This is a genomic window from Segatella hominis (assembly GCF_004535825.1).
Classification (GTDB): domain Bacteria; phylum Bacteroidota; class Bacteroidia; order Bacteroidales; family Bacteroidaceae; genus Prevotella; species Prevotella hominis.
Genome location: NZ_SGVY01000013.1, coordinates 1 through 57,671 on the forward strand (window position 1 = coordinate 1; position 57,671 = coordinate 57,671).

Consider the following 57,671-nt stretch of genomic DNA (forward strand, 5'->3'; position numbering starts at 1 on the left):
CGCTTTATGGGGTAAGGGGATTTTGTGTCTGCGACATTTCTGTTGTGCAAGAAATATGTACAATAAAATGAATTTTGTCGCTTTGCAAGCAAAATCCCACTAAACCCTATAGGTTGCGGATTTGAGGGTATTATCGCATCAAGGGGAGTTTTCGCAACCTAACAGGCTGCGTGAGGTGTCGTATCATGCTCAATGTCGGCTTCATGCCCCCAAGGCAAAGGAGTATTGGAACCAAATGGTAGAACTCGGCAAGATTGACGTGGTCAAGAAATGCGATGAGGAGTCTCGTGCCAAAGCTGAGAGATTGGTGAATGTGAAAACCGTCAAGCACACAGACGCGCGTGACGTTGGAGTAAAGTGGATTTGCCTGCAAGCAAAGTGCTTCTTACGACGCATCTTGTTGGTTGCTGGGTCTAACGCATAAAAGCCGACATACCAATCCTTGCCTTTATGCAATGTGGGGTAGGTGTAGCCTACGAGGTTAGAAACTTTACCAGTCTGGAATTTTGGAAATATTTTTTTGACATCATTTTATATCACTTAAATTGTGAGTTAGTGATGTTGGTTCAACGTCTCGATTCTTTTCGTCTTAAAAATGATTTAAACGATCTATCGGGCAATAATGAAAAAAGCCTTCTGAAATTTCTTTCAGAAGGCTTTGCGGAGAGAGAGGGATTCGAACCCCCGGTACCTCTCGGTACGACGGTTTTCAAGACCGTTGTAATCGACCACTCTACCATCTCTCCAAATTCAGTCTGGATGACTATAGCTTGGTTTTCTTAAGCGGTTGCAAAGGTACTACTATTTTCTGGTTCCACCAAATTTTTTGAGAACTTTTTTTTCAAAAATCTCAAAAAAAGTGCAGATTTCTTGATTTTACCCTGTTTTTCTCCTGCTTTTTAGAGAAAAAGGCAAAAAAAAGGGCTACCGCTGTAGCCCCAACCTTGATAACCTTAAATCTAATACTATGAAAAACACATCGCAAAGATACTGAATTTTCCGTTATTTCATGTACGAAAAATGGAAAATCTTATCTTTTGCGCTGATTTTTACCTTTTTTAATCAATATAACCTCTTTCTTTGAACTCTTCATATAGAGGTTCAGCCAAAATCTTGGCATCAGGATGAGGTGCTCCTGTTGTGCCTAACGCACGAAGGTCGAAGAAATGCTTCCAGTCGCTTACGAATGCGGTGTGCACCAGTTCTGTATTTGTATCCAATGGAAGAATGACGCGTGCTTCCTGTGGCTTGCATCCCATAGCAATCAATTTCATGTAGGCAAATTCTGCTGCTTGATTGGCAAAAAGCCAGGCATCTATTGGAGTCCAGTCATTGGTCTCTTCATTTGCTACGTCTTCACAGAGTTCTACGAATTTCTCATCGTTGGTTTCTAAATCGCCCTTTACCCAAGTTGGAAGGTTGATACTGATTTCGCTACCAAACTTATTCTTCGTATAATTGCAGTAGCGTGTACTCTGTTCTGCCATGGAGTTGGCGCGATGACGATTGTATTCACGGGTAATGGCAATCTGGGTTGTAAAGTGTACGGTGATGCGGAGTTCATGCTTGCCCTTTTCGAAATCTGCACGATACTTCAGATCTTCCAGTGTTTTGTTTTCTGCCATCACACGAAGATTGGTTGTGATGTAATCCTTGCCGTCTATTGTATTCACATGAGAGAACTTGTTGCTTGCATAGAGTGGGAGTTCCCCGTGGTTGCAGGTCAAATATACGGTGCCGTGTTCCAGCATGGCATAATGTTCATGCTCTATCATGCGGCCAACGAATGGCTTGGCTGAGTCTTCTGTTGTGTTGTTTTCACTCTTGTAGCATACTCTACCTGCTCGCTCTATCTGCTGATAGATACCAAGCTCTCCTGGATTTTGCATCCAAATCTCATATTGAGGTTTCTGTATCTTCATTGTTTTCTGTTTTTATTTCTGCTGCAAAGGTACATTATTTTGGGGTAATTACAAAATTATTCCCTTATATTTTGCCATTAACTGTTTTTTCTTTCTTTACTTTTGCTTTTCTTGCAAAAAAGGTAGTATCTTTGCAATCACGTATGGCCTCCTTTCTGCCCTATATATATAATAAGGTGTAATCTGGTTATTGATAGGGGAATGGAAGTGGAAATGGGGGCTCGTTGATTTAATGAATTAGATATCATCATGGAAATAAAACCAATTGCACATTTTCGTTCGCCCTTTTCCAGTAAGTTCGGTATTCCCAAACAGGCTGGTCTGGTAGAAGAACTGGAGGGTCAGATTGTTTTTGACCCCGAATTCCGTAATCCCGATGCACTCCGTGGGATAGAGGGGTTTGACTATCTTTGGTTGATTTGGGAATTTTCTGCCAATAAACATAAAGCAAATAGTCCCGTTGTAAGACCCCCTGTACTGGGTGGAAATGAGAAGGTTGGAGTGTTTGCTACCCGGAGTCCTTTCAGACCCAACCATATCGGCTTGTCTTCTGTGCGTATAGACCGGATAGAATGGGAGACAAATCGGGGACCGGTGATTCATGTGAAAGGGGCTGACCTGATGGACGGAACACCGATATATGATATCAAACCCTACGTAGTCTATGCTGACTGTCATCCTGATGCCCGCAGCGGTTTTGTGGATGAAAGAAAATGGGATAGACTCGAGGTGCTGGTCAGCGATGAGGTGAAGGACAAACTGAACAAGCAGGGATTGACAGATGCCAAGATTTCTGTTTTAAAAGAAGTGTTGGCGCAAGATCCTCGTCCGCATTATCAAAAAAATCCTGACAAGGTTTATGGAATGCCCTACGAGGGTTTGGATATTCACTTCCGGGTTTCCCATCAAACCTTAGAGGTACTTTGAAAATTCCCTGGGCAGGGAAAAATTCTTCCTTGCCCACGCAAAAAATAATCCCTCGGCGGAACATAAAAAACTCTCCTGAGTCAGCACTACTGACATCAGGAGAGTTTTTGGTTTTATCTTATGATATAATTTTAACTGTTTGTCTGGCAGATCAGACTAACTGCAGATATCTGTCTTTTCTTTTTTCTATTTTGCAAAAGTAGAGAAGTTCACATTCTCCAAAGTAATCTTGCAAGCTGCATCTATATCCTTTGCATTCTTGTTGTAGAAGATGTTGCAGTCCTTGATGGTGATATCGTGTATCATACCTTCTGCGCCATGAGCCACGATTCCATTCTTGCAGCCACGTACATAGACATTACTGATATGAATATCCTGAAAATCTGGCAAGAATTCCTGTTTTACAGGGGCAGCCTGCTGCTTGGCACCTACGTGGTTGTCAAAATAGGTAGTCTCGAAGGTGATGGCATCACCTGTAATATCGGTCATGTAGATATGATCGATATAAATATTCTCGCTCTTACCGCCTCTTTTCACAGCACTCTTGAATCGCAAACCGGCATCTGTGCCCTGGAAAGTATTGTTTCTTACAACAATGTTTTTCATACCGCCAGAGAATTCGCTACCGATTACAAAACCGCCATGAGCATGGTATACGGTGTTGTCCTGGATGTTGATATTCTCGCATGGACCCGCTTTCACGCCAGCCGCACCAGCTCCGCCCTTCATGCAGATACCGTCATCGCCAGCATCAACTACGTTGTTGACAATCAGTACGTCTTTACAACTTGAAATATCGATGGCATCTCCGTTCTGTGCATTCCAAGGACATTTTACGGTAATTCCGTCAATGACCACATTCTTGCAGCGGGTAGGGATGAGGTGGAAACGTGGTGAGTTCAGAAGTGTAACACCTTGAACGAGCACATTCTCGCAGTCGGTGAAACGGATCAAGTGGTTGCGCACCTTCTCCTGTGCATCGATATTATCTACTACATTCGGAGTCTGCTTCAGGTTGAGTGGGAACCAGATGTCACCCTTCTTGTTGAGTGTACCGCCCATTTCCTGGAATCTTTTCCATTCCACGTCACTTACCTTGCTTCTCTTGACCGGTCTCCACCATTCGCCATTTCCGTCGATGGTTCCTTCACCAGTAATGGCAATGTTCTTGCGCTTGCTGGCAGTAATGGCTGTTGAGGCTCTCTCTTCTTTCTTACCTGTTGCCTCGTCAGTTTTGATGAGGTCGTTCTTGTCTTCAGAGAAAACAATAATGGCATTCTTCTCGAGATGCAGATCGATATTGTCTTTCAGAGAAATCAATCCGGTGAGGTAAACACCTGCAGGAACATTCAGATGACCTCCGCCCATCTTGTTTAGTTTACTGATGGCTTTGGTGAAAGCCTGGGTATTCATTGTCAGTGCGTCTCCTTTACCACCGCATTCCAGGATGCTGACCTGATTATCCGGGATAGTAGGAAGGGTAGGTTGTGACATTTGAACAGGCAAGTTGGTGTAATACTTGCTGTAATCAGTGGCAAACGTATTCGCTATCGCGAACAGTGCCATTAAAGAAATAAGAATTTTCTTCATAAGTCTTTAAGTTTGCTTTTTGTTTTAAATTATAATAGTTTATGATTGCAATTGTTTGTAACAGTTTCGTAACAACTGTTTCCTTGGGGTATAAATACCGAAAAAGGCGGCTCCAACCGAAGTCGGAAACCGCCCTAATGAAAGGAGGAGTGGTACCACCAGGAATCGAACCGGGGACACAAGGATTTTCAGTCCTTTGCTCTACCAACTGAGCTATGGCACCATTTTCTTTTGCGGTTGCAAAGGTACAATAAGTTTTTGAATTGAGCAAGAGAAATTCTGATAATTTCTCTTGCTTAATGTTTATTAACTAAAATCACCTTTCTGTAGTCCTCTGAAATTGTATCAAAAGGCTCTTCCTTGTTGATTTTAGTCTTTGAGAGGGTTCCAACCCTGTGCTTTCAGTTCAAATTCTTGTCCGTCGCGGGTAATCAGGAATTTTCCGAGATTCTCCTGCGTGATGTAGCCTATCTGCTTTACACCTTCCATTTCCTCGATTTTTGCATGGTCGCCTATTGGTACGGTAAAGAGAAGTTCGTAATCCTCGCCACCATTCATGGCACAGGTCGTGAGGTTCATATTGAATTCCTCTGCCATTACTGCCGTCTGATAGTCTATTGGAATATTCTTCTCATATACACGACATCCGCAGTGACTCTGTTCGCAGATGTGCATCAGTTCGCTACTGAGTCCGTCACTAATATCCATCATGGCTGTTGGACGAATACCTGCTTCACGCAATTTGGCTATGATGTCGCCGCGTGCTTCTGGCTGCAATTGGCGTTGCAGTAGGTATTCCTTTCCTGCAAAGTCTGGTTGGAAGTTGCGCATGTTGGCCAATTCCTCATTGAGTGCGGATACTTTCGCCGTATCACCATCACGCTTGGCTTCAGCTATTTTCTTGCGGATATCTTCCACCTGTCCATAGTAAACGGCTTTCTCACGCTCCAGAAGTTGCAGACCCATATAGGCACCACCGAGGTCACCCGTTACGCAGATGAGGTCAGTCTCCTTCGCTCCACTTCTATATACGATATCTTCCTTGTTTGCCTCACCGATACAGGTGATGCTGATGGCAAGTCCTGTATAGGAAGATGTGGTGTCACCACCTACGATATCAACACCCCATTTGTCGCAAGCCATACGGAGTCCTTTGTAAAACTCATCAATGTCTTCTACCTTGAAACGCTTACTCAGTGCCAAACTTACAACCATTTGTCTTGGAGTTCCGTTCATGGCAAAGATATCGCTGATGTTCACCATTGCACTTTTATATCCAAGGTGCTGTAAGTCTATGTACGTCAAGTCGAAATGCACACCTTCCATGAGCATATCGGTGGTTACCAATACCTCTTTGTCTGGATAGTGCATCACGGCACAATCATCACCTACACCATAAACGGTAGAGGCATTCTTGTTTTCGTGTCCTTTGGTGAGATGGTCGATAAGACCAAACTCACCCAATTTTGCTATGTCCAATTTCTGAAAATGTTAAGTGTTAAAAAAACAAGTGAAGGGCCCCTTCACTTTCCCTCTAATTATTTCTTGTTCTTTAAGATCTGCGGATCATCTCACGCATAATCTCTGTCATCTTAGGTTGAGCATTGTTGGCTGCAATCTGCACTTCCTCATGACTTACCTGTACAGGAACGTCAAATCCACCCAAGTCGGTAATGATGCTGATGCCGAAAACCTTGATGCCGCAGTGTCGGGCTACAATGACCTCAGGCACGGTACTCATGCCTACTGCATCGCCTCCTAAGATGCGGTACATGCGGTATTCTGCTGGAGTTTCGAAGGTTGGCCCCTGTACTCCTACATATACACCATGTTTCACCTCAATGCCTACTTCTTTAGCGATTCCGTCGGCAAGGTCGCGCAATCCCTTGTCATAAGCTTCATGCATGTCAGGGAAGCGAGGCCCGGTAGGGAAATTCTTACCCTGCAATGGATGCTCTGGGAAAAAATTGATGTGGTCATCAATAATCATCAGGTCGCCTACGTGGAACTCTGGATTCATACCGCCTGAAGCATTGCTGACGAAGAGGGTCTCGATGCCCAGTTCATACATGACGCGCTCAGGGAATGTCACCTCTTTCATGCTGTAACCCTCATAGAAGTGGAAACGGCCTTCCATAGCCATGATGTCTTTGCCGCCCAATTTTCCGAAGATGAGCTTTCCTGCATGTCCTTCTACGGTTGATACTGGGAAATTTGGAATTTCACTATATGGGAATGAATAACTGTCAGTTATTTCTGAAGCTAATTGTCCGAGACCTGTTCCCAGAATGATAGCTGTCTTTGGACTTGTTGTCATCCTTTCTCTTAGCCAGGATGCTGTTTCTTGAATTCTTTCGTACATAGCTTATTATTTTTTCGTTAAAATTATCTTGTTGGTCAAGCATGAAGCTTACCTTGATAGGCAGTTCGTACATGTTTGACTTTACTTTTTCGTATAGTCCCTCCGTTTCTCTCAGTCTTACTGCATCTTTTTCTGTAGTGATGATGATGCGTGGCTCTGGCATGGATTCGAAGGCGTCGTTGATGCGGTCGATATCCTTGCCTTTAAAACTGTGATGGTCGCCGAATGATAAGTTGGTGATATCCTTTGTCATTGGCTTCAGGTCATGCTCCATCTGCTTGGGTGAAGCGATTCCTGTGAGTAGCAAGACATGATAATCCTGTAGCTTGTCGAGCTCTATCTGCTTTTCCTCGAATACTCCCTTCGGTGTGTCGTAGTCGATGCTGGTGAAGTAGAGTTTCTGGAAAGGATAGAGGTCCATGGCTTTGGTCAGCACACGGAATTCCATCGGCTTCAGGTCTTTTGGACACTTGGTGATGATGACGATGTCTGCTCTGTTCTTACCGCTCAATGGTTCACGCAATCTACCTGCCGGCAACATCTTGTCGTAGATGATCAGACGGTGATAATCTACCAGGAGGATGTTGATGCCTGGTTTTACATACCGATGCTGGAAAGCATCGTCAAGCAGGACAACATCTACGTCCTTGGTTGCCTCATCATTCTGTAAGTTCTCGATACCTCTTGCCCGTTTTGCATCTACAGCCACATAGATATCAGAGAATTTCTGGTGCATCTGGAAAGGTTCATCACCTATTTCCGGCATGGTAGTACTTTCCTCGGCAAGTACATAACCATGACTTTTTCTCTTATAGCCACGTGATAGCACGGCAATCTTTGCTTTGTCGTGCAACAGGCGTATCAAGTATTCCACATGGGGTGTCTTTCCGGAACCGCCCACTGTGATGTTGCCCACTGAGATAATGGGTATGGAGAATGACTTGCTCTTCTTGAGACCCATATCGAAGAGCCAGTTGCGAAATCTCACTATGCTGCCATAAATCCAACTGAATGGTAGCAGCCAATCGTTGATCTTGATAAGGTCGCCTTCTGTTCTCATTGTTTCTTATACCTTATTATATTATATATATAAATCCCTTTAGTTGATATTCAGGAAGAATGGTAGAGCTGCTTGCACTGGTTCTTTTTCCTTCATATTACGTATCATTACAAATGGCTGGTAGAGGTTGCCGAGCGTCAGTTTCAACTGCTCGTCCAGATAGTTGCCACTATTGTCTGATACCTGAGAAAGGAGTTGCTCCATCCAGTCTGCCTGCATAGGGTATTCTGTCGTCTGATAATCTGAAATCTTTGCCAACTGTGCCGCTTTGACAATGGCATCGTTCAGACTTCCGAATCCGTCAATCAGTTTGATCTTCTTGGCATCCGTTCCGAGCCAGACTCTTCCCTGAGCGATTTTTTCAACTTCCTCCACGTTCATCTTTCTTCCGTCAGCCACACGCTTGCGGAATAGGGCATAACCACGGTTGACATAAGCCTGTAGATGGGTGATTTCCTCCTGACTCCATGGGCGGGCTGTTCCGGCACCCATATAGGCGCTGTTCTTGTTGGTTTTTACTTCATCATACTTGAATCCTAATTTCTTGGTCAGCAAGTCGCTGAAGTCTGGTAATGCTCCGAAGATACCGATACTGCCTGTCAGGGTAGTAGGCTGGGCCATTACATATCGTGCTCCCATACTCATGTAGTAAGCTCCAGAAGCAGCCATGCCTCCCATGGAAACAACTACAGGCTTCTTCTTGTTCAACTCGCTTACTGCATGCCAGATTTGTTCTGAGGCATAAGCGTCACCGCCACCGGAATTGATGCGGAGAACCACGGCTTTTACATTCTTGTCTTCTGCCAGTTCTTCCAGATCTCTGACGACATCAGAACTGACTATCTGCTGCTCGTCTCCATAAATACTTGGAGTAGCCATTCTCACGATGCTACCCTGACAGTAATAGACAGCGATTTCGTCGCCCATCATATTGTTGTCATTGATAGCAGCGTTGACATCTTTCATGGAAACCTGAGCTATCTTCTGGTCTGCTTTCAAACCGAGTTGTTTCTTTACGATATTCCTGATCTCATCATAATAGCAGAAACCATCTACGAATTTACGTGATTTCAGGAGTTTGCTGTCGTCGAACACCATGAGCCCGTCTGCATAGTGATTGAGCGAATCCTTGCTGATTTTTCTACTGTTGGAAACATCCGTCAGCATCTGTTGCCAGAGTCCGTTGATATAGCGTGAAACCTGCTCACGGTTGGCATCACTCATCTTATCCTCGGTGTAGGTTTCCGTAAAACTTTTATATTTACCCACTTTTACCACCGTGAAATGGACGCCAAACTTGGCAGCCACATCCTTGATATATTGTGGTTGAGATGAGATTCCGTGCCAATCTATATTACCTTCTGGGTTTACATAAACCTGGTTGGCAATGGAGGCTAAATAGTAGCTGCCTTGCGAGAAGGCATCGCCGTAAGCAATAATCCATTTGCCGCTTTTCTTGAAATCTGCGAGTGCATTGCGTATTTCCTGGATTGTGGCATAGTCAGCCTGTAAGGCACCAGCTTCCAGATAGATACCTTTTATCTTTTCTTCTGTCTTGGCTTTCTTGATGGCAGAAAGTATTTCGTTCATGCCGAGCGTGTTGAACTGGTTGCCGGTAATCTGCCCCAACCAATTATCTTCTGCTCTGTCGATGATTTCTCCTTGTAGCGTGAGCACCATGACCGATTTGTCTTTGATGGTAGGAGTGCTACTGCTGGAAGCAACCATGCCGATGAGACTGATGAAGCCGAAAATGCCGAAGATGAGGCAAAAGGCAAAAAGACCAACAATGGTGGCTGCTGCATACTTGAAAAATTGTTTCATATCACGTCTTTGTTACGTTAAAGTTCAGAATTTTCTGCAAATTTAGTAAAAAAGAAACAAACAACAAAGTTATTTGTACGAAAATAACCAAAAAATAATGAAAATAAAGCGTTGTGTTAGCCGAAAATTACGTAACTTTGCATACAAAAGATGAAATGTAAACCTAATCAATGATAAAGCAATGAAAAAGTTATTTGCGTTTTGTGCTATGATGCTGGCGGTCATCAATCTGTCAGCTCAGTCAACAGCCCGTAAATTTGTACTGAAAAACAGTGCAGATGGTAAAAGTGAACTCACCTGTTATCTTCCTCAGAATCCTACAGGTCGGGCAGTCGTAGATTGTCCTGGTGGGGGTTATTCTCACTTGGCAATGGATCATGAGGGTCATCAGTGGGCTGAGTTCTTCAATAAGCAGGGTATTGCCTTTTTTGTATTAAAATATCGCATGCCTAATGGAGATAGGAATATTCCTTTAGGGGATGCTTATCAAGCTATCCGTACGGTAAGAGATAGTGCATCTATATGGCATATAAATCCTCAGGATGTAGGTATCATGGGATTCTCTGCTGGTGGTCATCTTGCTTCTTCTGTCAGTACGCATGCAGAATATGCTGCTCGTCCTGATTTTTCTATACTTTTCTATCCGGTTATCTCGATGGATGAGCGCATTACTCATAAAGGCTCCTGCGTCAATTTCCTGGGTGATGAGCGCAAGTCTAATCCTAAGTTGATAGAAGAATGGTCTAATGACAAGGCTGTTCGTGGTCATCTGACGCCTCGTGCGATTCTTCTGATGTCGAATGACGACAATGTGGTTCCTCCTGTTACCAATGGCGTGGCTTATTATACCCGTATGCACCAGGCTGGAAACGATTGTGAACTGCATGTCTATCCAACTGGCGGTCATGGTTGGGGATTCCGCAGCAATTTCAAGCATCACGACCAGATGCTTGCAGATCTGACGGCGTGGCTGCAGAGCTTTAAGGCTCCTAAAGAAAATGCTGTCCGTGTGGCATGTATCGGCAATTCGATTACGGATGGATTTGGCATTATGAATGCGGAGGATAAAGGTTATCCAGCTCAGTTGCAGAAGAAGTTGGGAGCAGATTATGAGGTAAAAAACTTTGGTGTGTCTGCCCGTACGATGATGAACAAGGGTGATATTCCATACATGAAGGAGTTAGCTTGGAAGGATGCGCAGGCTTTCTTGCCTAATATCGTAGTGATCAAGTTGGGCACCAATGACTCCAAGACTCATAATTGGGCGCATGGAGCAGAGGAATATAGTCAGAGTATGCAAGCGATGATAGACACTTTGAAGGCATTGCCAAGTCGTCCAGAGATTTATCTTTGTTCTCCAATTCCTGCTTTCAAGGGCAGTTGGACCATCAATGATAGTGTAATCGTGAATGGTGAAATTCCTGTGTTGCAGAAGTTGGCAAAGAAGAATAAGTGTCATTATCTCGACCTCCATTTCCAATTTACATTCAGCAATATGATGTTGGGTGATGGTATTCATCCGAATGCCAAGGGTGCTGAGAAGTTGGCTGGTATCGTATATGAGGCTTTGACAAGTTCTGAGAAGGGAACCAAAGCGAAAGAGTCTCATGCAAAAGCAAAGAAATCCAAAAAGGTTTCTAAGAAGAGATCATAACCCTTTTCTCTTAAAATAAAATACATAGTCCCACAGACTTCACCAATTTACACAGATTTATTTTTTGACTTCAAAAAGATCTGTGTAAATTGGTGAAATCTGTGGGATTTTTCAGTGTGTATAGGATTTGATTGATACCACATCCTTTCTTTTTTAGTGATATTTGGTAATAAAATACTTTTTGTGGCAATATTTTCCCTGATTCTCCGTTTATTAAATATTATTTAATAGATTCTCTGATATTTAATGGATAGATTCTCTGTTATTTATGATAATTCCCTGTTTTGGGGGAATTGTTCCGAGATGTATTGAATGATAGCAAAAATAAAGTAGCGTAAAATAAAAAAGCATAAAGATGATAGAATATATCAAGGGAGAACTGACAGACTTGACTCCTACCATGGCTGTTCTGGAAACTGCTGGGGTAGGATATGGACTTAACATATCACTGAATACTTATACGGCTATTCAGGGAAAAGCAACGGTGAAACTCTATGTACATGAAGTACTGGTGGCAGGCGGAAGAGATGATTCCTATACTCTTTTCGGCTTTGCCAGCAAACAGGAAAGGGAACTTTATCGCCTGCTCATCACTGTGTCTGGAGTGGGTGCTAATACCGCGAGGATGATTCTTTCCTCCTTGTCTCCTTCTGAACTCTGCAATGTGATTTCCTCTGGAGATGAGAAAATACTGAAAAGCGTGAAAGGCATCGGACTGAAAACGGCACAACGTATCATTATTGACCTCAGGGACAAAATTGTGTCTTTGGGTATTGCCAATGAATTACCTGCCAATGGAGGTAATGTGGATATGGTCAACAATGATGTGAAGGATGAGGCAGTGAGTGCGCTTACCATGCTTGGATTCTCTCCAGCTCCTTCCGCTAAGGTGGTCATAGAAATCCTGAAAGCGAAACCTGATCTCAAGGTGGAGGAAGTAATCAAGTTGGCCTTGAAGCAGATTAAATAATTTTCACGACAGTTTTTTGATGTTTAGAATAAAAAATATAAAATACGCATATTTGTTGATGGCATTGCTCTTGACTTCAGTCATTGGCAATGCCATCGGCTTGCCGTACCTTCAAGATGACAGAACTCGCAACAGAAACCAGCAGTCTGACATCTCGCGGCAAAAAAAACAGGGCTCTCAGAAACGACAAAATACACAAAATTCAAGGAATGGAGCTGCTGCAAAGAACGGGACTGCTGCGAAGAATAGAATCACAGCACAGCCAATTCTTTCTGATGAGGATTCTATTCCTGATAGTCTGCTGCACCCCCGTTGGCCTGTGCAGCGCACCCAACCGATTACCCTCAGCGACCTTTACCAAAGTCCGCTCGACCTGCAGCGCCCTGACAACATGAAGTATCAGGTGGAGTATAATGATACGCTCGACCGATATGTGATTGGTAATCGGCTCGGGAATACTTGGATTACTGCGCCTATCATGCTTACACCGAAGGAGTATCTCGTCTGGAGCGAGATGCAGGAACGTAATGCCTATTACCGTAAGCAGAATGATGAAATCTTCAAGGCTAAGGGTAAGGAGAAATTCGACTTTACGGATATGCACTTTGATTTAGGACCGGCTGAGAAGATTTTCGGTCCGGGTGGTATTCGTGTGAAAACGCAGGGTACGGCCGAATTGAAGTTTGGTGTGAAGAAAAAAAATGTGGATAATCCTTCGCTTCCTATCCGAAACCGCAAGACGACGATGATGGATTTCGATGAGAAAATCAATCTCAATGTTAATGGTCGTGTCGGTGATAAGGTCAATATGAACTTGAACTACAACACGGATGCTACTTTCGATTATGATGCTCAGAATATGAAGCTCAAGTACGATGGCAAGGAAGATGAAATCATCAAACTCGTAGAGGCGGGTAATGTGTCTTTTCCTTCCAACTCGTCACTCATTCGTGGAGCCAGCAGTCTTTTCGGCTTCCGCACCGATTTGCAGTTTGGTAAACTCAAGTTGCAAACCGTCATTTCCCAGAAGAAGTCTTCCTCCAAAAGCGTTTCCTCTAAGGGTGGCGTCCAGCTTACGCCTTTTGAAAAGAACGTGACCGACTATGAGGAGAACAAGCACTTCTTCCTTTCACAATACTTCCGCAACCATTATGATGGATGGATGCAGAAATTGCCTAACCTTACTACCGGTATTACCATCAACCGCGTGGAGGTTTGGGTTACCAATAAGACGGGTTCGTCTGAGAATACGAGAAACATCGTGGCGCTTACCGACTTGGGTGAAAACGAGAAGGTAAGCAATCCGATGTGGGCTGTGGGAGGAACCGTGGTCCCAGCCAACAAGGCGAATACGGAGTATGATGCAATGGTCAACCAGTATAGTGCTGCCCGTGATGCGAATCAGACTTCTTCTACGCTGGAAGGTGCTGGACTTGTCGGTGGTAATGATTTTGAAAAGTTGGAGAATGCGCGTCTTCTGAATTCATCGGAATATACGGTGAATACAGCGATGGGTTATATTTCCTTGCGAAACCAGTTGCAGACCGACCAGGTTCTGGCAGTGGCATACGAATATACGTATGGTGGTGTCACTTATCAGGTGGGTGAGTTTGCCAGCGACGTTACTGACACCAAGCAGGGTCTCTTCGTGAAATCTCTCAAGAATACCAGCAACAATCCGCAGCAGGGCAACTGGAAACTGATGATGAAAAACGTCTATAACTTAGCTTCCCAGATAGAGAAGGAAAAGTTCAGACTCGACGTGAAATTCCAGAGCGATACGACGGGTGTTTATATCACCTATATCCCTGAAAAGCAAGTGAAGCAGACACCACTCATCAAGGTATTGGGAGCCGATCGTCTTGACAATAATAACAATGCTCATAGCAATGGTTACTACGACTACGTAGAGGGTTATACGGTTTCCAACGGAAGCGTCTTCATTCCTAAAGTAGAACCTTTCGGTAGTTATATGTACGAATATCTGAAGAGTAAGGGCGTGGCTGCTGAACAGGCGGAGAAATATGCCTTTACGGCTCTTTATGACAGTACGAAGACGGTAGCCAAACAGATAGCCGAGAAGAACAAGTACCTGCTGGTGGGTCAGTTCAAGGGTTCTTCTTCCAATGTCATTTCCCTCGGAGCATACAATGTTCCGCAGGGTTCGGTGATGGTGACTGCCGGTGGTGTTACGCTCACCGAAGGTTCTGACTATTCTGTAGATTACAATGCCGGTGAAGTGACGATTCTCAATCAGAGCATCATCGATGCAGGAACACCCGTCAATGTTTCGCTTGAAAGCAATACCGACTATGGTATGATGCGCAAGACGATGTTTGGACTCAACTGGGAATACGACTTCTCGAAGAATTTCCAACTGAGCGGTACGTTCCAGCATTTGAGTGAACAACCGCTCCTCACCAAGGTGGCTATGGGAGAGGAACCGGTGAAGAATACCCTCTGGGGTATCAACATCAACTGGAAGAAGGAAAGTCAGTGGCTGACGAATGTGCTCGACAAGATTCCGTTCCTGCATCTTACTCAACCATCGCAGATTTCCTTTACTGGAGAGTTTGCCCAACTGATTGCCGGACAGGCGAGCGGAACACAGGACAATGCTTCTTATCTGGATGATTTCGAGTCCACCAAGAGCAGTATTGATGTGATGACTCCTACCTCATGGTTCCTCTCCAGCGTTCCTTCCATGTTCCCTGAAAATAAGGACAAAACGGGATTGACGAGTGGATTCAACAGAAGCCAGATGGCATGGTACACAATCGACCCACTTTTCAACAGAAAGGGTAGTACGCTGACTCCGGGACATATCAAGAGCGACCTCAACCAGTTGAGCAATCACTATGTGAGAGCCATCTACATGAGAGAGTTGTTCCCACTTCGTCAACAACAGACCTATAGTACGGAGACGAGTACAGTGAATGCGATGAACATTGCCTTCTATCCGAATGAGCGCGGTCCGTACAACTTCAATGTGGCTGATCTCCAGGCGGACGGAACCCTTGCCAATCCTCAGAAGCACTGGGGTGGTATGATGCGCAAGTTGGATACGAATGACTTCGAGCAGGCGAATGTGGAATATATCGAATTCTGGATGCTGGACCCATTCATCTATAGCAATCAGCAGCCTGATGCCCGTCTCTATGGCGGTGATTTCTATATCAACTTAGGAGAAATCAGTGAGGATATTCTCCGTGATGGAAAGAAATTCTATGAGAGTGGAATGCCTGTGGATGGCAGCAACAGTTTTACCTACTCTCAGTGGGGTAAGATCCCTACGCAGAGTACGGTTACTTATGCCTTTGCCACAACCAGTGGAAGCCGTGCCTTGCAGGATGTGGGTTTCAACGGACTTACTGATGCGGAGGAACAGGAATTCTATCGCAGCGCCTACCTCGACCAGATACAGGGCAAGGTCAATCAGGCGGTTTTCGACAGTATCTTTGCTGACCCAGCCCGTGATGATTATCACTATTACCGTGGTTCTGACTGGGATCAGATGCAGGCGCCTATCTTGTACCGCTATAAATTCATCAACAATCCGCAGGGCAACTCTCCGGATAGCGATAGCCGTACCGAGAGCTATGATACTTCCTATAAATCTACACCGGATGTGGAAGATATCAACCAGGACTACACCCTCAATGAATATGAGAAGTATTTCCAGTATCATGTCAGCATCCGTCCGGAAGACCTTGTGGTGGGTAAGAACTATATCGTTGATAAACGGGAATATACACCAAGTTTACCTAATGGAACGAAGAATGAGACGGTCACCTGGTACCAGTTCCGTATCCCGGTAGATCAGTATGAATCGAGGGTGGGCAATATCAATGACTTCTCCAGCATCCGCTTTATGCGTATGTTCCTTACCAATTTTGAGAAACCTATCGTGATGCGTTTCGGAACTCTGGATCTGGTACGTGGCACCTGGCGTACTTACGACCAGCCGCTCAGTGCTGCCAATGGTGGTACGCTGGAAGCAAGTGCGGTGAGCATCGAGGAAAATGCCGAGAAAACTCCGGTCAACTATGTGCTTCCTCCTGGCATCCGTCGTGGGCAGGACCCTTCTCAACCTCAGTTGGTGGAGGAGAATGAACAGGCGCTGAGCCTTGTGGTCAAGAATTTAAGTACCGGTGAGGCCAAGGCGGTTTACAAGAATACCACCCTCGACCTGCGTCAGTATAAGCGCATCCAGATGTTTACCCATGCCAATGCACTCGCTCAGAACACCACCGACCTGAGAGATAACCAACTCTCTGTGTTCATCCGTCTGGGTAATGACTATAAGAACAACTATTATGAATATGAGATTCCGCTGAAGTTGACTCCGGAAGGTAAGTACAGTCGCCGTTCATTGGAAGACTGCAAGGCTGTATGGCCTGAGGAAAATATGCTCGATATCCAGATGAGTGTGTTCACCGCCCTGAAGAAGGAACGCAACAAGGCCAAGGCAATGGGCATGGCTTCGTTCTCGCAGCCTTTCGTGGCTTATGACAGCAATCATCCGAACAACAAGATGACCTTGGTGGGAAATCCTACCTTGGGTGAGGTGAAAACCATGATGATTGGTGTTCGCAACAACTCTGGCGATGTGAAGAGCGGTGAAGTCTGGGTCAACGAACTCCGACTTCTGGAACATAACAACAAGGGTGGATGGGCTGCGAATGCCAATCTGAATGTTCAGTTGTCTGACTGGGGTAGTGTCAATGCTACTGGTCGTTATACCAGCGAGGGATTCGGTGGACTGGAAGACAAGGTGGCAAGTCGCAGTACCGACAGTTATGGGGCGTACAGCGTGACTACGAGCTTGGAAATGGGTAAGTTCTTCCCTGACAAGGCGAAGGTGAGCATACCTTTATATTATAGTGTGACCAAGGAGAAGACTTCTCCGAAGTACAATCCGCTGGATACAGATATGGAACTCCAGGATGCACTGGATGCTACAGGCTCTAAGGCGGAACGGGATTCTATCGAGAATATTGCTGTAACGAAGGTGGTGAATACCAACTTCTCCATCTCCAATGCCCGTGTCGGAATTGCTACTAAGCGCCATCCGATGCCTTACGACCCTGCCAACTTCTCGTTCTCCTACAGTCATTCCCACCAGCATACACAGGGCGAGACGACGGTCTATGAGAATGAAGACAACTGGCGCGGTTCGCTCGACTATTCCTGGACTCCGGTCTATAAGGCATGGGAACCTTTCAAGAAGTTGAAGAACAAGAGCAAGTGGTTGGATATCCTGAAGCGCTTCGGACTGAACTGGCTGCCGCAGAATGTGGCGTTCAATACGGAGATGACCCGCAACTATTATGAGTTGCAGGAACGCGATATGGAATCGACGGAGAATTCACAGTTGCCTCTGTCGTTCAGCGAACAGTTCCTCTGGAACCGTGAGTTCTCTATGCGTTGGGACTTGACCAAGAATCTGCACATGAACTTCCAGAGTGCCACCCATGCGCAGATAGAAGAACCTTATACCCCAATCAATAAGGACCTCTATGCTGACCAGTACCATGCCTGGAAAGATTCTGTTTGGACCAGCATCAAGCACTGGGGAGCACCATTGGATTATAATCAGACCTTTACGGCTTCCTATCAGTTGCCGCTCAATCTGATTCCAATCTTCGACTGGGTTAATGCCGATGCTTCCTACAATTCCACCTATTCCTGGAACAAGGGTACGGAGGATGAGGACGGTGTTTCGTATGGAAATACCATCAACACAAATCGCAGTTTAAACCTCAATGGTACGTTCAATCTGGTGAAACTCTACAATCATGTACCGTTCCTCAAGGCTGCCAACCAGAAGTTTGACAAGGAACCTTCCCGCTCGCAGATTCAGAAAAAGAAGCAGGAGAAGGAAAAGGCTAAACAGGAGGCGCAGAAGCGCAAACAGGAATTGGCTAAGGTTCGCCAGGAGGCAATCGATGCTGGTAAGGATCCTGAGGAGGCTGTGAAGGAGTGGACAAGTAAGAATAATAAGAAAGCTCAGGAGCAGAAGAAGCGATTGCCGCTCAACAAGAGATCCTTCGAACAGGAAATCACCCTCCTGCCTTTATTAGCTGATGCTAAAGACTTGAAAAAAGAGAAGGATGAGGCTGCCGGGGAAAAGACTGAGGCTTCTGGAGATGAGGCTGAAACAAAGAATGCAGAAAAGTCTAAGAAGTCTAAAAAGGATAAGTCCAAGAAGGATGATTCCAAAAAGGATGATTCGAAGAAAAAATATGTGGACGTAAAGCACGGTAAGAATACGAAGCGTCTGATTGTCTCGGCTAAGACTGAGGACGGAAAGGCCTTCCACTTGAAATATAAGGTGTTGGATAATAACACAATCCGCATTACCTCTAAGGTGGATTCTGCTACGAAGTTGAAGGTGAATGTGCTTCCGAAGGCTCCGCTGGAGGAGAAGGCTTGGTACAAGACCATGCAGGCTATTTCACGTGTGGCAATGATGGCAAGAAATGTGAGCTTCAGTTATCGCAACAACTACCAGCTCACGTTGCCAGGCTTCCTGCCTACGATCGGTGATGCTTTCGGACAAACCAAACAGGGCATCATGTCACCGGGTTTGGATTTCGCCTTCGGTTTCGTTGGCGATAGTTACATCGAGAAGGCAAGAGAGCACGACTGGTTGTTGCTCAACGATTCCATCGCTACTCCTGCTGCTACGAGCAAAACGGAAGATCTCCAGATTCGTATGACGCTGGAACCTGTGAAGAACTTGAAGATTGACCTGAATGCCATGCGTACCATGACTACGCAGAAGAGCATACAGTATATGTATGAGGGAACTCCTACTACCCAGAGCGGAAGCTTCCAAATGACTACCATCTCTATTGGTTCTGCTTTCGAGGGAATGGGAGATGCTAACAGTGGTTACCGCAGCAAGACCTTCGAAAAGTTCGTGGGCTCTCTGCAGGACTTCCGCAATCGGGTGGAACAGCAATACGCTGGAATGATTTATCCTGCTGGTTCCAGTCTCGCTGGCGGCAAGTTTGATGCTTCCCGTACACCTGTCAACCAGTATAGTGCTGATGTGATGGTGCCTGCCTTCCTCAATGCTTATACCAGCATGGGTGGCAAGTCGCTCTCCATCTTCCCGGCTTTGAGCCGATTGCTGCCTAACTGGACTGTTAAGTATAGTGGATTAGGTAAGTTGCCTTGGTTCCGTGACCACTTCAAGAGTGTGAACATCAATCATTCCTATAAGAGTGTGTTTGCCGTTGGAAGCTACAACAGTTACAGCACCTTCCAGGAGTATATGAATGGTTTGGGCTTCATCGAGGATGCCACTACCGGCAATCCTTCACCAAGCAGCATGTTCAATGTTTCGCAGGTGAGTATCAATGAGGCTTTCTCGCCATTGTTGGGACTTGATCTGACGTTCAATAATAATATGACGCTGAAGGGTGAATATCGCCAGACGCGCGTGATGAACCTCAGTATGACAAGTATTCAGCTCAATGAGGCTGTGAGCAAGGACTGGGTGATTGGAATGGGCTATCGCATGAACAACTTCCATCTCTTCGGAATGGGAGGTAAGCGTAAGGCTGTCAAGAGTAAGGGTAAAGGTTCGGCTGACAAGCAGAAGAATTCTTCCAATAGCAATTCTTATGGCACCAACCATGACTTGAACCTGCGCTTGGACTTCAGTTTCCGCAAGCAGGCTGCCATCGTAAGAGACATTGCCTCCATGATGAGCAGTGCCAGCAGCGGCAATAATGCATTGAAGTTGAGTTTCTCTGCCGACTATACCTTGAGTAAGATGCTCACCATGAGTTTCTACTACGATCGTCAGACGAATACGCCTCTGCTTTCAAGCAGCAGTTATCCGACGACGACACAAGACTTCGGTCTGAGCATCAAGTTCTCCTTGACGAGATAGGGTTCCTGAAAAACGAAAGGGCTGGTAGCGATGAGGCTCCAGCCCTTTCGTGGTTGAATAGCTCCCATGCGGGGAGCACAAATATTTAAAAGTTTTGCTGATTATCAAATCTTTATTTCTTGTCGTAGGCATGAACCGGATAGTCGATGGTATAGTGAAGACCGCGACTTTCCTTGCGCTCGATGGCCATACGGGTGATGAGGTAACCTACATTGATCATGTTGCGCAACTCGCAGAGATCCTTGCTTACCTTCACACGCTTGAAGAGGTTTTCAGTCTCTTCATACAACAGGTCGAGACGATCCCAGGCACGCTTCAGGCGCAGGTCACTTCTCACGATTCCCACATAGTTGCTCATGCATTCGCCCACTTCCTTGATACTCTGGGTGATGAGCACCTTCTCCTCATTGGTCATGGTACCCTCATCATTCCATTCAGGCACCTTGTCGTTGAAGTCGTATTCATCCACATGCTCAATACTGTGCTTGGCTGCTGTATCTGCATAAACGACGGCCTCGATGAGTGAGTTGCTCGCCAGTCGGTTGCCGCCATGAAGACCTGTGCAGGAGCATTCGCCTAAAGCATAGAGGCGGTTGATGCTGGAACAACCGTTCAGATCTACTTTGATACCGCCACACATGTAGTGGGCTGCAGGACGAACAGGAATATAATCCTTCGTAATATCAATGCCGATGCTGAGACACTTTGCATAGATGTTAGGGAAGTGATGCTTGGTCTCCTCCGGATTCTTATGGGTCACATCGAGACAAACATGGTCAAGACCGTGAATCTTCATCTCCTTATCGATGGCACGAGCCACGATGTCACGAGGGGCAAGGCTCAGGCGCTCATCATATTTCTCCATGAAACTCTCGCCGTTAGGCAAACGGAGAATACCGCCGTAGCCACGCATGGCCTCTGTGATGAGGAACGCAGGATGAGTTTCTCCCGGATGAAAGAGGGCAGTAGGGTGGAACTGTACAAACTCCATATCGGCAACTGTTCCCTTGGCACGATAGACCATCGCCTCACCATCGCCTGTGGCAATGATTGGGTTGGTTGTGGTCTGATAGACCGCACCGCAACCACCTGTACACATCACAGTCACCTTGCTGAGATAAGTATCTACTTTCTGAGTGTCAGGATTGAGGACGTAGGCTCCGTAGCAGTTGATGTAAGGAGTGCGACGGGTAACGCGTGCGCCCAAGTGGTGTTGGGTGATAATCTCCACTGCGAAGTGGTTCTCCTTGATGTCGATGTCTGGATTGTTGCGTACGGCTTCCATCAGTCCTCTCTGGATTTCAGCACCCGTATCGTCGGCGTGATGGAGGATGCGGAACTCGCTGTGTCCGCCCTCACGGTGAAGGTCGAACTTGCCGTCCTGCTGCTTGTCGAAGTTGACTCCCCATTCCACCAGTTCCTTGATCTGTTCTGGTGCCTTGGTAACAACCTGTTTAACTGCTTTGTAGTCACTGATGTAGTCACCAGCAATCATTGTATCCTGGATGTGCTTGTCGAAGTTATCCACCTCCAGGTTGGTAACTGATGCGACACCACCTTGTGCAAATGAAGTGTTGGCCTCGTCGAGAGAGGTCTTGCAGATCATGCACACTTTACCTTTTTTCGCTCTGGCTACTTTCAGGGCGTAACTCATACCGGCAACTCCTGCACCGATAATCAGAAAATCATACTTATAAACCATTTGAGTTTATTTTATCAATTTATCTCTTATTCCTATGGAATAGAGTCTTCATTTTTATTTCATTTTGCGTTGGTTTTACCCTGTACTTCCCTTAAGATTGTAAGGGATGAAACCTTAATTCGTTGCAAAAGTAATAATTTATCTTTAAAATGAGTAATAAGAGACGGATTTTTTGTAATTTTGCAGTGTTTTTTGTAAATCTAAACCCTTGTGAGGTGCTAATTGGTGGCTTCGGGGTGACTTAACATATATATAATAAGGTATGACAGACAGAACTTTTCATAAGCGTTTTTCGGTTCCTGCCAAATGTGGCGTGGCGGTATTTGCGCTTCTCACCGGTTATTTCTTCTGGGTGAAGGTGGCTATCATCGGCATCCTGCTTGCCATCGTCATTGTGGGCATGATCGAGCGCATTCTGAATACAACTTATACTTTCCGAAGGGTGCAACCTATCGACCGGGATGAGGAAATGGATTTCATCGTCATCAATGAGGGGCGATTCTCCCGAAACCAGACCATTCCAGTGTGCGATATTGTCAGCGTGGAGCCTATGAAGATGTGTTGGGGACTCGACCATGCTCTCGTCATTCAGGTGGGAGCTAACAAACTGGTCAGCCTGCAGCCTGATAATGAGGAAAGTTTTATCAGGGAAATCGAGAAAAGAATAAAAAATGAGAAATGAAAAATTAGAAATGAATAAGATGATAAAATATGTGATGAGTCTTTTGATGGTGATGACGCTCTGTCTCCCCAATATGCAGGCTCAAATTGTAAAAAATCAGGAGAATCAGGACGTTCTGGTAAATGATGCGAATCCTGAGCATGATGAGGAGGTAGTGGAGGATAGTGAAGATTCTGCTGTGGCAGACTCTGCGATGGTGGAGACAATTGCTGCTGATACTTTGCGATTGCCTTGGACGGAAACCGTGAAGGTGGGACTTGACAAACTCCTCAAGAGCAAAATGTTTGAAACTTCTCAGGTGGGTATCATGGTTTGGGACCTGGAGACTGATTCCTGCATCTACCGCTTCCGTGAGCGCCAACTGATGCGTCCTGCCAGCACCATGAAACTCGTGACGGCGATTACGGCACTCGATAAGTTGGGTGGTTCTTACCAGTTTAAAACGACCCTGAAATATACGGGCACGATTGATAATGGGGTACTCAAGGGCGATGTGTATTGCATCGGTGGTATGGACCCTCGTTTTAATAATGATGATATGACCGCCTTTGTCACCAGTCTCAAAGATATGGGCGTGGATAGTATTCAGGGCAGCATCTATGCCGACCGCTCGATGAAGGACGAAGACCTGTTGGGCGAAGGTTGGTGCTGGGATGATGATAATCCCGTGCTATCCCCATTGGTTTTCGGACGCAAGGATATTTTCATGGAAAGATTTCTCGCCAAGCTGAAGGACGCTGGTATCTTCTATGCCGGTTCCGGAACTTCCGTGAAGCGCTGTCCGGCAAGTGCTTTCACCATCTGTACCCGTTTCCATACCATGGATCAGATTTTGCATAAGATGATGAAAGACAGTGATAATCTCTATGCCGAAAGCATGTATTATCAGATAGCATCTTCTACTGGCAACCGTCCGGCAAGTGCCAAGAGTGCCAGAAATGTGCAGCGCCAGCTGGTTAGAAAGATTGGACTTGATCCTGCCCGATATAAGTTTGCGGATGGCTCCGGTCTTTCTCTCTACAACTATGTTTCTGCCGAACTGGAGGTCAAGCTCCTTCGCTATGCTTACCAGGACGAGAACATCCTGCCGCATCTCAAACAGTCCTTGCCAATTGCTGGTGTGGATGGTACTTTGAAGAGGAGAATGCGCTCCGGTTTTGCTCATGGCAATGTGAAGGCTAAAACGGGCACGGTGACAGGTGTTATTGGTCTTGCCGGTTACTGCAAGGCGGCAAATGGCCACGATCTTTGCTTCTCGATTCTCAATAATGGTATTATGCATAGCAATAATGCACGCTCTTTTGCAGACAAGGTGTGTGAGTTGCTTTGCCAACCGTAAAGACTTGATATATGGAAGAAATACGTAAATTTGTGGATGAAATGATGGTGTGGGCTGGTGTTTCGGGCGATTCCGTACCCGTTCTCCGCCATTTGTTGCTTACAGTTACCGCTATTCTGCTGGCAATTATAAGCGATTTCCTTTGCCGTAAGATTCTCGTGCCGCTTATCTCCAAGATTACGGAGAAGACGGAGGCTTCCTGGGATGATGTGCTTTTCAATAAGAAGGTACTCAACTCGGCTTGCCATATTGTGCCGGCTGTCGTCATCTGGTCGCTCATGCCACTCATCTATCTGGAATATCCGATTTTCAAGGAAATCCTCGAAAGAGCTACGGGCATCTATATCGTGGTGATGTCTGTGAGAACCGTCCTGGTTTTCATCGGGTCTTTCAAAGGACTGGAAGATGCCAAGGATCGCCGGTCCTCTGCTCAACAGTATTTTCATACTTTCTGTGGCGTGCTCAGGGTTCTCATGCTCTTTGTAGCAGGTGTCGTGGTGGTGGCCATCCTGTTGGGCAAGAGTCCGCTTACCTTGTTTGCTGGATTGGGTGCCACTTCTGCAGTCCTCATGCTGGTTTTCAAGGATACGATTACGGGTTTGGCTTCTGGTGTCCGTCTTACGAGCAACGATATGCTCCATAAGGGCGACTGGATTACGGTGAAGTCGGTGGATGCCAACGGTATCGTGGAGGAAATGTCGCTCACTACTGTCAAGGTGCGTAACTTCGATAATACCATCGTCACCATTTCTCCTACCACCTTGGTGAATGGTTCTTTCCAAAACTGGATTGGTATGCAGAATAGTGGGGGACGACGGGTGAAACGCCTGGTTTACTTCGATTTCCGCAGCATCCGACTGGTAGATGACTTGCTGAAACAGAAGTTGATTTCTAAGCATTTTGCAACTGAAGATTCCTTCAAACTGAAAGAATCTCTCCAGAAGGCTTTGGAGAAAGACAGACAGGAAGGCAAGGATATAGAAGACCTGAAGAATCCGGCAGCTCTTGCCCCAACCAATCTGCAACTCTACCGTAAGTTTATGGAGAAATATCTGCGCCAGCGTCCGGAAATCAATACGGAACTCACACTGATGGTGCGCCATTTGGAAGCCACGCAGTGCGGACTCCCGATTGAGTTTTATTTCTTCATCAAGGATAAGGTTTGGGTCAATTATGAGCATATTCTTGCTGACATCATGGAGCATGCCTATGCGCTTGCCAATGAGTTCGAACTGAAGATTTATGAGCAATATCCGGAACAGTAATGTTTTAAAGGTAAAAAAGTAAAAAGGTAAAAAAGTAAAAAGGTAAAAAGGCAGGGATGGAATTTGCTAATACTATAATTTCTTGGTTTCGTGAAAACGGCAGGGCGTTGCCTTGGCGAGAGACTCGTGATCCTTATGCCATCTGGCTGAGTGAGATTATCCTGCAGCAAACCCGCATTGCCCAGGGGTGGGAGTATTGGGAGCGGTTTATGGCTCAATATCCCACTGTGCAGGATTTGGCGGCTGCCCATGAGGATGAAGTCCTGAAACTTTGGCAGGGATTGGGTTATTATTCCCGTGCCCGGAATCTCCATACGGCAGCTAAGCAGATTGTGGCACTCGGTCATTTTCCTGATACGCTTGAAGGCATCAAACAACTGAAGGGTGTGGGAGATTATACGGCAGCTGCTATCGGTTCCTTTGCTTTCGATATTCCGGCTGCTGTGGTGGACGGTAATGTCTATCGTGTCCTTGCCCGGTATTTTGGCATTGATACTCCCATCAATTCCACGCAGGGAAAAAAGGAGTTTGCAGCCTTGGCGCAGTCTCTGTTGCCTTCATCAAAGGCTTCCGATTCTCTCTCGTCTTTCTCTCCGGCTTCCGATTTTCAATCGTCTTTATCTCTGGTTGCAGCCTATAATCAGGCGATGATGGATTTTGGTGCAATTCAGTGCACCCCTCAGTCTCCGAAATGTCTGCTCTGCCCACTTGCTGAAACCTGCGAGGCGATGCGAACCAATCGGGTAGCCGAACTGCCTGTCAAGCAAAAGACCATGAAGGTGAAGACCCGTCATCTTTCCTATATATATATAAGGTGTAAGGGTGAGACTGCCATTCATCGTAGGGGAGAGGGAGATATTTGGCAAGGATTATGGGAACCTTTCAATGCTTCAGATATCGCTGAAGCCTGTGCCTCTCCTTCTTCCGCACAGGCATCTCTGTCTTCCACAAAGTTTTCGACTTCTCTCACGAAGTTTTCTTCTTTCAAGAAAGAACTTGCAGCAGACCTTCACTTGTCAAACGTAGATGCCCTGCAGCTGCTGGCTCAGGATGTGAAGCATGTCTTGACCCATCGCATTCTTTTGGCTGACTTTTACCTGTTGGATACCGATGCCCATCCCCAGCTTCCCGATGATTATATCTGGATCAAGGAGGAGGAAATAGAAGACTATGGTATTCCAAGACTGATAGAACTCCTGCTTGAAAAGATTTCTTGCAAATAATATACCACATATTCCACAGATTTTTCTTCGTGGTGTTTTTTGTCCCACAGATTTCACAGATTAACACAGATCTTTGTGAGATAAAAAATCTGCGTCATCAGCGAAATCTGCGTGAGAAAAAAACTCCGATGAATAAAAAAAACTATGTAAATCCGTGGGACTTTTAGATCGTATAGGCTGTTCCAATCAAAGTTTACACATAAAATATGTTAAAAAGAATAGAGAATCAAAATAAAATCCTTATATTTGTAGCTATAATAAGAACGTTTAGTGCCTATTGGTCATCCTCGCACTATAATTACTAACTAACTTGCTCTTGGGGATGGGGCGAGTATAATGCTTAAGATCCTATGAAGAATAAAAGTATTTTAGTTTCATTACTTTCCATGGCTATGATGTTTTTCGCTGCGTGTGGAGATAGTTCTAATGATCCGTCAAATCCTGATAACCCTGGTGGTGGCAATGCAGGTGGCGGTACAGAAACCATCGTTACTGCTGCTCAGGCTAAACAGAGTTTGAACAATACCTCTCAGGAATTGCTGTCTAAAATCAGCGCCAATGAGTTTGAGGAATACAAACAGATGTTGGATGTAGATGTCAGCGATAAGGCAGGCGTTATCCAAGACTGGTTTGAGGCTTGTGTCGAAGCTTGCGAGATTAAAGCCAACCCCGATAATCATCTTTGGAATGCCGCTAATTTCGTGGGCGAGTTTGAACTCCAGCAGGGTACTTGGGTACAGACCAAGAAAGGTGGCGACCATCTCAGCTTCATCTATCATGATGCTCAGCAGAAGAAATGTGTCATTACGCTGAAGGCAAGTGCTGAGGCTACAGAGATTCATCACTCTGTTTTTGATGATGAAGATTGGGAATGGACTGGTAGTCAGGAAATCGTAACAAGGTATGAAAACCGCTTCATGCTCCCTAAGCAGATTGATATTACTGCTACTCGTGAGGGCAAAAATATGGGTACAGTTTCTGTTACTTCTCAGGTGAAGACCGGTAAGGAAGTGGATTTGTCTAAGGATGAAGTGGATGTAACTTCTGTCGTTACCATCGGTGCTTTCAAGGCGGAAGTGAAGAAGGCTGTTTATAAGGCTGGCAAGACTGCTGAGGCTAAGGTTGTATTCAGCAAGAATGGTGAGGAACTCATCACGCTGGAAGGCAACGGCAATGGTAATATTACTCCAAGCGGTGAGAAATCTGAATTCGGTCAGATCAATATCACCATGAATATCTTGGGCAAGGCGAAGATTGTCTGCAAGATCCTGGATGGTACCTTGTTCTATAATAATTTGGATAAGGCTGATAGCAATTATAATAATGAGAGCACATTTAAGCTGTTTATAGAGAATGCTAACAAGCAGATGGATGCAAAGCTCTATCTGGATGGTGCTTCTTCTCCTGCTGCTAAAATCTATCTGGCTCCATACTTGGATGAGGAGTATGGTACCTATAAGTACTGGGATTATGAATACTGGTTGGAGTTCACCGATGGTTCTAAGTATTCTTATGAGGATTACTTTGATGAGCAGAATTTCAAGACAGTTTCAGACAAGATCCAGAGCCTCATCGATGATTTCAAGAATTTGTTCGACTTCGATGAAGTAGATGATGAAGTTCATCCCGTCATTCCCAAAAAGTAATTCCTGTATAAATACAGGCAAATCATCATTGTTTTAGATAAACAATCAAAGACAAATAGTGAATAGAAAGATATTCTTCTTATTCCTTTTGGGAATATTAAGTGCAGAGAAAAGCGTGTCGGCAATAGTTGCCGACACGCTTCATCATTATCAGCTCCAGGGAGTTGAAATCACCGGAAAGAAAGTGCGTTCTTCGCTCAAAGAGATAGAGGGTGCTAACGTCATCAATATGAGTCTGATGGACGATATGCCCCGTATTCTCGGCAATGCGGACCCTATGCACTATGCCCAACTGTTGCCTTGCGTGCAGACCAATTCTGAATATGATGCCGGACTGCATATCCAGGGATGCGACAATTCTCACAATTTCGTTTCCATCGGTGGGGCTCCTGTCTATAATGCTGCCCATCTGTTAGGTTTCTTCTCCGTCTTCAATGCCGGACATTTCAATGACATGAGTCTGCGCAAGTCTTCTTCTTCAGCCGACTTCCCCAATCGTCTCGGTGGAAGCTTGGATCTGCGTACACCTACATGGATCTTGGGCGAGGATAGTATGCAGATGAAAGCCGTCCATGGTGAAATTTCTGTCGGTCCGATGTCGTCTCAGGGCACCCTCAAGTTGCCCGTAGGCAAGCGCTCCCTGCTCTTGCTATCGGCACGTGCAGCCTACCTCAATCTGCTCTATTCCAAATGGCTCGAAGTGGAAGGAGATAGGGTCAACTATGATTTCTCTGACTACAATTTTTCTTTCATCACCCAACTCAATGCCCATCATGTACTGAAATGGGAGGCTTATTGGGGATATGATCGTGTGAAACTCACCCAGGCTGACTATGGATTGAGTGCCAAACTGCGGTGGAACAATACGATGGCTGCACTGCATTGGTATTCGAAATGGGGAAATGTGAGTTCCGAACAGATGCTGTATTACTCCCGTTACGCCAATCGGATAGGAGTTGACGAACTTTCTTTTGATGTGGACTTGCGTTCTTGGATCTATGATATAGGCTATAAGGGGGATGTGAAATGGGGAAATCTGAAAGGAGGTTTGGAAGTAATCAGACATGATTTCCAACCGCAGAAGATCTCTCTGGAGGGAGAGTTTGCCAATGATATTCCTGCTCAACCTACCCAGTCTTCCGTGGAGTCGAGTGCTTATGCTCTCTATCGTCAACCGTTAGCGGAGAATCTCTCTTGCGAACTGGGTCTGCGGGCGAGTCTTTATCATCATCAGACCCGTTATTATGGTTTGTCACCTAACTTCAAGCTCCTTTGGAATCCTACTTCCCAAAGTAAGTTGAGCCTGCATGTAGGCATTCATCGCCAATATCTGTTCCAGACAGGGTTCTCCTCGTCCGGATTGCCATCCGAGTTTTGGTTTTCAGCCGATAGTCTGCGCCGTCCCCAGTATTCCTATAATGCCTCTTTGCAGGGCGAGTTCTGGCTTTTCGACAAAGAATACCGCCTGAGTACGGAAATCTATTTCAAGTCGCTGAAACATCAGATAGAAAATACGGGCAATGTCTTTGACATCGTCTATTCCTCCTATTCCCTGGACGGTTCGTTGCTCTATGGCAAAGGTTGCAACTATGGTTTCAATCTGCTGCTGGAAAAGAGGAGGGGAAAGTTGACGGGCTGGTTGAGTTACTCGTGGGGAAGAGCCAGGAGAAAGTATGATGATGGAAATTATCAGGGCTGGTTTCCTGCCAATCACGAGCGTATCCATGAACTGAATGCAGTAGCCACCTATCATCTCGGTAACAGATGGAGTTTTGGCGGTACATTAGTGGTAGCTTCAGGCACTCCCTATACCCATATCAACTATGCCTACTTGGTGTCCAATAATCTCCTGACGGAATATGGTGAACATAATGCAGCAAGAATGAATCCGTATATCCGACTCGATCTGTCGGCAAGTTATGATTTCGTCAACAGGGGCGACTGCAGGAGTGGAATCAATCTCTCGCTCTATAATGCTACGCTCCATAAGAATGATTTGTTTTATCGCATCAAGGTGTATGATGGTCATGTCAGATATGGAGTGTTCCGTTTTCTGATGCCAATCATGCCATCCATTAATTACTATTATAAGTTTTAAACACGATGATCCGTTTTTAGATATGAAGGAAAGATTAAGATATTTTGCAGGGAAATGGCTTCTCTCAGTGGGCTGCTTGCAGGTTTTCATCCTGCTGAACTGCTGTCTGCTGAGCAGTTGTTATGATCATGTGGAGACCTCTACCGATAAGCTTCTTGTGGTGGAGGGCTGGATAGATGCAGGCGATTTCCCGAAGGTAAAGTTGACCAATACGGTTTATCTGAGCAAGAATGAACTGATGCTCGATAGTCTTTCCAACTATCTGGAGCGCTGGGCAAAGGTAACCATCTCCGACGGTACCCGTACAGAGACCATGGTGGGCAGGTATGATCGCAATTATTTCCCACCTTTCGTCTATACCACTTATGATATGCGGGGCGAGATAGGTAAGGAATATACATTAAGAGTAGAGACACCTGATGGACAGGTGGCAGAGGCTACAACGACCATTCCGGAGCCGGTAGTTATCGACAGTTTTCATGTAGAGCAGGCGATGGTGGACAGTTTGTATCAGATTTATGCTTACACAAGTTGCAAGCAGCGATGCAAACTCTTTTCCCAAGTGATGGGAAAGGATAAGGAATTTCTTTCTGCGGAATTGGGATTGATGAATGCCGGAATGATAGGTGCTGAGGGGAAAGTTTCCGTTCGCAGAGGTCGTTCCAACCTGATCAAGAACAGGGATCCATATTTTCATGAAGGAGAAATGGTGCGTGTGAAGTTTGCTACGCTCGATTCCACCTCGTATGAGTATTGGCGCAGTTTTGAGGATTTGGCAGCCCTCTCCCGCGTCCCACTCGTACCCGTCAGCACCAATCTGAAGTCAAATGTCAGAGGTGCTTTGGGGTACTGGTGCGGTTATGGTGCCACTTTCTATCGTATTCAGATCCCCTTTTTAAAGGTAAAAAGGTAAAAAAGAGATTTTAAAGGCGAGAGAAAGTTAAGCAAATTACAAATGAGAAAGTTTTAAAAAATGAGAAATGAGAAATGGTCGAAAGTTCAGTTGTTAACAAAACTTTCGACCATTTATAGAGTTAAAAGCCAACGTTTTTTTTACCTTTTTACCTTTAATAGTTCCTTGCTTCAATCTGGAAGTAGCTCTGAGGGTGGTTGCAAACTGGGCAAACCTCAGGAGCCTGCTTGCCAACTACGATATGGCCGCAGTTGGAGCACTGCCAGATGCAATCGCCATCACGAGAGAAGACGAGCTTGTCCTGTACGTTCTTCAAGAGCTTGCGATAACGCTCCTCATGATGCTTCTCGATTTCAGCAACCATTTCAAACTTGGCTGCAATCTCCTCGAAACCTTCCTCACGAGCCTCTTTTGCCATGCGTGGGTACATTTCAGTCCACTCATCGTGCTCACCATTGGCTGCAGCTTCCAGATTCTTCTCAGTATCCTGGATAGCACCGCCCTCCAAATACTTGAACCACAACTTGGCATGCTCTTTCTCGTTAGCAGCAGTCTCCTCGAAGATGTTAGCGATCTGAACATAACCATCTTTCTTTGCCTTGGAAGCAAAGTATGTATATTTGTTACGAGCCTGTGACTCACCTGCAAATGCTTCCTGTAAGTTCTTTTCTGTTTTTGTTCCTTTTAATTCTTTCATAATGTATCTGTTTAAAAGTTAATAATCTTATTCCTAACTTCTTTGCAAAGATATTGTAATTTTTCCAATATTACAAATTTGTGGAAATCTTTTTTCTTCTATTTTGCAACTTTTAACGGAAAAGCGTACTAAATGCAAGCTTTTGGCTACACATTTAGTACGCTTTATCTTTAGTTTTTCATATCTGAATTTAATATTTCAGTTTAGTATCTGATCAACTTGCGAGTCGCATTTCCCTGTTTGATGATCACGACACCCTTCATTCCAGAGGTGGATGTCATCTGTCTTCCATCGATGGTGAAAATCTGGTATGGCAGGTTGAAATCAATCTCACCGCGGTTGTCGGTTGTGATGACAGGAGTGTTGATGCCAGTAGGAACCTTGGTGCCTGTGATATTCAGTTTCTTGATTTCCCAGTATGGACCGATCTCGTTATCGCTTGTATAGTGGAAAGCGAGTTTCACCTTGCCGCCACAATATTGAGACAGATCCAGGTCGAAGTCAGCAAAATTCCAACTGTCCTTGCTTGGTACAGCTAAGTCAGGCAATTTGCTGACGTTATCCTCGCCGGTTTCCGAATCTATCACCGTTGCCTCTACAGAGAGATATTTCAAAGCATTTCCCTTGGCGAAATTGATGGCCTGATTGATGGTCAGGGTAGCATGTCTGTAATCTGTCAGATCGAGTTCCGGTAAGTAAAGATAAGCATCTGCTACATGATTCTTATCTTTAGAATACGAAGTTCCTTTCCAACCAAATTGACTGTCTTGTTTCCAGATGGAGGTGTTACTGCTTTCATTCTTAACAATCTTTTCAGTGCAGCCACCTTTTTCTCTGGTAAAGTCGGCACTGTAGATGTTATCAGGTTCGTCAGGAGAAGGAGTGATGGTACCTCCGCCTTCACCATTCTTATAGTCGGTGGATTTCAGGGTTGTTTCCGGATTGAAGGCATAGTTGATACTGTCACCCCATACATATTCCATCAAGTTAGGAAAATCCACGTATGGGTTTCTGTTGCCCTGTATCTTATAGACATCCTCGTTGCGTTTAATCTCAAGAGCATCAGGTTTGTCTCCCTTAGCCCATTGAATAAACAGTTTGTAAGCCCATGGTTGGAGGGTAGGGTAGGCACCTTGCTGGAGAATCTGGAGAGCTTGGGTGCCACTCCAGTTGTAGTTCTGATAGGTGGTTGCCATATACATATAACCACGGGCAAAGTCGCCTTTCCAAAGATTGGCAGGTTCCCAATACCAATTACCATCATTACCTTTTCCAACCTTTGTCCAGCCATTACCCCTGTCTCCATTCACAACGGTACCCATAGGATAATTGCTTTTTGTGGAATTAATTCTGCTCTCACAAGGCATGAGGTTGTAGAGGTCTTTGTATGCCTGACTTTTGGCACCTCCCCACCAGCTCTTCGGGAAGGAATGTTCGATATTCATTCCTGCCCCCACAGCACCTTGTGAAGTAGATTTCACCCATTCTTTCTCAGCAGAGTAGCGGTCGATGAAATAGCCACGCTCATCACGGTCTGTATCCCAAAATCCCCACCAGGTTTTCCCCTTTCCACTACCATATTCAAGAACCTTGGCGTCTTTGATGATATTGTATATGGCCGTTTTCAGTTCTGCTCCTTTCTTACCTTTGAGCGAGTTGTAATATCCATCAGGAATTTGTGCCAGAGATGGAATGGCTGGCAGGACAGCTGCGACGATCGCCAGTGTCCAATGTAGTAATCTTTTTCTCATAACAATTCATCTTTTAGTTGCCAAAAAAATAATTAGAATTCTGAATCACATGGCAAAAATACAAATAAAATCCGATAATCCCCTCCTTTTCCCAATTTATTTTCATATTGTCGCAATTATTTATTATATATGAAATCCAGAGAGTGTATGGAAATATAGATGGTTACTGTCGAAGTGTGTCGTTGAATGTCGTTCTACGGGCATGAAAACGAAATGTACAAAGAGCCTATGAACCTGAAAAGAGGGAAAGGCGTGTATATGAGGGAGTTACGAGAGTGTGGAGGGAGAACAGAGGATAAAACGAAATGTGCAAAAGGTTGAATCGGGTTTAATTTGGGTTTAATTCTGTTTAGGGAAGCGTTTAATCTGGGGCGAATTTTGAACGAGGCGCGGTTTAATTTGGTTGAATTGAGAGCGGGCAAAGGTGGCGACGGGGCTGCTTTTGGTCGCTTTTTTCGTGCGTGGGCGTTTCTACGGGGCGCGGTGGGCAGATGGAGGGGCGAGAGGGAGAAAGGACGGGAGAAAGGCTTAAAAGGGGCAAAGGCGGGGCGCAGAGGAAAGAAAAGAGGGTGAAAGGAGTGGAAAGGCAGGCGTTTGGGCGTGTTTTGGAGCTATTTTTGGCGCGCGTGGGGGCTTTGACGGGGTGCAGCTGCATGATGCTCAGGGGTGGGCGTTTAAATGGTGCATAAACAGCGTTTAAATGGTGGTTAATCGGTGGCCAGAAAGGAGGCCAAACGGTGCAGGGTGGCGGTGGCTGAACCCTGCACTTTTCGTTTGTTTTTAGCCATTGGGTGGACTGTTGGGTGGACAGTTGGGAGGACATTTCTGTCTCGAATATCACCACTAACTATACTTTTAAGGTTTCAAAAAGCGGCTTTATGGTGAGAATACACCCCTTTAATTACCATTAAACGCAGAGACTGGGAAATGGCGCAAGCCCTTTATTTATCGGGGTTCTGGCGTGTTTAACGGGTGTTTAACAGCAAATGAAGCCTCGTTTTTTTATTCGGTACGTATTAAGCCCATAACTATGGCTATATGATAGACGGCACGGCGCGGGATCTGGAATGGTTTATAATTTTCGTTTTCAGATACCAGCGTAATGGTTTCGTCGTCGGTGCCCTGCTCTACCTTTTTAATAAGCGCGCCTTGGTCGGTGTCGAGGACGTAAACCTTACCCCACTGGAAGAACAGGTCGGTCGGTGATAGCATCTTGCACGCCACCATATCACCAGAGTAATAACGTGGCTGCATGGAGTCGCCACGTACATATATAAGGAAGTCGGCATTTTTGAAAGCTGGCACGACATAGTGGTCACATTCCTGCAAAAGAACGGTTTGGCTACCCGTAAAGCAGCCCGCCATAGCTTCCACTGGAATGAGAGGAATGCCCGTGCCGTCCTTTGTTGGCTTTATTCCTTTTAAACTTTTAAGCATATCTCCTTTGCCAGTAATAAGCCAATTAATATTTATTTCCGCAAGTGCGGAAACTTTCTCAACAACATCAAAAGACGGCTTTCCCTGTCTTTTGCCTACAATATTATCAACAACAGACGGTGTAACGCCTATTGCATTAGCAAAAGCACTCTTATTACCTTTGAATAAAGTGCCTATTATCTGGGTAAATCTTTCGTTTATAGTCATAATTTTAATAAATTTTCCACAGATGCGTAAAATAGTTGCCAAAAAATTTGGTATTTCCGCAAATGCGTATTATCTTTGCACCCGTGTTAAGTATAACACAGCGGCCAAAGATACGAAAAAAGGTCGAAAATAACGAATTTTATAACTTAAAAGTTAATAAAGCAATGAATATTGATGAATTTAGAACCCTAACAGGGCAAGAAGTTACAGAAAGCGAGTTCGCGGACATTACCAAGCTGTATATGGCTACGGGCAACATGGACAAACAGACGTTTTGCGGTCTTTGGAAGAAAAACGACCTTTTCAGCATCGCGCTGGAGGTAGAACGCAACCTGTCCGCAAAAGTCACCTTTGCGGAAAAGGTGCTCGCCAACAAAGAGCAAGAGCTCGACGACATGGCAGACCAACAGGCAGCAGAACGCGAGACCATGAGCCACGCGGCTGACGTGCTTCTGGCTGTAGATGAAGCAGACGACAACGTGGACGCTTACGAGGCAGCCATTAAACTGGTGACACGCCGCGAAGTGGTGGAGCGCAAAGTGCGCATAGGCTTGCGCCTGAGAGAGGAAGACAAGAAGTATATTTTGAACCATTTAAACAAGTAAAGATATGGAAGCAACAAGAAAGCAAATCGAGGTAACGAAAGAGGTACGCGCAGAGATTAAAAAAGCGTTTAAGTGCTCAGATATGACACTGTGGCGCGCGTTGAACTTTAGCAACGATACGCCCACCAGCCTGCGCATCAGAAAGTTTGCGAAGCAGAAGGGCGGCGTGCTGCTTCTGCTCACCCCTGCCACTGAGACCATACACGACGCCGACGGGTATATGCGCCAGTATTTCGAGAACGGTGCCATGCTGGAGGCCGACAAAGGCACTGGCACGGTGCAAGTGTTTGACAAGGACGGCAACGTGCGCCGCGAGGTGAAGCACTGCACGATCGAGCAGTTCTATATAGAACAAACCTTTGCTGGAGGGCTTTAATTATGGAGTATTACGGTAACACGCTTTGTATTAGTCACACTGAGCTAACAGCTGGCATTATGACAAATGACAGTCTGCTCAAGCTCGCCCAACGCGGCAAAGTGGAACGCGTTCGCCGTGGCTGTAATGGTACTCCTGCGCTGTTTGCCGTCGAAAGCCTGCCTTTGAAATATCGAACAGAGGTTTACCGCCGCTACCCCGACGCACAGGAAAAGGCGGACAGCAAGCCATTTGTGGAGGCGATAGAGCCAGACGGCGAGGCGATGCAGTATTATGCGGACTATGTGCTGGCTGACGGGCGGCACCTGAGCAACGAGAAGCAAACGGAATACGCCAACAACTGCGCCATAATGAACGCTTTCAGGCTGTGCATAGACCGCGCGAACAGCCACCGCATCCGCCAGAGCAAGGCGAAGATAAAGCTCGGCGAGTTCTGGACAAAGGCAGCGGCGGCACTGCCCCGCATATCGGACGCATGGCCTAACAGCCTGCCACAGAACGCAAGGAGGCTGCACATGAAGTTCAACGAATATCAAAAGGCGGGCGCGGTGGTATTCATCAGCAAGAAGTTTCAGAACTCGAACGCCGCCAAGGTGGACGACGGGCAGAAAGAGGCCGTGCTCACGCAAATGATAGCACACCACAACAACCTCGACAACACCATGGTAGCCGAATACTACAACAAGGTGGCGGACATGCAGGGCTGGGAGCGGATAACCGCCAGCACGGTGGGCGTGTGGAAAGAAAAGCTCGACCTCGTGACGGCAGCGGGCAGACGCGGCGCAACGAACTTCAGAAACGAGAGGAGCATGCAGGTGAAGCGGCGGAGACCAAGCGCGGCGTTCCTTATGTGGACGCTGGACGGCTGGGACTGCGAGCTGCTCTACCAGACAGTGAGGGAAGACGCGCAAGGCCACCACGTGACCACCTACTCGAACCGCCTGTGCTTGGAAGTGGTGCTCGACCCCTGCTGTGACTACCCGATAGGCTACGCGATAGGCACGCACGAAACGCCCGCCCTCATCACTGAGGCACTGCGCAACGCGGCACAGCACAGCGCGGAGCTGGCGGGACAGATGCTGAGAGCCAACCAGCTGCAATGCGACCACTACGGCATCAAGGCCATGACCCCGCTCTATCTCGCCATGAGCGACAAGCTGACACCCGCGAGAGTGAAGAACGCAAAGGCAAAGCCGGTGGAGGCATACTTCGGATACCTGAACAAAAACTACTGCCAAAGGTGCAACAACTGGTCGGGCTTCGGCATCACGACCGACCCGAAGAAGCAGCCGAACAGCGAGGCACTGAACATGTTGCGCCACCAGTTCCCCGACGAGGAGGGAGTGAGACAGCAGATACACGCCATCATGGCGGCGGAGCGACAGAAGAAGCACGCGCAAATGATGCAGATGCTCGCCAACCTGCCCGCCGAAAGACGGCTACCGCTGACAAAGGAAAACTACCTGCTCTACTTCGGCGACACGACGGGACAGACAAACGCCATTTGCGGCGGCGGGCTGAAGCCTACCCTGCTGGGCGTGAAAAGGGAATACGACTCGTTCGACCTGACATTCAGGCAGCACGCGGGCGAAAAGTGGCGGGTGCTGTACGACCCGAACGACCTAAACCAAGTCTTGGCCGTGAACGAGGACGGAACGCTGCGCTACATGCTCACCGAAAAGTATGTGCAGCCCATGGCTCTGGCAGACCGCACGGAGGGCGACGCAAGGGAGCTGCAAAAGGTGTTCGACTACAACGACCGACTGGAGGCGCACGTGACCGACCAACTGGCCGAAGCCTACCACAAGACGGAGGAACTCATCGCCGACAACCCACGGCTGGGCAACGTGCTGAACCGCTTCTGCCTGTGCGACAGCAGAGGACAACACAAGCTACCGCGCGAGGAAAAGAGGCTCGGCATAGAGAGCACCAAGGTGGTGGCGGCAGAGGCGCGGGAAATACCGACAACGCCAAAGGGCAGCGACGCGGACGACTACTCAATATTTTAAGTAACAAACAATAAAAAATAACAGCAACATGACAAAGGACGAAAAGGTACAGATAGCAGAACGCCTGAAAAGTTTCTGCGCACAGAAAGGCAGCCAGAACAAGGCAGCCAAGAGCATGGGCATCAGCTCGGCGACGCTGAGCAAGGTATTGAACGGCGACTGGGACACCATAAGCGACGACATGTGGCGAAGCATCGCGGCACAGACGGGACACGACGCGACGGCATGGCAGACGGTGGCGACCAGAGGCTTTGAGCGCATGGGCTTCATACTGGACAACGCCAAGCAGGAAAGCCTCGCCATAGCCGTGACGGGCGACGCTGGCTGCGGCAAGACGGAGGCCGTGAAGCAGTACACGGCGGGACACGCCGCCACCTATCACCTGTGCTGCTCGGAATACTGGAACCGCCGCACATTCATCGCGAAGCTGCTGCGCGCGTTGGGCAAGGACATGGCGGGCACGGTGAGCGAGCAGATGGACGCGATAGTGGAGGAACTGCAAGCCGTGGAAAAGCCGCTCATCGTGCTGGACGAAGCCGACAAGCTGAGCGACCAAGTGCTCTACTTCTTCATATCGCTTTACAACCAGCTCGAGGGTCAGTGCGGGCTCGTGCTGTGCGCGACCAGCTTCTTGGAGAAGCGCATCACACGGGGCGTGAGGTTCAACCGCCGCGGCTACCAAGAGATTTACAGCCGCATAGGCCGCAAGTTCGTGAAGCTGCAAGTGGTGAACGACGAAGACATCGCGGCGGTATGCAGAGCCAACGGCGTGACCAGCGCGGCCGACATAGGCGCGATAATCAAGGACGCGGACTGCGACCTGCGCCGCGTGAAACGCGCCTGCTGGACTATCAAGAAAGGGGGCAGGGCATGAACGGCGCGGACTTCACGAAACGCCAGCGCATCACCCTCGGCATGAAGACCAAGGAGGCGAGCAAGGCGATGGACGAATGGCTCTACCGACAGGCACCCTGCGACATGAGGGTGCGCAGAGCCAAGACCAAGGGCATGGTGGCGGTGACAATAGAGACCGACCCCAAGGACAAAGACGGCGCGGGGCTTATCTGGGCATCATGGTGCGTGCAGAACCTCGACGGCGTGAAAGTGGACATCAAAGACATATAAACGGCGTATGGCAAGGGCGATAAGTAACAAGAACGTATTACAGGCAAAGTTTGACGTGGCCGACTTCGACGGGGCTTTCCTCGCCAGCTTCGGACGGCCGGAGCTTCGTGGCGAATGGCTGATATACGGCGGCTCGGGCTGCGGCAAGACCACGTTTGTAATGCAGCTTTGCAAGTATCTGACCCGCTTTCGCCGTGTGGCCTACAACTCGCTGGAGCAAGGTCTTTCGCTCTCTCTGCAAAAGGCATGGGAGCGCGTGGGCATGGAAGAAGTGGGCACGCGCATCATCCTGCTGGACAAAGAGAGCCTGAAAGACCTCACGGCGAGACTAAAGAAGAAGCAAAGCCCCGACATCATCGTAATAGACTCGGTGCATTACTGGCTTGGTTTCAAAATGAGCGACTACATGAAGCTGCGGCAGCAGTTCCCCGACAAGCTGTTCATCTTTGTGGCGCATGAGCGCAAGGGCGAGCCGAAAGGCAGCTTGGCGCAAAACCTGCGCTACGACGCTGACATCAAAATAAGGGTGGAGGGCTACAAGGCATTCACGACCACCCGCTACGAAGTGGCAGAACGGCATGAGGGCGGCGCAGACTTCACCATCTGGGAGAAAGGCGCGGCGGAATACTGGGCAAACATTACAACGAAATAAAAAAAAGACTATGGCAAGGGAAAACAAGACAATGGACGAAATACACAGGGGGCTGCTGAAAAAATACCACACCCTCTGCTCGGTGCTCGGACTGAGCGCGGAGGAAAAGAGAGCGATCGCGGAGAGCTACGGCGTGGAGAGCAGCAGGGACATAGACACCCACGACCTCGTGAACATCTGCGCGAAGCTCTCGGAACAGGCCAACCAGAAGACGGGCACGGGCGACATGGACAAACTGCGCAAGCGTGTCATGGCTTCGATAGGCCAGTACCTGAGAAAGAGCGGGCGCAAGAGCAACGCCAGCGTGATAAAGGCGATAGCGTGCAGGGCTACGGCTCACGACGACTTCAACAAGATACCGCGCGAGAGGCTGCGCAACCTCATCGCCCTGTTTAACAACAAGGTGAAAGACAGTGAGGCGGTGGACAAACTGACGGCGGCGGAAGACGTATTAAACAACATGGCGAAGCTGTACGGCGTAATGCCGAAAGGCCAAGCCTAAAATAAAGATAATGGCTTATGTGGTTGAATGAAAGTAACAGAATGAAGCATTTCGCGTATGCGATACCGTGCGGCTTTGTAGGCACGGAGCTGTTTGTGCTGGGCTTGGCGGTCGGCATGGAGTTCAAGGACAGAATGTACGGCGGGCGGTTCGACTGGCTCGACATCGCCGCCACGGTGCTGGGCGGCATCGTGGGGCAGCTGCTGCAAGTGGCGTTAATCATCTTATTGTATAACATCTAAAACAAGCAACGGAATGAAAAAGTATTTCAAGGGTTTGGGCATCGCGCTGGTATATGCGCCGTTTGCCATTATTGGCGTTATCGTCATCGCCACGGGCATGATATTCAAGGCGGCGGGTTACGCGCTGTTTGGCGACTTCCAGCACGCCACGGACGAAATAAGACAAGTAAAGCTGCTATAAACAGCATTAAATAACCATTTAAACAGTATTAAAACAATGGAAACAAAGGACAAAGTAAAGGTCGAAATGACCAAGGAACAGGCCGAAGCGTTCGCAGCGTTTCAGGCACAGCAGAAGAAAGAGGCAGAGACGAAGCAGCGCAAGGAAGACCGCGAGACCTATGCCAAGATCGTGGACGAGGAAATAGCGGCGGCCATACCAGAGCTGCGCGCCCTGAGCGACCGCATCAAGGCGGTAAAAGCCAAGGTGTACGGCAGCTTCGCGCAGGTGCTCGACATGAAAGCCAACGTGCTGCGCATCACCAAGGACACACAGCGCACGCACACCTTCACCCACTCGAACGGCAAAATGCGCCTGACGCTGGGCTGCAACTGTATAGACGGCTACCGCGACACGGTGGAGGACGGCATCGCCATGGTGAAGGACTACATACAGAGCCTCGCCACCGACGAGAAGACACAGACCCTCGTAAAGGCCATTATGCGACTGCTGAGCCGCGACGGCATGGGCAACCTAAAGGCGAGCCGCGTGTTGCAGCTCAGAAAGATGGCCGACGAGAGCAAGGACGACAAGTTCAAGGAGGGTGTGCAGATAATCGAGGAGGCATACCAGCCGACCATGACCCGCCAGTTTATCCGCGCTGAGTGGAAAGACGAGAAGGGACAGTGGCACATCATACCGTTGAGCGTGACCGACGCGGACACCGACGAAGAAAAGGCGGAGGAAGAAGCAAAAAAAGATTAAGCGTGCCGCCTGTGCATTTCCCCGAAAAGAATACCACAAGACAACACGCCCCGAATTTTGTTAATAAAGCGGTTGCAAAAATAACAAATTTTTTCGGGAAATGTGCAGAAATCACCATAAATCTACCATTGAGCGCATAAAAAAAGTGCGTGCGATAGTAAATCGCTATTATGAGAGTGGCAATAATAGCAGATGTTACAAGGCAGTGTGGCGGCGATATGTGAACCCGCTCTATCCTATGAGCTACCGGACGTTCCTTAGCTATCTGGACATTCCTACACCACCACCCGACAACCCCACACCACTGGAAAAGTCGCTTTTTGACTTTTGGGACGATATGCCAGTTTATCAATCTTGAAAAATTAAGGCTGCATCGAAATGGTGCAGCCTTTTTTTTGTCTTCATCAGACGCGGTCGATAATGTCCATGTCGGTGAGCGGCACGGCTCTGCATGGTCGCTTTGCGGTGGCATCCACGGCGTGGGTCTGCCACCTCTCTATGTTTTCCATGAGCTCGCCGTGGTTGTGGTTTGTCGCGCTGGCGGTGAGCATGAAGCAGCCGAAGCCGTCGCCGCTCAGTCCCTGCATGGCGGCGTTCACGCGGTCGATAAGGTCGAAATACTGGAGGGCTATGTCTATGCGCTTGTCGGCCGCGCCAGCGGTGTAAGCCTGCCAGCGCGTGACGACATGGAGGCGCACGGGAATGTCGGCATCCCTCTGCCAGTTGCTGAGCTGGTGAACCTCGTACTGCTCGAACTCAATGAAGACGGCGGGCAAAGGCCACGGCACTGAGGTGGAGACCTCGACGACGTGCTCGTTCCAAAGGTCGATAAACTTAACGTCTGGGCACCGCTCGGCGATACGCTGGGCGATAGCCTTAAAAATCTGCTTTCTCATTTCTTCTTAATTCTACTGCTTATAAAGTTGGACATACTGAGGCTGAACGCTTGGAGGTTGTCGTCGATTACGTCCTTAATGAGCTGCTGGGTCTCTTTGCCGTCGCCTATGAACTGACGCTGCGGCATATTGAACCGCCGCTGGTGGGACTTGACCTGATAGCGTTTTCCCTTTTTGCTTGTGCGATAATGCGCCTTAACGGTGAGGGTGCCCTTTCCGCCCTCGTTGTGGATCGTGGTGTAAGGGAGTGAGGAAGAAAAGCGCACGCCGTGGCCTACGACCTCGCTTTTGATGCTTCGCCTCATCGCGCCCGTGACCACAAGGAGAGAGCCGAGGGCTTTCTTATCCTTTCGGGGCTTCCACGCATCCGTGAAGAACGCCTTGCGCTGGAAGTTCTTGTCGAACTCTTCGGAAAGCTCTACGCGCATATCCTTTAAAATGTCGGCTTCGAGCTTCTGGCCGTCGATAATATCAGACATTTTGCTAAATTATTGTTAATAAATATACTACTTTACAGAAAATCGACGTATCTTTGCGGCATGAAACAGATAACAATACCAAAGGCAGTAAAACAGGAGGCTCAGTACCTTATAGACCGCTACGGCGACCGTCTTAAATATCTCGGCGACGTGGACGGCCAAAAGGCGTGGCTTTTTGTGTACCCTGAGGAGGTGACGAATGGCTATCCGTTTCTTTATTTGTTCAAAGACGGCAAAGCTGTGGAGATAACAGGTTCGTCCGTTTTTGATTTTGCAGAGCTATACGTCGAAAATCTCGACGAAATCGGTATTGAATAGCTTGTTGTCTATTCGCATGATACCGCGACAATCATGTTGTATTTTTCCGCCCTGTTTGGCCAAATTCTTTATATTATCCCATTCACGCCCCGAACCCTCGGAGTTATCATGCTGTGGCTCTATATATTTAAGCGTACCATCTTTAAAACGTTGTAAAATAGTCATGTGCCCGCTACGCGCGCCCCATCCTATAGAGAGACCATAAACGCCCTCCTCCTTGCACGTTTCATCAAAGAACTGCAACCACCGCTTTTCTGTCATTTGTTTGCCATTCTTGGCGGCGAGCCAGTCGTTCACCTTTGTGTATTTTGCAGGTGTCCCGTCTGGGTTTTTCCAAACTTCCCAACAGTTATACCCACGACTTAAATATTCAAGCTTGGAACCTGTTGTGTTACCTTTGGCCGTTACGTTTATACCCATAAGGCGAAGCATATAGGCAGGGGCACAAGTTTGGCAGTTAATTTCGTAAGGTCTGTCCTTTGCTTTGTTATATTTCGTGTTCAGTCTGTACCGGTTGCCCTTTTTATCCACATACGCCCCTTTAGGGTCTAATATGAATTTTTCCACATGGTGAGGGTTTGCGTGCTGTTTGTCCGCTTGCTCTACGCTCATAGGCTTGCCAACTTTCACGCCTAACTTTTCGGCAATCTCGTAATTATTCAGAGCCTTTGCGTCTTTCTCTGCATCCGTCAAATTATCGGGTAGCTGTGCGCGAAGCTCTGCCACTCGCTTATTTTTCTTTTGTTCCGCCGTGAGCTGCTTTATAACTTTCTTTGCCGCCGCTGGTGCTTTGTAATACGGGTGCTTAGGCGGGAAAAGCTGCATTTCCGTGCCCGCGTTATAGCGGAACATACGCTGCTTTAGCGTGTCGGTGGCTTCATCGCCCAACTTCATGGCCTCTTTCGGGTCGCTCGGCTGGTACTTGGAGCGTCTGACCTGCACCGCTTGGCACCTGCACCCCCAACCATTTGGCGGGTAATACTTCGACCAGAACGGGTCGTCGGCTGGCAGCGTAATGCCGTCGAGCGCGGCATGGTCGGGACGCACGCGGGAGTCCTGCGCCGTGCGGTACTGGAGGAAATAACGGTCTGTGTCCTTGGAGAGGTCTGCCCACTTTACCGCCATGAGTGAAGAACCGAGGGCGTGCTTATACTCGGCGTTTAGCCAGTTCACGTTGTAGTTCTGGTTAATCTGCTGCACGTCTTTTCGGAAATCGTCGAACGGCTTCACGTTTCCCTTGTCGTCGAGCATGGACAGCCCCACCTCGCGGAGGGCGTGGAACGTCTTAAAGCCAGAGAAAATAAAGCCGTTGTTTTCGAGCGCGTAGCGGAGAGTTTCAGGCACGTCGTGAGGTATGGACGTTTCGACCGCGCGGTTGATTATCTGCGTGGTCGCGTCGATCACCTTTCGGGCGCGCGGGTCGGTGAGTTGTGAGGCATCGAAGCCGCCCGCGTCGTACACCATTTGCGCGGCATCGTCGAAGACGGCGGGGTCGAACGTCGGCACATCGTCATCCTCGCCCTTGGCCAGCTGGAGGGTGTCGCCCTCATAGTAGAGCTGGAGCAAAGCAGAGTGAAACGCCCCGTAAGAGCTGCGCAGGTCTGCGGCCTGCGCGGGGCTTACTGGAAAAAAGAGTTAAGCGCGTCGGGCTGTGTCTTCGCCTCGCGCTCGCCAGTGATACCGACGTTGTATTTGTCGATGAAATACTGGGGATCAATCTTATAGTATTCGAGCAAAACGCGCTCTATCTCTCTTTGCTCGGACGGCGTGAAGCTGGCCGCGTCGTCCCACTCATAGCGCAAGCCAGCGACAGGAAAGCCGTGCATGAGCATGAACGGCAGTAGCTTGTCGTTGATGTTGTACGCCAGCATGGTTTTGTCGTCCTCGACCACATTCTCGAAAACTTCGAGGTGGGTTTCAGACTGTGAGAGGCTGCTTCCGCTGTCTATGGTCATGGTCTGGTTAAGAATGCCCTTTGACATCTCGGAGTTACAGCGGTCTATACGCTTGTCGAAGACGTTGTAAGCATCGCCGCGGCTGCTTTCTTTAATCTCTATGTCGGTGCCATCAGGGAACAAACCCCAAAAGGCGGAGCCCATGTTTTCGAGCGCGTCTTCTATCTTCTTTCGCTCGCCCTCGTCGGTGGTGGTGGCCTTGGCTATACGCATAGGCGCGCCGAATATCTCGCCGAACATATCCCAAAAGCCCAACATATTGCGCTTACTGATACACTGGGGCGAACAGGCAAGCAGAAGACCGAGGTCGGTCTTACTGCCAGCCTCTAAACACCACTGAGAGAACTCGCCATCGCGGTAAGGAATGCCGCTGTGCCAGTCTTCACCCACCGTTCTGAGGAGGACGCCATGCTCAGGACAAACGTGTTTGCGCGGTACCAGTTCCACGTCCTCGAAGCGCATATCGTATCCCGTGCCCACAATGTCGCCGAACTGAATGAGGGAATGTCCCCAATAACGTGAGGACAAAACGTGTGTGCAATAGTCGTCGAACCACTCTTTGCGCAGCAGGTCGGTGGCCTTTTCGTCTTCCTTGCCATCCTTGCCCACAAGTCGGTATTTGTTGCGCTTCACCATGCCCACGCGCTGGGAGATACAGCCCTGCAAATGCAGGTCTATGAGGTTGTCGGTGTAAATGTCGTAAAGCAAACAACGCTGCGGGTTATCCACGTTAATGGCCGCCTGCCATGCCTGACGCCACATACCCACGTCCTTTTTGGTGAGCGCGTCGGTCTGCTGGAGCAACTGGGCTGTGAGCTTCATGCCCTGCTTTGAGCGCGCGAACTTAGCCAGCCGCTGCATGTCATAGCGGCTATACACCTGCTCGCCCGTGACGGCGGCGTAGGCTGTTTTAAGTCTGTTTAAAATATCCATAACTATGATGCTGTTTAATAAAGTGTTTAACGCCGTTTAATAAGCCGTGAAAAGCCCATTAAACGGCGTTTAATCTGTTTACTACCATGTGGGGCGTGTCTTCTTCTGGCTTCCCCACTTTACTGGGTTTGCCGCGTCGGTGTCGCCGTCCTCGCTCACGTATGTGGGGAAGTTGGGCGAAGCCTTGGAGGCTTGCACGTCGCGCAGCCACTTGATGCTCTCGTTGTAAAGGCTCTCACGCCGTTCTATGCCCATGTTTTGCGGCAGGCGGTGAACCATGAGCCACAAGGCGATATTGACACAGCACTGCACCAGCTGGGGGTTGCGGTCTTCGCCCGTCTGACGAAAGGCGCGCGCCATGTCGTAGCGGCCACGGGTGTAGCTGCTTATTTGTTCCTGCGCCGCGCGCTCGGCGGTGAGGCGCAGGTCGGTGTTGGCCTGCAACGTCTCGAACTCGAAGTCGTCGCATACCGCCTTGTAGTCGTCATCGTTTAGAAACATCGCGCTTTCTGAAAATAAGGAAACAACGGCGGCAATCACTCTTAGACAGCGGCTGGGGCACGGCCTCGAACATGGCAACGCTTCGCGCCTTTTCGGCTGTGAAGCCCTTGCCAAAGCGGTGCTGGCGTATGAGTTTCTTAACGCCCTGCATGGAAACTACGCGGGGACGGCCGCCCCAAACAAGAACCAAGAACTTACGGCGGTGCAGGTTTGCATCGCGCTGAGCCTTACGAATGGCTCGACGTGCCCTGAAGTCGAAGACCACGGCACGAAAGAAATGCTTTAACTTTTTCATGTCTTTACCACATTATGTTTTTAGCCGACCGACGTTTACCGAAAGACGGCGTGAATTTGGAAATGCTCGAATGCTTTTGCAGCAGGAAGATAGCACCCTCGTCGGCATCGGGCGCATCATCGTGGCCGCGCATGCCCTTTTGGAACGCCAGCGTGAAATCGACGGCGCGCACCATGTCGGGGTCGTCCTTTTGCTGCTCATCGTAGAAGACGAAGCCGCGCTCCCACAGCGGCGCGACCGCCTCGATACGCTGGAACTTGTCGGGCTTCTTTCGCTTGTCGCCCAATATTGGCAGCTGGTAGCCCCGAAGCTGTCCCTCGGTCTCGAAGTCCTCAAGCTGCTTGTCCTGCATGAAGTTGGCCTCCATGTAGAACTTTACTGCTATGCCCTGCTGCTGCGCCCACTCGTAGAGGTCGTAGCACCAGCGCACCATCTCGCTGAGGGTGGTCTGGCGTACAAAGGCGCGCAAATGCCAGAGCCGCGTCTGTTTATCCTTTCCCCACAGCTTCGCCGCCTTGTAGTCGTTCTTGGCGGTGGACTTCCAAGCGGGGTCGATATACAGCACTATCTCGGTGAAGTCGCGCCACGCTGGACGCTTCGCCCATCTTATCCAGTCCTGACGGAATACGGCACCCTCCACGATCGGGTTGTTCATGTACTCTTTCTGGAAAGAGCGGTACCCCTCGAAATCCTCAATCGCCTGCACCTCGGCGCGCGTCCACTTCGCCGCCCATGACACGCGACCCTCCTTGTCCAAAATATCGACCTGCGACACCTTTACGGACTTAATGGCGCAGATGTTGGCCAGTACCGACGTTTTGGAAATAAGGTTGCCCACCATGATGAAGCGGCCGCGGCCGCCGTCCAAGGCACCGAAAAGAGCCTCCTTCACCCAATCGGTGAGGCGGGAGACGCGGGCGGGGTTCTCGCAAAGCTCGTCGTCGTCCAAGTCGTCTATGACTATGTAGTCGGGACGGTGGGAACGATAGCGGAGACCACGCGGCGACTGTCCACGGCCACGGGCGAAAAAGGCTGTGCCGTCCTTTGTGACGAAAGACCCCTCCTCCCATGTGCCGTTGTTGTACTGCTCGCCGAAGTCGGCGGCGTAACGCTTGTTGTACTGGAGCTCGGCCTGCAAGTCGGCCAGCAGCGTGTTTGCGTTGTCCTGAGACTTGCCCACCAGCACCATGACCCAAAACTGGCGGAGCGAAGCCCCGCCGTATATCTGCGCCTTTAGCCACATCGGGATAAATATGTCCAAGTGTGTGGACTTCGCCGCGCCACGGTGCCACTTATAGACCGCCTTTATATTTTTGTCGCAAATGATTTGCTTCGCGGCTTTGAGGTGGAACGGCGCGCACGGCGTTTGCTTGCCCGTCTGCGGGTTCGTGGTGTAGTGTGGGAAGTAATAGTCGACAAACGCGCCATAGTCGGAAAGCAGGCGTTTAATGCGCTGCTTCTTCTGCGCATCTGTCTCGTGGGTGTTCACGGTGGTGGCCTCTTGCACGTCCTCACAGTGAGCCTTCCACAGTTCCAACGCCTCTTTGGGCGTAAGTTTGTCGTACTTTGGCATTTTTACTTATTGATAAGTTTGTTTTGCATCAGATAATTAATGTACTGGTTGTGATACTTGTTAATGGTCTTCAAAAGCTCAGGCGTAATATCCTCGTCGAACTCGGCCTGAAACTGCAACCACTTGGAGAAAGCCATGAACACCTCGATAACGTCCACGATGCTGGTGTGCTTGTCGAGCTTTTCGATAGTGGCGGCGAACTTGGCCAGCTTGTCGCCCAAGCCGTTGGCCGCGTCTGGGTCGTCGCTGTCATTAACGGTCTCTATCATCTTGTCGACCGTGCGCAATAGCTTATTAACAAGTTCGGGGCGTGTTATGTTTTGCGCTGCTCGTCGCTCTACCCATCCGCCGACGTTCACCCACTTTGTAATGGTCTGGGCTGACACGCCCACTTTCTCGGCTATTACTTTCTGCTGTTCGCCCTGCATATAGAGGAGGCGGGCGTAGTCCTTTTTATCCTCAAGTTCTTTCTTTGTAATCATTCATAATTTAAACGCTTTTATGTTACTACTAAAACAAACGCCGACGCATCGCACAGCGGCAGGCATCGGCGTAATACGAGTGCAAAAGTCCCCATTTTTCGGCGAAAATAAAAAAAGAGTGTCAAACTTCGACACTCTATTTTTGTAGCTCAGGAAAAGTCGCGACTTTTGCGGTCGTGTTTCATCGCGGTGTAGAGCAACGGCAGCTCGCTTGGCTCATTCCCAAGAGGTTGCAGGTTCGAGTCCTGCCACCGCAACGGTTAGGTTTTAGTTTTTAGTCATAATTTACGATTTTTGAGTTTAAGGTTATTAGATTTATTAGGGTAACGAAACACCATCGGAACGGTGGCCAGCTGTGAAGCCCGCCACCTTTTAAGTAGAACTTTTAAATTAAAAACAAGGATATGAAAGAAGTAGTTATTAACACCAGTGGACTGAACTGTTACGGCAGCCGCGTGCTGACGGCAGGACTGGACACGACGCAATATTGCAGGAACCCCGTGCTTCTTTGGATGCACCGCCGTGGCGGCGAGAATATGCCCATCGGCAAAATGGAGAACCTGCGAGTGGACGGCGACCGCCTGATAGGCACGCCCAAGTTTGACGAAAAGGACGAGTTTGCCAAGAAGATAGCGAGCAAATGGGAGGACGGCTACCTCAATATGTGCTCGGCAGGCATCGAAATACTTGAGTACAGCGTGGAGCCTAAAGACCTTTTGCAGGGACAGACCCGCGCTACCGCCACATCGTCGAAGCTGGTGGAGGTCAGCATCGTGGACATAGGGGCGAACGACGAAGCCCTGAAGCTGTACGGCGGCGGCAAGCTGCTGGAGCTGGCGGCTGGTCAGGACTGCGACCTCTTGCCACTTGTGAAGCTCTCGAAAGAAGAAACGCCGAAGCCTGAGCCAGAGGCGGAGGCACAGTCAAACGATAACATTAACACATTCAACATGAAGAAAGAGACATTTTTGCTCCTCGGCTTGCCTGAGACCGCGACCGAGGAACAGGTACACGCCGCCATTAAGGCCATGAAGTCAAAGGCGGACAACGCGGAGACGCTGACCCTCGCCGCCATCACGGCGCAGGTGGAGAACGCCATCAAGGAACACCGCATCACAGCCGACAAAAAGGATATGTTTATCAATCTCGGCAAGACATCGGGCGCGGAGACCCTGCGCCAGACTTTGGAGCTTATGCAGCCTGTGCGCAAGCCTAACGACGTGATCGACACCAGCAAGGACGCGCCACAGGGAGGCCAGCACGAACAGGCCACCTTTGCCAAGCTCTCGGAGGTGCCAGCCGACCAAATCGGCAAAATGCGCAAGGAGAACCCAAAGGAGTATATGCGCCTTTACAAGGCAGAGTACGGCATCGACTGCCCGAAGCTCGACGACTAAGGGGCGCGTTAAACGACTATTTAAACGGCATTAAACACCAATTAAAACAGATAACAAAACGAATGAAACGATTTAAGAAAGTATTGAGTTTTTGCATCATGCTTTTGCTGGCCTCGCTCAGCTTCGCGGCAAAGGTGGCTATCAACGGAGCCATCGGCGCGGGCATCGCCTATATGTTGGGCGGCGAGCCTTTGGCGGGTGCAGTAGTGGCGAACTTGGTAGCCCTTTTCCTCTTGCCTTTCCTGCCCAAGGCGGTGGCGCGCGCTGGCGTGTTCACTGAGTTGTGGACGGGCGAAATGATTAAGGCGTTCCGCACACCGCCCGCAGCGGTGGGCTGGTATGACCGTGTACGCTCATACGACCAGTATGTGAACAACGACGTAATCCACTTCACTGAGCTTGGCGGAGACCCTACGGTGCTGGTGAACAACAAGACCTACCCGCTCAATATCACCAAGCTGGACGACGCGGACAAGCCCGTTTCTCTCGACCGCTTCGACACAGAGGCCACACCAGTGACCGACGACGAACTGCACGCCGTAAGCTACGACAAAATGGGCAGCGTGCTGGAGCGTCACCGCGAAGCCTTAAAGGAGACCACATGGCAAAAGGCAATCCATGCCTATGCGCCTGACGGCCACAAGGCGGGCAAGACGCCAGTCCTCGCCACTACGGGCGAAACCGTGGACGGCCGCAAGAAGTTCACCGTCGCCGACCTCGTGAACTTGAAACGCGAGTGCGATAAGATGAAAATGCCACAGGACGGCCGCGTGCTCGTTCTTTGCCCTGACCACAGCAACGACTTGCTGGAGACATCGAAGAACTACGCGGAGCACTACAACATCAACGACACGGAGGGCAAAATTACCCGCCTGTACGGCTTCGACATCTACGAATACAACGGTTGTCCTTACTTCAACCAGACAACGCTCAACAAAATTGCGTTTGGAAAGGCGGCAGGGGCAACGGACGCGCAGGCATCGGTCGCTTTCCATGTGGGCAGCATGATGAAAGCGAACGGCTCGGTGCAGTTCTACCATCAGGACGCTGTGACCGATCCGCTCTACCACCGCAACCTCGTAAACTTCCGCAAATGGAACTTAGCCCTACCGCTCAAGGACAACTGCACACGCGCAGCCGTCGTGAGCGCAAAGGCATCTTAACAATATAACCCGCTAAAGAATGGCAAAGCTAAAATATTTGGTCATTCACTGCACAGCCACAAAGGCAGGCCGTGAGGTGACGGCAGCGGAAATACGCCGCTGGCACACCTCGCCGCCGCCTGTGGGTCGCGGGTGGAAGCAGGTGGGATATACCGACCTTTTCCACTTGGACGGCAGTGTGGAGCGGCTGGTGAGGAACAACGAAGACGACAACGTGGACAGCTGGGAGATAACCAACGGGGCGGCAGGCTTCAACAGCGTAAGCCGACACGTCGTCTATGCCGGAGGCTTGGCAGCCGACGGCAAGACCCCGCAGGACACCCGCACGGCGGCGCAGAAAGAAGCCCTCAGAAAATACGTGCTGGACTTCCACGAGCGACACCCGCAAGTAATGATCGTCGGCCATCACCAACTAAACAAGGCCAAGGCGTGCCCGTCGTTCGACGTACCCGCGTGGCTTGAAAGCATAGGTATCAAACAATAATTAAAATGAATGAGCAGCGAAATAATAACCCTCATCGTGTCTTCACTGACGGCGACAATTAGCGCACCGCTGGGCGCGTGGCTCGGCGCGAAGCTGCAAAGCCAGAAGTACAAGACGGAAATCGACAGCCTGCGGGCGGAGGTACAGAAAAAACTCGCTGGCGTGAAAGACAGTGAACTGGAGAACGTGCGCAAGGCAAACGACATCTTGGTCGATGGTATTGTAACGCCGCTTAAAAAGGAAATAAACAGTTTACGCCGTGACGTGGATAAATTCAGAAAAGCAGTGGAGAAAATACCTTCCTGCGCTCACGCTGACAATTGCCCTGTGTCTCGCCAGCTGCAAAAGCTCGAAGACCGCGACAACGGAGCAGACAACGACGACGCAGGAAAATAACGACTACCAGCAAAGGCTCGACAGCATGGTGAGGGTGGAGATAGGCAAGACGCTCACCCACCTGCATGAGCAGAACAGCCAGAGCGAAACGGACGTTATCATCTTCGACACCACACAGCCCGCCGACAGTTCGACGGGTCTGCCACCAGTGAAGGCAGCCGTGAAGCACCGCAAGAGCGTGCAGAGCAAGGACAGCACCGCACAGCGAAGCAGCGAGCAGGCCGCAACCAACGTGCAGAGGCAGACGCAGGACAAAGGCAAGAGACTGGCAGACACGAACAGCAAGACAAAGGAAAAGACAACACAGCCCGCACACACGATTTTCAATTCATGGCTCTGCGGGCTACTGTGCGTCCTGCTGGTCTGGGGCTTCATCAAGTACAAACGTAAAAACAAAAAATAATACAATGGCAACAAGTTTAACAATCGTGCGCCAGAATGGCAACGTGGCCAAGTCGCTGGACGGCCAAGACCATGTGAGCGGCTTCATCGCCTACCTTTTGCAGGGCGACATACCCGCCGCCTTCGCAAACGGCCAAGTGCAGGCCATAAGCACCATCGACAAGGCCGAAGAGCTGGGCATCACGGCCGACTCGGACAAATGGAGCGTCAAGATGCTGCATTACCAGCTTGAGGAGATATTCCGCATCAACGACGGCATAAGCCTCTTTGTGGGTCTTTTCTCGAAGCCTGAGCAAATGACCTTCGCTGAGGTGGCGACCGTGCAGAACTACGCGGAGGGTGCCATCAGGCAAATGGCCATCTGGAACGGCGACACGGAAGTGACCGCCGACAACATCACCAAGCTGGAGGCAGCCGCCGACGCTCTCGACAAGCAGAACGCGCCTCTCTCGGTGCTCTACGCGCCAAAGGTGAAAGACTACAAGTCGCTTCCAACCAACCTCGCCGCAAGCTCTGAGCGCGTAAGCGTGGTTATCGCACAGGCTGGCAGCGGGACGGGCGCGAAACTCTACGCGGACAAAGGAAACGGCACCAAGGCCTCCGTGTCGGCCATCGGCGTGGCACTCGGCACGCTCTCAAAGGCGGCTGTGCATGAGTGCATCGCGTGGGTAAAGAACTTCCCGTCTGGCATCAGTGTGCCAGCTCTGGGCGACGGCAAGCTCATCAGGAACATAGACAAGGCGGAGCTGGAAAAGCTCGACAAAGCCCGTTACCTGTTCCTCAACACCGTGGTGGGCGTGGCTGGCAGCTACTGGAACGACAGCCACACCATGGACAGCGCGACCAGCGACTACGCCGCCATAGAGAGCGTGCGAACCATGGACAAGGCCGTCCGCGGAATACGCACCTACCTCACACCTGAGCTGGGCGGAAACGTCTATATAGACCCCGACACGGGCAAGCTGCAATCCTACACCGTAAGCCACCTCGAAACGACGGCAAACATACCGCTGGAGGAAATGGAAAAGGCGGGAGAGCTGAGCGGCTACAAGGCGGAGATAGACCCCGAGCAGGACGTGCTCAGCACAAGCACCATCGAGGTGGTAATCAAGAACGTGCCCGTGGGCGTGGTTAGAAAGTTCAAGGTTAAAATCGGTTTTGTCAAATCCTTAGAGTAACAGCAGAATGAAAATACAGATTAAGAACGGCGTGCCTTACGTGAACGGTGAGGTCGTGGGCTGGGCGGACATCGTTGTTTCCCTCGCGGGCGTGCCCGTGACTGGCATCACTGGCGTGGAATATGAGGACGACCAAGAAGTGAACGCCGTGTACGGCGCAGGCCGTTACCCCGTCGGCTACGGAAAGGGGCGCATCACGTGCAAAGGCAAAATTACCCTTTTGCAGGAGGAGGTCGTTTCCATACAGCGGCAGGCACCAAGCGGACGCTTGCAGGACATCGCGCCTTTTAACATCACCGTGAGCTACTTGCCCGCAAACGGCATGATCGTGACCGACAAGCTACGCAACTGCCTTTTCTCGAAGAACTCGCGCAGCTGGAAAGAGGGAGACACCAAGCAGGAAATCGACCTCGACCTCATCATGTCGCATATAGAGTGGCACAACAAATAAACATTTAAACAACAATAAACAGGTATTTAAACAGTATTTAGGCTATGGCAAAGATACAGGAACAAAAAGTATATGACGGCGGTGTTACCGCTGAGCAGGTGAAAATATGGAAAGGGCAGCACCGCAAGGTCGCCCGCATCGAGGTGGAAGACGGCGACGAAAAGCACGTCGGCTATTTCAAGCGTCCAAGCATGGAGACCATGGCGGCCAGCACCAAGGTGGCGAAGACCGACGAAGTAAAGGCGGGCGGCATCTTGTTCGACGGCTGCTGGCTCGGCGGCAGCGAGTTTATGCGCACCGACCCTGTTTTGTTCGTACCGACAATGGCACAGCTAAACAACATCATGCTCGGCGCGTCCGCCAGCCTAAAAAACGCATAACGTCGCACCTGCTTCGGGTGGACGTGGAAGACGGAGAGGAAGACAAGGACGGGTTCGTGAAAGCCTGTGCGCTCATTCGTTCCAACTTGCACATCGACCCGACGGCGGGCAGCGACGACGACTTCGCGCAATGGTACGCCGAGGCTTTGTGGCTGGAAGAAATAAGGCTGAAAAATCAAGCTGAGGTGTTAGCGCGCGTTTTGTCCGCTTTGTTCGGCGAGCGCAAATCCATGTAAATGGCATGGCAGAAAGTGGCGAGCAGATAGAACGGCATGACAAGGAGACCGACGCCAACGAGCACCGTTACCACCTTAGCCAAAAATAAAAATACCGTCTCTATCATAATTTTGCCGTTATATTTAACACGGCTGCAAATATAACAAAATAAATTGAACTATGCAAGTTTTTAATTACAATTTTAACATAAACGGGAATTTTTCTCAGTCCATTACCCAAATGGCACAGCAGACCGACGCTTTCACGCAAAAGGCGCAGGGTGCCTGCGCGTGGTGTGAGAAATGGGCTGGAAGACTTGCAAAGCTCAATTTGGCATCGGACTACGTGCAGCAGCTCTCTGCCACATTCCGCAACTTCGGGCAGGCAAACGTAGAGCTCGACAGTCAGATGCACGACCTTTCGGCTGTGGCTGGTGTCACTGGCGAGGGTCTTAAAACGATAGAGAGCTACGCCCGCGAGAGCGCGAAGACGTTCGGGTCGGACGCAGGCACGGCCGTGCAGGGCTACAAGCTGCTTCTCTCTCAGCTCACGCCAGAGCTGGGCAAATGCCCGCAAGCCCTCAAAGCCATGGGCGACGCTATACAGACGACCAGCAAGCTAATGGGAGGTGACGGCACGGCAGCGGCTGAGGTTCTGACCACCGCCATGAACCAGTACGGCGTAAGTCTCGCCGACCCTATGGAGGCCAGCCGCAAAATGGCTGAGATGATGAACACAATGGCAGCGGCCGGACAGGCAGGAAGCGCGGAGCTACCAGCCATCAAGGCGGCCTTGGAGCAATGCGGTATGGCGGCAAAGGCCGCAAACGTGAGCTTTGAGGAAACGAACGCCGCCATTCAGGTGCTCGACAAGGCGGGCAAGAAAGGCAGCGAGGGCGGCGTGGCTTTGCGTAACACGTTGTCGATACTATCGCAGGGGCGTTTCTTGCCAAAGGACACACGCGAGGAACTGGAGAAAGCGGGCATCGACGTTATAGCACTGGGCGACAAAAGCAAGAGCCTGAAAGAACGACTCGAGATGCTGAAGCCCATACTTAGCGACTCGGCACTTTTCAGTAAACTTTTCGGCATGGAGAACGCCAACGCCGCCCGCGCGCTTGTGCAGGGCACCGACTCGCTGGCGCACTTCACTGAGGCTGTGACTGGGACAAACAGCGCGGTGGAACAGGCGGGCGTTATCATGGAGAGCGCGGCTGAGAAAAAGGCGCGCTTCCGTCAAAAGATAGAGGATCTAAAGATAAGCTTCGCACAACTCACGGGCGGCGTGTCTTCTTACATCGGCATCATGGCAGGAATGCTCGTCCCCGTGTCTCAGCTCATGCCCCTTATACTTGGAACAGGCAAGGCCATCAAGTTTGTGGTAACGCTGAACTATGCCTCCTATCTCGGACGCATCGCCACCATGGCACGCTCGGCGGCGGTGAGCATCGCGCTCATGGGCAGCCAGACGGCCATCACAAACGGCATTTCTCTGGGCTTCGTCGGAAACGTGGGGCGCGCCACCCTCTCGCTGCTTCGCTTCGCCACCGCTGGCATCTGGTCTGGCATCAAGGCGTTGGGCGCGTTCATGCTCTCTCTTGTCACCACTGGCGGCGCGTCCGCCACGTTCGCTGGCATCGCATCGGTGAGCTTCGGGGCTTTCAAGCTCTCGGCAGTCTCGGCGTGCAGGGCTGTGAGCATCGCCATAATGAACATCCCGATTATCGGCTGGATAGCGGCGGCCATCGCCGCGCTCATCGCCGTGGGCGTTTACTTCTGGAACACGTCGGTGAAGTTCCGCGCGGTGCTGAAGGGACTGTGGGCGGCGTTCAAAGCCGTGTTTGTCGGCATCGGACAGCTCGCAAAGCAAACCTTCGGGGCGATAGGCGACCTCATAAAGGCGGCCTTTAAGCTGGACGCTGGAGGCATCACGGCGGCACTTAACAAGCTCAGGGGCGCATACAGCAGCTACGGCAAGGAGGTGGGCAAGGCGTTCAACGACGCTTACACCGCCGAAATGAAAGCGGGAGAAAAGGAGAACGCCAAGAAGACGGCCAAGAGGCAGGGCAAGCAGGCGGCGACATCGCCCGCAGGCGTGCCGAACGTGCCGACCCCGTCTGTGCCAGACGTTACGGGAGGCACGGCTGGGAAGACCAGCAGCAAGAAGACGGGCAGCGGCGGCAGTTCTGACAGCGGCGGCAAAATCCGAAACGTGAGCATTCACGTGGACAAACTCGTGGAACGTCTGGAGATACACACCGCCAACCTGCAAGAGAGCGCGGAGCGTGTGAAGGACGTTGTGGCGCAAGCCCTTTTGTCCGCCCTGAACGATACCAACTTAGCAATGGAGTAAAAAAGGAAATGTTACCAATCAGTTTTAAGTTTGTGGCAGCGTCCGCGGCCGTGCAGGCCAAGGGGTACCTCTACCGCTTCAAGCCCGCCCGCACGACGGCATCGCCAAGCTGGGACGGCGCGGGCGGCAGCATACTGGCCGAAGAAGTGGCAAGCCCGTACACAGATAAAAGTTTCTGGGCTGGCCGTTACGCGCTTTGCGAGCTGACA

52 protein-coding genes, 3 tRNA genes and 1 pseudogene (1 of these 56 running past the window's edge) are annotated in these 57,671 nt (G+C 49.2%); 35 read left to right on the plus strand and 21 right to left on the minus strand.

The window, feature by feature from the left end; genetic code table 11:
- Positions 1-121: 121 nt before the first annotated feature.
- Positions 122-424, plus strand: a complete 303-nt coding sequence (locus tag EXN75_RS17625; protein WP_167639466.1) for a hypothetical protein — start codon at positions 122-124, stop codon at positions 422-424.
- Positions 425-661: 237 nt separating this feature from the next.
- Here EXN75_RS17625 and EXN75_RS06410 read toward each other — a convergent pair.
- Both EXN75_RS06410 and EXN75_RS06415 read right to left on the minus strand, forming a co-directional pair.
- Positions 662-746: transfer RNA gene (locus tag EXN75_RS06410), tRNA-Ser, on the minus strand.
- A 312-nt stretch (positions 747-1,058) separates the two neighbouring features.
- Complete coding sequence (locus EXN75_RS06415; RefSeq protein WP_134843196.1) at positions 1,059-1,922, minus strand: FAD-dependent thymidylate synthase; 864 nt, start codon at positions 1,920-1,922, stop codon at positions 1,059-1,061.
- 249 nt (positions 1,923-2,171) lie between these two features.
- Here EXN75_RS06415 and tsaA point away from each other — a divergent pair, with 249 nt between their 5' ends.
- Complete coding sequence (tsaA, locus tag EXN75_RS06420; protein ID WP_134843197.1) at positions 2,172-2,849, plus strand: tRNA (N6-threonylcarbamoyladenosine(37)-N6)-methyltransferase TrmO; 678 nt, start codon at positions 2,172-2,174, stop codon at positions 2,847-2,849.
- A 186-nt stretch (positions 2,850-3,035) separates the two neighbouring features.
- Here the strand turns inward: tsaA and EXN75_RS06425 are convergent, their stop codons facing one another.
- From EXN75_RS06425 to sppA, 6 genes are all read right to left on the minus strand, one after another.
- On the minus strand, positions 3,036-4,439 hold the full coding sequence (locus EXN75_RS06425) for a glycoside hydrolase family 28 protein (protein ID WP_134843198.1): 1,404 nt from the start codon (positions 4,437-4,439) through the stop codon (positions 3,036-3,038).
- Between the two features lie 150 nt (positions 4,440-4,589).
- Positions 4,590-4,662 (minus strand) — tRNA-Phe (locus EXN75_RS06430).
- A 146-nt stretch (positions 4,663-4,808) separates the two neighbouring features.
- Positions 4,809-5,918 (minus strand): thiamine-phosphate kinase, encoded by a 1,110-nt coding sequence (thiL, locus tag EXN75_RS06435; protein ID WP_118116819.1) that lies wholly within the window; start codon positions 5,916-5,918, stop codon positions 4,809-4,811.
- A gap of 73 nt (positions 5,919-5,991) precedes the next feature.
- Positions 5,992-6,801, minus strand: a complete 810-nt coding sequence (locus EXN75_RS06440) for a purine-nucleoside phosphorylase (protein ID WP_118116816.1) — start codon at positions 6,799-6,801, stop codon at positions 5,992-5,994.
- Positions 6,686-7,861: a tetraacyldisaccharide 4'-kinase gene (lpxK, locus tag EXN75_RS06445; protein ID WP_118116814.1), complete on the minus strand. Its 1,176-nt coding sequence runs from the start codon at positions 7,859-7,861 to the stop codon at positions 6,686-6,688. Before lpxK ends, EXN75_RS06440 begins: the two co-directional genes overlap by 116 nt.
- A 39-nt stretch (positions 7,862-7,900) precedes the next feature.
- Complete coding sequence (gene sppA, locus EXN75_RS06450; RefSeq protein WP_134843199.1) at positions 7,901-9,685, minus strand: signal peptide peptidase SppA; 1,785 nt, start codon at positions 9,683-9,685, stop codon at positions 7,901-7,903.
- A 181-nt stretch (positions 9,686-9,866) separates the two neighbouring features.
- Here sppA and axeA1 point away from each other — a divergent pair, with 181 nt between their 5' ends.
- The 3 genes from axeA1 to sov all read left to right on the plus strand — a co-directional run bounded on the left by axeA1 (position 9,867) and on the right by sov (position 20,215).
- Positions 9,867-11,339: an acetylxylan esterase AxeA1 gene (gene axeA1 / locus EXN75_RS06455; RefSeq protein WP_246031314.1), complete on the plus strand. Its 1,473-nt coding sequence runs from the start codon at positions 9,867-9,869 to the stop codon at positions 11,337-11,339.
- A gap of 355 nt (positions 11,340-11,694) precedes the next feature.
- Entirely contained in the window at positions 11,695-12,309 is a 615-nt protein-coding gene (gene ruvA, locus EXN75_RS06460; protein WP_022111413.1) for a Holliday junction branch migration protein RuvA, read from the plus strand.
- A gap of 58 nt (positions 12,310-12,367) precedes the next feature.
- Positions 12,368-20,215, plus strand: a complete 7,848-nt coding sequence (gene sov, locus EXN75_RS06465) for a T9SS outer membrane translocon Sov/SprA (RefSeq protein WP_134843256.1) — start codon at positions 12,368-12,370, stop codon at positions 20,213-20,215.
- Positions 20,216-20,327: 112 nt separating this feature from the next.
- Here sov and nadB read toward each other — a convergent pair whose 3' ends face one another.
- Complete coding sequence (gene nadB / locus EXN75_RS06470) at positions 20,328-21,917, minus strand: L-aspartate oxidase (protein WP_118116806.1); 1,590 nt, start codon at positions 21,915-21,917, stop codon at positions 20,328-20,330.
- A gap of 262 nt (positions 21,918-22,179) precedes the next feature.
- On the opposite strand from nadB, the gene EXN75_RS06475 reads away from it, so the two are divergent.
- From EXN75_RS06475 to EXN75_RS06505, 7 genes are all read left to right on the plus strand, one after another.
- Entirely contained in the window at positions 22,180-22,599 is a 420-nt protein-coding gene (locus tag EXN75_RS06475; protein WP_134843200.1) for a PH domain-containing protein, read from the plus strand.
- Positions 22,600-22,609: 10 nt separating this feature from the next.
- Positions 22,610-23,938, plus strand: a complete 1,329-nt coding sequence (gene dacB, locus EXN75_RS06480) for a D-alanyl-D-alanine carboxypeptidase/D-alanyl-D-alanine endopeptidase (RefSeq protein ID WP_246031315.1) — start codon at positions 22,610-22,612, stop codon at positions 23,936-23,938.
- An 11-nt stretch (positions 23,939-23,949) separates the two neighbouring features.
- The gene (locus tag EXN75_RS06485; RefSeq protein WP_118116800.1) at positions 23,950-25,203 is read left to right on the plus strand and encodes a mechanosensitive ion channel family protein; all 1,254 of its coding nucleotides are present in this window, start codon (positions 23,950-23,952) and stop codon (positions 25,201-25,203) included.
- Positions 25,204-25,259: 56 nt separating this feature from the next.
- On the plus strand, positions 25,260-26,426 hold the full coding sequence (gene mutY, locus EXN75_RS06490; protein WP_134843201.1) for an A/G-specific adenine glycosylase: 1,167 nt from the start codon (positions 25,260-25,262) through the stop codon (positions 26,424-26,426).
- A 350-nt stretch (positions 26,427-26,776) separates the two neighbouring features.
- On the plus strand, positions 26,777-28,072 hold the full coding sequence (locus EXN75_RS06495; protein WP_134843202.1) for a hypothetical protein: 1,296 nt from the start codon (positions 26,777-26,779) through the stop codon (positions 28,070-28,072).
- A 58-nt stretch (positions 28,073-28,130) separates the two neighbouring features.
- Entirely contained in the window at positions 28,131-30,170 is a 2,040-nt protein-coding gene (locus EXN75_RS06500) for a TonB-dependent receptor plug domain-containing protein (RefSeq protein ID WP_134843203.1), read from the plus strand.
- Between the two features lie 22 nt (positions 30,171-30,192).
- Positions 30,193-31,083 carry a DUF4249 family protein gene (locus tag EXN75_RS06505; RefSeq protein ID WP_134843204.1) on the plus strand — a complete coding sequence of 297 codons (891 nt, stop codon included), beginning with the start codon at positions 30,193-30,195 and terminating at the stop codon, positions 31,081-31,083.
- A 154-nt stretch (positions 31,084-31,237) separates the two neighbouring features.
- On the opposite strand, the gene rbr is transcribed toward EXN75_RS06505, so the two are convergent.
- The 3 genes from rbr to EXN75_RS06520 all read right to left on the minus strand — a co-directional run bounded on the left by rbr (position 31,238) and on the right by EXN75_RS06520 (position 35,175).
- Positions 31,238-31,780 carry a rubrerythrin gene (gene rbr, locus EXN75_RS06510; RefSeq protein WP_134843205.1) on the minus strand — a complete coding sequence of 181 codons (543 nt, stop codon included), beginning with the start codon at positions 31,778-31,780 and terminating at the stop codon, positions 31,238-31,240.
- Positions 31,781-31,983: 203 nt separating this feature from the next.
- A complete protein-coding gene (locus EXN75_RS18730; protein WP_134843206.1) occupies positions 31,984-33,531 on the minus strand; it encodes an endonuclease in 1,548 nt (515 codons plus the stop codon).
- A 1,002-nt stretch (positions 33,532-34,533) separates the two neighbouring features.
- A complete protein-coding gene (locus EXN75_RS06520) occupies positions 34,534-35,175 on the minus strand; it encodes a S24 family peptidase (RefSeq protein ID WP_134843207.1) in 642 nt (213 codons plus the stop codon).
- Positions 35,176-35,339: 164 nt separating this feature from the next.
- On the opposite strand from EXN75_RS06520, the gene EXN75_RS06525 reads away from it, so the two are divergent.
- The 10 genes from EXN75_RS06525 to EXN75_RS06565 are packed head-to-tail and all read left to right on the plus strand — an operon-like array spanning position 35,340 to position 41,611.
- Positions 35,340-35,780 (plus strand): hypothetical protein, encoded by a 441-nt coding sequence (locus EXN75_RS06525; RefSeq protein WP_134843208.1) that lies wholly within the window; start codon positions 35,340-35,342, stop codon positions 35,778-35,780.
- A 4-nt stretch (positions 35,781-35,784) separates the two neighbouring features.
- A complete protein-coding gene (locus tag EXN75_RS06530) occupies positions 35,785-36,156 on the plus strand; it encodes a hypothetical protein (RefSeq protein ID WP_134843209.1) in 372 nt (123 codons plus the stop codon).
- A gap of 59 nt (positions 36,157-36,215) precedes the next feature.
- Positions 36,216-38,165, plus strand: coding sequence for a hypothetical protein (locus tag EXN75_RS06535; protein ID WP_246031316.1), 1,950 nt, complete (start codon positions 36,216-36,218; stop codon positions 38,163-38,165).
- Positions 38,166-38,193: 28 nt separating this feature from the next.
- Positions 38,194-39,039: an AAA family ATPase gene (locus tag EXN75_RS06540; RefSeq protein WP_134843211.1), complete on the plus strand. Its 846-nt coding sequence runs from the start codon at positions 38,194-38,196 to the stop codon at positions 39,037-39,039.
- The gene (locus EXN75_RS06545; protein ID WP_134843212.1) at positions 39,036-39,290 is read left to right on the plus strand and encodes a hypothetical protein; all 255 of its coding nucleotides are present in this window, start codon (positions 39,036-39,038) and stop codon (positions 39,288-39,290) included. The genes EXN75_RS06540 and EXN75_RS06545 overlap by 4 nt, the downstream gene beginning before the upstream one ends.
- A gap of 7 nt (positions 39,291-39,297) precedes the next feature.
- The gene (locus tag EXN75_RS06550; RefSeq protein WP_134843213.1) at positions 39,298-39,942 is read left to right on the plus strand and encodes an AAA family ATPase; all 645 of its coding nucleotides are present in this window, start codon (positions 39,298-39,300) and stop codon (positions 39,940-39,942) included.
- A 10-nt stretch (positions 39,943-39,952) separates the two neighbouring features.
- Entirely contained in the window at positions 39,953-40,444 is a 492-nt protein-coding gene (locus EXN75_RS06555) for a hypothetical protein (RefSeq protein WP_187349075.1), read from the plus strand.
- 17 nt (positions 40,445-40,461) lie between these two features.
- Positions 40,462-40,686: a hypothetical protein gene (locus EXN75_RS06560; protein ID WP_134843214.1), complete on the plus strand. Its 225-nt coding sequence runs from the start codon at positions 40,462-40,464 to the stop codon at positions 40,684-40,686.
- Positions 40,687-40,699: 13 nt separating this feature from the next.
- Positions 40,700-40,867: a hypothetical protein gene (locus EXN75_RS17630; protein ID WP_167639467.1), complete on the plus strand. Its 168-nt coding sequence runs from the start codon at positions 40,700-40,702 to the stop codon at positions 40,865-40,867.
- 36 nt (positions 40,868-40,903) lie between these two features.
- On the plus strand, positions 40,904-41,611 hold the full coding sequence (locus EXN75_RS06565; RefSeq protein WP_134843215.1) for a DUF3164 family protein: 708 nt from the start codon (positions 40,904-40,906) through the stop codon (positions 41,609-41,611).
- 404 nt (positions 41,612-42,015) lie between these two features.
- Here the strand turns inward: EXN75_RS06565 and EXN75_RS06575 are convergent, their stop codons facing one another.
- Both EXN75_RS06575 and EXN75_RS06580 read right to left on the minus strand, forming a co-directional pair.
- A complete protein-coding gene (locus EXN75_RS06575; RefSeq protein WP_134843217.1) occupies positions 42,016-42,507 on the minus strand; it encodes a hypothetical protein in 492 nt (163 codons plus the stop codon).
- On the minus strand, positions 42,504-42,986 hold the full coding sequence (locus EXN75_RS06580) for a phage virion morphogenesis protein (protein WP_134843218.1): 483 nt from the start codon (positions 42,984-42,986) through the stop codon (positions 42,504-42,506). The genes EXN75_RS06575 and EXN75_RS06580 overlap by 4 nt, the downstream gene beginning before the upstream one ends.
- Before the next feature lie 60 nt (positions 42,987-43,046).
- On the opposite strand from EXN75_RS06580, the gene EXN75_RS06585 reads away from it, so the two are divergent.
- Positions 43,047-43,304 carry a hypothetical protein gene (locus tag EXN75_RS06585; RefSeq protein ID WP_187349076.1) on the plus strand — a complete coding sequence of 86 codons (258 nt, stop codon included), beginning with the start codon at positions 43,047-43,049 and terminating at the stop codon, positions 43,302-43,304.
- On the opposite strand, the gene EXN75_RS06590 is transcribed toward EXN75_RS06585, so the two are convergent.
- The 7 genes and pseudogenes from EXN75_RS06590 to EXN75_RS18480 all read right to left on the minus strand — a co-directional run.
- Complete coding sequence (locus tag EXN75_RS06590; protein WP_134843219.1) at positions 43,266-44,870, minus strand: toxin glutamine deamidase domain-containing protein; 1,605 nt, start codon at positions 44,868-44,870, stop codon at positions 43,266-43,268. The two genes, EXN75_RS06585 and EXN75_RS06590, sit on opposite strands and share 39 nt — an antisense overlap.
- A gap of 53 nt (positions 44,871-44,923) precedes the next feature.
- A complete protein-coding gene (locus EXN75_RS06595) occupies positions 44,924-46,192 on the minus strand; it encodes a phage portal protein family protein (RefSeq protein WP_134843220.1) in 1,269 nt (422 codons plus the stop codon).
- 81 nt (positions 46,193-46,273) lie between these two features.
- Complete coding sequence (locus EXN75_RS06600) at positions 46,274-46,693, minus strand: phage protein Gp36 family protein (RefSeq protein WP_134843221.1); 420 nt, start codon at positions 46,691-46,693, stop codon at positions 46,274-46,276.
- Entirely contained in the window at positions 46,677-46,988 is a 312-nt protein-coding gene (locus EXN75_RS18155; RefSeq protein WP_246031317.1) for a hypothetical protein, read from the minus strand. Before EXN75_RS18155 ends, EXN75_RS06600 begins: the two co-directional genes overlap by 17 nt.
- A 4-nt stretch (positions 46,989-46,992) precedes the next feature.
- Entirely contained in the window at positions 46,993-48,561 is a 1,569-nt protein-coding gene (locus tag EXN75_RS06610) for a hypothetical protein (protein WP_134843222.1), read from the minus strand.
- A gap of 2 nt (positions 48,562-48,563) precedes the next feature.
- Positions 48,564-48,830, minus strand: coding sequence for a hypothetical protein (locus EXN75_RS18160; RefSeq protein WP_246031321.1), 267 nt, complete (start codon positions 48,828-48,830; stop codon positions 48,564-48,566).
- Positions 48,831-48,887: 57 nt separating this feature from the next.
- Positions 48,888-49,043, minus strand: a pseudogene (locus EXN75_RS18480) (terminase gpP N-terminus-related DNA-binding protein); the annotation flags it as partial.
- 185 nt (positions 49,044-49,228) lie between these two features.
- On the opposite strand from EXN75_RS18480, the gene EXN75_RS06620 reads away from it, so the two are divergent.
- The 12 genes from EXN75_RS06620 to EXN75_RS06675 form a co-directional block, all read left to right on the plus strand.
- Positions 49,229-49,300, plus strand: a tRNA-Met gene (locus EXN75_RS06620).
- A 147-nt stretch (positions 49,301-49,447) separates the two neighbouring features.
- The gene (locus EXN75_RS06625; protein WP_134843224.1) at positions 49,448-50,440 is read left to right on the plus strand and encodes an HK97 family phage prohead protease; all 993 of its coding nucleotides are present in this window, start codon (positions 49,448-49,450) and stop codon (positions 50,438-50,440) included.
- Positions 50,441-50,502: 62 nt separating this feature from the next.
- On the plus strand, positions 50,503-51,603 hold the full coding sequence (locus EXN75_RS06630) for a phage major capsid protein (protein WP_246031318.1): 1,101 nt from the start codon (positions 50,503-50,505) through the stop codon (positions 51,601-51,603).
- Positions 51,604-51,622: 19 nt separating this feature from the next.
- Positions 51,623-52,087: an N-acetylmuramoyl-L-alanine amidase gene (locus EXN75_RS06635; protein WP_134843225.1), complete on the plus strand. Its 465-nt coding sequence runs from the start codon at positions 51,623-51,625 to the stop codon at positions 52,085-52,087.
- A gap of 9 nt (positions 52,088-52,096) precedes the next feature.
- Positions 52,097-52,483, plus strand: coding sequence for a hypothetical protein (locus EXN75_RS06640; RefSeq protein ID WP_167639468.1), 387 nt, complete (start codon positions 52,097-52,099; stop codon positions 52,481-52,483).
- A 34-nt stretch (positions 52,484-52,517) separates the two neighbouring features.
- Positions 52,518-52,886 (plus strand): hypothetical protein, encoded by a 369-nt coding sequence (locus tag EXN75_RS06645; RefSeq protein WP_167639469.1) that lies wholly within the window; start codon positions 52,518-52,520, stop codon positions 52,884-52,886.
- A gap of 4 nt (positions 52,887-52,890) precedes the next feature.
- Complete coding sequence (locus tag EXN75_RS06650; protein WP_134843227.1) at positions 52,891-54,063, plus strand: DUF2586 family protein; 1,173 nt, start codon at positions 52,891-52,893, stop codon at positions 54,061-54,063.
- A gap of 7 nt (positions 54,064-54,070) precedes the next feature.
- Positions 54,071-54,514, plus strand: a complete 444-nt coding sequence (locus tag EXN75_RS06655) for a hypothetical protein (RefSeq protein WP_134843228.1) — start codon at positions 54,071-54,073, stop codon at positions 54,512-54,514.
- A 44-nt stretch (positions 54,515-54,558) separates the two neighbouring features.
- Positions 54,559-54,894 carry a hypothetical protein gene (locus tag EXN75_RS06660; RefSeq protein ID WP_134843229.1) on the plus strand — a complete coding sequence of 112 codons (336 nt, stop codon included), beginning with the start codon at positions 54,559-54,561 and terminating at the stop codon, positions 54,892-54,894.
- A gap of 23 nt (positions 54,895-54,917) precedes the next feature.
- Positions 54,918-55,130: a hypothetical protein gene (locus tag EXN75_RS06665; RefSeq protein WP_134843230.1), complete on the plus strand. Its 213-nt coding sequence runs from the start codon at positions 54,918-54,920 to the stop codon at positions 55,128-55,130.
- A gap of 220 nt (positions 55,131-55,350) precedes the next feature.
- Positions 55,351-57,462: a phage tail tape measure protein gene (locus tag EXN75_RS06670; RefSeq protein WP_246031319.1), complete on the plus strand. Its 2,112-nt coding sequence runs from the start codon at positions 55,351-55,353 to the stop codon at positions 57,460-57,462.
- 8 nt (positions 57,463-57,470) lie between these two features.
- A protein-coding gene (locus EXN75_RS06675) for a DUF6046 domain-containing protein (RefSeq protein ID WP_134843232.1) crosses the window boundary here: on the plus strand, positions 57,471-57,671 show its 5' end (the start). The gene runs 405 nt beyond the window's last position; only the first 201 of its 606 coding nucleotides appear in the window; its start codon is at positions 57,471-57,473; its stop codon lies off the right edge, out of view.

What these genes read in the sequence shown, in the direction of transcription:
- EXN75_RS06560 (WP_134843214.1), top strand. Translation starts at nt 40,462, where the DNA reads ATGTGGTTGAATGAAAGTAACAGAATGAAGCATTTCGCGTATGCGATA.
- EXN75_RS06610 (WP_134843222.1), bottom strand. Translation starts at nt 48,561, where the DNA reads ATGCCAAAGTACGACAAACTTACGCCCAAAGAGGCGTTGGAACTGTGG.
- EXN75_RS06650 (WP_134843227.1), top strand. Translation starts at nt 52,891, where the DNA reads ATGGCAACAAGTTTAACAATCGTGCGCCAGAATGGCAACGTGGCCAAG.
- axeA1 (WP_246031314.1), top strand. Translation starts at nt 9,867, where the DNA reads ATGAAAAAGTTATTTGCGTTTTGTGCTATGATGCTGGCGGTCATCAAT.
- EXN75_RS06440 (WP_118116816.1), bottom strand. Translation starts at nt 6,801, where the DNA reads ATGTACGAAAGAATTCAAGAAACAGCATCCTGGCTAAGAGAAAGGATG.
- mutY (WP_134843201.1), top strand. Translation starts at nt 25,260, where the DNA reads ATGGAATTTGCTAATACTATAATTTCTTGGTTTCGTGAAAACGGCAGG.
- sov (WP_134843256.1), top strand. Translation starts at nt 12,368, where the DNA reads ATGGCATTGCTCTTGACTTCAGTCATTGGCAATGCCATCGGCTTGCCG.
- EXN75_RS18730 (WP_134843206.1), bottom strand. Translation starts at nt 33,531, where the DNA reads ATGAGAAAAAGATTACTACATTGGACACTGGCGATCGTCGCAGCTGTC.
- ruvA (WP_022111413.1), top strand. Translation starts at nt 11,695, where the DNA reads ATGATAGAATATATCAAGGGAGAACTGACAGACTTGACTCCTACCATG.
- EXN75_RS06595 (WP_134843220.1), bottom strand. Translation starts at nt 46,192, where the DNA reads ATGGATATTTTAAACAGACTTAAAACAGCCTACGCCGCCGTCACGGGC.
- EXN75_RS06585 (WP_187349076.1), top strand. Translation starts at nt 43,047, where the DNA reads ATGAAACAGATAACAATACCAAAGGCAGTAAAACAGGAGGCTCAGTAC.
- EXN75_RS06540 (WP_134843211.1), top strand. Translation starts at nt 38,194, where the DNA reads ATGACAAAGGACGAAAAGGTACAGATAGCAGAACGCCTGAAAAGTTTC.
- tsaA (WP_134843197.1), top strand. Translation starts at nt 2,172, where the DNA reads ATGGAAATAAAACCAATTGCACATTTTCGTTCGCCCTTTTCCAGTAAG.
- EXN75_RS06635 (WP_134843225.1), top strand. Translation starts at nt 51,623, where the DNA reads ATGGCAAAGCTAAAATATTTGGTCATTCACTGCACAGCCACAAAGGCA.
- EXN75_RS06425 (WP_134843198.1), bottom strand. Translation starts at nt 4,439, where the DNA reads ATGAAGAAAATTCTTATTTCTTTAATGGCACTGTTCGCGATAGCGAAT.
- nadB (WP_118116806.1), bottom strand. Translation starts at nt 21,917, where the DNA reads ATGGTTTATAAGTATGATTTTCTGATTATCGGTGCAGGAGTTGCCGGT.
- EXN75_RS06655 (WP_134843228.1), top strand. Translation starts at nt 54,071, where the DNA reads ATGAAAATACAGATTAAGAACGGCGTGCCTTACGTGAACGGTGAGGTC.
- rbr (WP_134843205.1), bottom strand. Translation starts at nt 31,780, where the DNA reads ATGAAAGAATTAAAAGGAACAAAAACAGAAAAGAACTTACAGGAAGCA.
- EXN75_RS06625 (WP_134843224.1), top strand. Translation starts at nt 49,448, where the DNA reads ATGAAAGAAGTAGTTATTAACACCAGTGGACTGAACTGTTACGGCAGC.
- EXN75_RS06525 (WP_134843208.1), top strand. Translation starts at nt 35,340, where the DNA reads ATGAATATTGATGAATTTAGAACCCTAACAGGGCAAGAAGTTACAGAA.
- EXN75_RS06575 (WP_134843217.1), bottom strand. Translation starts at nt 42,507, where the DNA reads ATGAGAAAGCAGATTTTTAAGGCTATCGCCCAGCGTATCGCCGAGCGG.
- sppA (WP_134843199.1), bottom strand. Translation starts at nt 9,685, where the DNA reads ATGAAACAATTTTTCAAGTATGCAGCAGCCACCATTGTTGGTCTTTTT.
- EXN75_RS06485 (WP_118116800.1), top strand. Translation starts at nt 23,950, where the DNA reads ATGGAAGAAATACGTAAATTTGTGGATGAAATGATGGTGTGGGCTGGT.
- EXN75_RS06535 (WP_246031316.1), top strand. Translation starts at nt 36,216, where the DNA reads ATGACAAATGACAGTCTGCTCAAGCTCGCCCAACGCGGCAAAGTGGAA.
- EXN75_RS06415 (WP_134843196.1), bottom strand. Translation starts at nt 1,922, where the DNA reads ATGAAGATACAGAAACCTCAATATGAGATTTGGATGCAAAATCCAGGA.
- EXN75_RS06640 (WP_167639468.1), top strand. Translation starts at nt 52,097, where the DNA reads ATGAGCAGCGAAATAATAACCCTCATCGTGTCTTCACTGACGGCGACA.
- EXN75_RS06660 (WP_134843229.1), top strand. Translation starts at nt 54,559, where the DNA reads ATGGCAAAGATACAGGAACAAAAAGTATATGACGGCGGTGTTACCGCT.
- EXN75_RS06670 (WP_246031319.1), top strand. Translation starts at nt 55,351, where the DNA reads ATGGCACAGCAGACCGACGCTTTCACGCAAAAGGCGCAGGGTGCCTGC.
- EXN75_RS06600 (WP_134843221.1), bottom strand. Translation starts at nt 46,693, where the DNA reads ATGTTTCTAAACGATGACGACTACAAGGCGGTATGCGACGACTTCGAG.
- EXN75_RS06530 (WP_134843209.1), top strand. Translation starts at nt 35,785, where the DNA reads ATGGAAGCAACAAGAAAGCAAATCGAGGTAACGAAAGAGGTACGCGCA.
- EXN75_RS06630 (WP_246031318.1), top strand. Translation starts at nt 50,503, where the DNA reads ATGAAACGATTTAAGAAAGTATTGAGTTTTTGCATCATGCTTTTGCTG.
- EXN75_RS06565 (WP_134843215.1), top strand. Translation starts at nt 40,904, where the DNA reads ATGGAAACAAAGGACAAAGTAAAGGTCGAAATGACCAAGGAACAGGCC.
- EXN75_RS06555 (WP_187349075.1), top strand. Translation starts at nt 39,953, where the DNA reads ATGGCAAGGGAAAACAAGACAATGGACGAAATACACAGGGGGCTGCTG.
- EXN75_RS06475 (WP_134843200.1), top strand. Translation starts at nt 22,180, where the DNA reads ATGACAGACAGAACTTTTCATAAGCGTTTTTCGGTTCCTGCCAAATGT.
- EXN75_RS18155 (WP_246031317.1), bottom strand. Translation starts at nt 46,988, where the DNA reads ATGAAAAAGTTAAAGCATTTCTTTCGTGCCGTGGTCTTCGACTTCAGG.
- EXN75_RS17630 (WP_167639467.1), top strand. Translation starts at nt 40,700, where the DNA reads ATGAAAAAGTATTTCAAGGGTTTGGGCATCGCGCTGGTATATGCGCCG.
- EXN75_RS06495 (WP_134843202.1), top strand. Translation starts at nt 26,777, where the DNA reads ATGAAGAATAAAAGTATTTTAGTTTCATTACTTTCCATGGCTATGATG.
- EXN75_RS06580 (WP_134843218.1), bottom strand. Translation starts at nt 42,986, where the DNA reads ATGTCTGATATTATCGACGGCCAGAAGCTCGAAGCCGACATTTTAAAG.
- lpxK (WP_118116814.1), bottom strand. Translation starts at nt 7,861, where the DNA reads ATGAGAACAGAAGGCGACCTTATCAAGATCAACGATTGGCTGCTACCA.
- EXN75_RS06520 (WP_134843207.1), bottom strand. Translation starts at nt 35,175, where the DNA reads ATGACTATAAACGAAAGATTTACCCAGATAATAGGCACTTTATTCAAA.
- EXN75_RS06505 (WP_134843204.1), top strand. Translation starts at nt 30,193, where the DNA reads ATGAAGGAAAGATTAAGATATTTTGCAGGGAAATGGCTTCTCTCAGTG.
- EXN75_RS06545 (WP_134843212.1), top strand. Translation starts at nt 39,036, where the DNA reads ATGAACGGCGCGGACTTCACGAAACGCCAGCGCATCACCCTCGGCATG.
- dacB (WP_246031315.1), top strand. Translation starts at nt 22,610, where the DNA reads ATGAATAAGATGATAAAATATGTGATGAGTCTTTTGATGGTGATGACG.
- EXN75_RS06550 (WP_134843213.1), top strand. Translation starts at nt 39,298, where the DNA reads ATGGCAAGGGCGATAAGTAACAAGAACGTATTACAGGCAAAGTTTGAC.
- EXN75_RS18160 (WP_246031321.1), bottom strand. Translation starts at nt 48,830, where the DNA reads ATGATAGAGACCGTTAATGACAGCGACGACCCAGACGCGGCCAACGGC.